The 56,157-nt window shown below is 71.2% G+C and carries 53 protein-coding genes, 3 tRNA genes and 1 pseudogene (1 of these 57 only partly in view); 35 read left to right on the top strand and 22 right to left on the bottom strand.

Annotated elements, in window-relative coordinates:
• The 9 genes from dnaN to AC0682_RS07785 form a co-directional block, all read left to right on the top strand.
• Positions 1 to 123, top strand: the 3' end of a protein-coding gene (gene dnaN / locus AC0682_RS07825) for a DNA polymerase III subunit beta (RefSeq protein WP_254812129.1). It extends 1,008 nt beyond the left edge of the window; the window shows 123 of its 1,131 coding nt (coding positions 1,009-1,131); its start codon lies beyond the left edge, outside the window; the stop codon is at positions 121 to 123.
• A gap of 142 nt (positions 124 to 265) precedes the next feature.
• Positions 266 to 1,150, top strand: coding sequence for a phosphogluconate dehydrogenase (NAD(+)-dependent, decarboxylating) (gene gnd, locus AC0682_RS07820; RefSeq protein WP_254812130.1), 885 nt, complete (start codon positions 266 to 268; stop codon positions 1,148 to 1,150).
• A gap of 67 nt (positions 1,151 to 1,217) precedes the next feature.
• Positions 1,218 to 2,348 (top strand): DNA replication/repair protein RecF, encoded by a 1,131-nt coding sequence (gene recF / locus AC0682_RS07815; RefSeq protein WP_254812131.1) that lies wholly within the window; start codon positions 1,218 to 1,220, stop codon positions 2,346 to 2,348.
• 239 nt (positions 2,349 to 2,587) lie between these two features.
• Entirely contained in the window at positions 2,588 to 3,082 is a 495-nt protein-coding gene (locus AC0682_RS07810; protein ID WP_478531748.1) for a DciA family protein, read from the top strand.
• Positions 3,083 to 3,524: 442 nt separating this feature from the next.
• Complete coding sequence (gene gyrB / locus AC0682_RS07805; RefSeq protein WP_254812133.1) at positions 3,525 to 5,594, top strand: DNA topoisomerase (ATP-hydrolyzing) subunit B; 2,070 nt, start codon at positions 3,525 to 3,527, stop codon at positions 5,592 to 5,594.
• Between the two features lie 47 nt (positions 5,595 to 5,641).
• Complete coding sequence (gene gyrA, locus AC0682_RS07800) at positions 5,642 to 8,284, top strand: DNA gyrase subunit A (RefSeq protein WP_478531572.1); 2,643 nt, start codon at positions 5,642 to 5,644, stop codon at positions 8,282 to 8,284.
• A gap of 94 nt (positions 8,285 to 8,378) precedes the next feature.
• Positions 8,379 to 8,981, top strand: coding sequence for a DUF3566 domain-containing protein (locus AC0682_RS07795; protein ID WP_254812135.1), 603 nt, complete (start codon positions 8,379 to 8,381; stop codon positions 8,979 to 8,981).
• 78 nt (positions 8,982 to 9,059) lie between these two features.
• Positions 9,060 to 9,133, top strand: a tRNA-Ile gene (locus AC0682_RS07790).
• Between the two features lie 100 nt (positions 9,134 to 9,233).
• Positions 9,234 to 9,587, top strand: coding sequence for a DUF6336 family protein (locus tag AC0682_RS07785; protein ID WP_478531570.1), 354 nt, complete (start codon positions 9,234 to 9,236; stop codon positions 9,585 to 9,587).
• Between the two features lie 77 nt (positions 9,588 to 9,664).
• Here the strand turns inward: AC0682_RS07785 and AC0682_RS07780 are convergent, their stop codons facing one another.
• Positions 9,665 to 10,033: a DUF6344 domain-containing protein gene (locus AC0682_RS07780; protein ID WP_254812137.1), complete on the bottom strand. Its 369-nt coding sequence runs from the start codon at positions 10,031 to 10,033 to the stop codon at positions 9,665 to 9,667.
• 290 nt (positions 10,034 to 10,323) lie between these two features.
• Here AC0682_RS07780 and AC0682_RS07775 point away from each other — a divergent pair, with 290 nt between their 5' ends.
• Both AC0682_RS07775 and AC0682_RS07770 read left to right on the top strand, forming a co-directional pair.
• Positions 10,324 to 10,458, top strand: a complete 135-nt coding sequence (locus AC0682_RS07775) for a DLW-39 family protein (RefSeq protein ID WP_003958712.1) — start codon at positions 10,324 to 10,326, stop codon at positions 10,456 to 10,458.
• 343 nt (positions 10,459 to 10,801) lie between these two features.
• Positions 10,802 to 12,133, top strand: a complete 1,332-nt coding sequence (locus tag AC0682_RS07770; RefSeq protein WP_478531747.1) for a hypothetical protein — start codon at positions 10,802 to 10,804, stop codon at positions 12,131 to 12,133.
• 36 nt (positions 12,134 to 12,169) lie between these two features.
• Here AC0682_RS07770 and AC0682_RS07765 read toward each other — a convergent pair whose 3' ends face one another.
• Positions 12,170 to 13,549, bottom strand: a complete 1,380-nt coding sequence (locus AC0682_RS07765) for a serine/threonine protein kinase (RefSeq protein ID WP_478531569.1) — start codon at positions 13,547 to 13,549, stop codon at positions 12,170 to 12,172.
• A gap of 169 nt (positions 13,550 to 13,718) precedes the next feature.
• On the bottom strand, positions 13,719 to 14,267 hold the full coding sequence (locus tag AC0682_RS07760; RefSeq protein WP_254812139.1) for a helix-turn-helix domain-containing protein: 549 nt from the start codon (positions 14,265 to 14,267) through the stop codon (positions 13,719 to 13,721).
• A gap of 179 nt (positions 14,268 to 14,446) precedes the next feature.
• Between AC0682_RS07760 and AC0682_RS07755 the strand changes: the two genes are divergently transcribed.
• Positions 14,447 to 14,519: transfer RNA gene (locus AC0682_RS07755), tRNA-Ala, on the top strand.
• A 281-nt stretch (positions 14,520 to 14,800) separates the two neighbouring features.
• Here AC0682_RS07755 and AC0682_RS07750 read toward each other — a convergent pair.
• The 4 genes from AC0682_RS07750 to AC0682_RS07735 all read right to left on the bottom strand — a co-directional run bounded on the left by AC0682_RS07750 (position 14,801) and on the right by AC0682_RS07735 (position 17,533).
• Positions 14,801 to 15,004, bottom strand: coding sequence for a hypothetical protein (locus AC0682_RS07750; RefSeq protein WP_478531567.1), 204 nt, complete (start codon positions 15,002 to 15,004; stop codon positions 14,801 to 14,803).
• 27 nt (positions 15,005 to 15,031) lie between these two features.
• Positions 15,032 to 15,595 carry a hypothetical protein gene (locus tag AC0682_RS07745; RefSeq protein ID WP_254812141.1) on the bottom strand — a complete coding sequence of 188 codons (564 nt, stop codon included), beginning with the start codon at positions 15,593 to 15,595 and terminating at the stop codon, positions 15,032 to 15,034.
• A 457-nt stretch (positions 15,596 to 16,052) separates the two neighbouring features.
• Positions 16,053 to 16,565 (bottom strand): DUF3515 family protein, encoded by a 513-nt coding sequence (locus AC0682_RS07740; RefSeq protein ID WP_478531565.1) that lies wholly within the window; start codon positions 16,563 to 16,565, stop codon positions 16,053 to 16,055.
• A gap of 251 nt (positions 16,566 to 16,816) precedes the next feature.
• The gene (locus tag AC0682_RS07735; protein ID WP_254812143.1) at positions 16,817 to 17,533 is read right to left on the bottom strand and encodes a DUF5324 family protein; all 717 of its coding nucleotides are present in this window, start codon (positions 17,531 to 17,533) and stop codon (positions 16,817 to 16,819) included.
• A 299-nt stretch (positions 17,534 to 17,832) separates the two neighbouring features.
• Between AC0682_RS07735 and AC0682_RS07730 the strand changes: the two genes are divergently transcribed.
• Together AC0682_RS07730 and AC0682_RS07725 are read left to right on the top strand one after the other, a co-directional pair.
• Positions 17,833 to 18,360, top strand: coding sequence for a peptidylprolyl isomerase (locus AC0682_RS07730; protein WP_254812144.1), 528 nt, complete (start codon positions 17,833 to 17,835; stop codon positions 18,358 to 18,360).
• Positions 18,361 to 18,475: 115 nt separating this feature from the next.
• Positions 18,476 to 19,381 carry a rhomboid family intramembrane serine protease gene (locus AC0682_RS07725; RefSeq protein ID WP_478531563.1) on the top strand — a complete coding sequence of 302 codons (906 nt, stop codon included), beginning with the start codon at positions 18,476 to 18,478 and terminating at the stop codon, positions 19,379 to 19,381.
• 283 nt (positions 19,382 to 19,664) lie between these two features.
• On the opposite strand, the gene crgA is transcribed toward AC0682_RS07725, so the two are convergent.
• Complete coding sequence (gene crgA, locus AC0682_RS07720; protein WP_018489814.1) at positions 19,665 to 19,919, bottom strand: cell division protein CrgA; 255 nt, start codon at positions 19,917 to 19,919, stop codon at positions 19,665 to 19,667.
• 141 nt (positions 19,920 to 20,060) lie between these two features.
• Between crgA and AC0682_RS07715 the strand changes: the two genes are divergently transcribed.
• The 5 genes from AC0682_RS07715 to AC0682_RS07695 all read left to right on the top strand — a co-directional run bounded on the left by AC0682_RS07715 (position 20,061) and on the right by AC0682_RS07695 (position 23,969).
• Entirely contained in the window at positions 20,061 to 20,828 is a 768-nt protein-coding gene (locus tag AC0682_RS07715) for a DUF881 domain-containing protein (protein ID WP_478531562.1), read from the top strand.
• Between the two features lie 154 nt (positions 20,829 to 20,982).
• Entirely contained in the window at positions 20,983 to 21,171 is a 189-nt protein-coding gene (locus AC0682_RS07710) for a hypothetical protein (RefSeq protein ID WP_478531561.1), read from the top strand.
• Positions 21,168 to 21,806 carry an aminodeoxychorismate/anthranilate synthase component II gene (locus tag AC0682_RS07705; RefSeq protein WP_478531559.1) on the top strand — a complete coding sequence of 213 codons (639 nt, stop codon included), beginning with the start codon at positions 21,168 to 21,170 and terminating at the stop codon, positions 21,804 to 21,806. The genes AC0682_RS07710 and AC0682_RS07705 overlap by 4 nt, the downstream gene beginning before the upstream one ends.
• A complete protein-coding gene (locus AC0682_RS07700) occupies positions 21,803 to 23,206 on the top strand; it encodes a class E sortase (protein ID WP_478531558.1) in 1,404 nt (467 codons plus the stop codon). The genes AC0682_RS07705 and AC0682_RS07700 overlap by 4 nt, the downstream gene beginning before the upstream one ends.
• A 25-nt stretch (positions 23,207 to 23,231) precedes the next feature.
• Positions 23,232 to 23,969 (top strand): class E sortase, encoded by a 738-nt coding sequence (locus tag AC0682_RS07695; RefSeq protein WP_254812148.1) that lies wholly within the window; start codon positions 23,232 to 23,234, stop codon positions 23,967 to 23,969.
• A gap of 84 nt (positions 23,970 to 24,053) precedes the next feature.
• Here AC0682_RS07695 and pknB read toward each other — a convergent pair whose 3' ends face one another.
• From pknB to AC0682_RS07665, 6 genes are all read right to left on the bottom strand, one after another.
• Complete coding sequence (gene pknB / locus AC0682_RS07690; protein WP_478531556.1) at positions 24,054 to 26,069, bottom strand: Stk1 family PASTA domain-containing Ser/Thr kinase; 2,016 nt, start codon at positions 26,067 to 26,069, stop codon at positions 24,054 to 24,056.
• A 175-nt stretch (positions 26,070 to 26,244) separates the two neighbouring features.
• Positions 26,245 to 27,699, bottom strand: coding sequence for a peptidoglycan D,D-transpeptidase FtsI family protein (locus AC0682_RS07685; RefSeq protein ID WP_254812150.1), 1,455 nt, complete (start codon positions 27,697 to 27,699; stop codon positions 26,245 to 26,247).
• Positions 27,696 to 29,096 (bottom strand): FtsW/RodA/SpoVE family cell cycle protein, encoded by a 1,401-nt coding sequence (locus AC0682_RS07680; RefSeq protein WP_254812151.1) that lies wholly within the window; start codon positions 29,094 to 29,096, stop codon positions 27,696 to 27,698. The genes AC0682_RS07685 and AC0682_RS07680 overlap by 4 nt, the downstream gene beginning before the upstream one ends.
• Positions 29,097 to 29,118: 22 nt before the next feature.
• Positions 29,119 to 30,567, bottom strand: coding sequence for a Stp1/IreP family PP2C-type Ser/Thr phosphatase (locus AC0682_RS07675; RefSeq protein WP_254812152.1), 1,449 nt, complete (start codon positions 30,565 to 30,567; stop codon positions 29,119 to 29,121).
• A gap of 135 nt (positions 30,568 to 30,702) precedes the next feature.
• The gene (locus tag AC0682_RS07670; protein ID WP_254812153.1) at positions 30,703 to 31,221 is read right to left on the bottom strand and encodes an FHA domain-containing protein FhaB/FipA; all 519 of its coding nucleotides are present in this window, start codon (positions 31,219 to 31,221) and stop codon (positions 30,703 to 30,705) included.
• A gap of 10 nt (positions 31,222 to 31,231) precedes the next feature.
• Positions 31,232 to 32,074: an FhaA domain-containing protein gene (locus AC0682_RS07665; protein WP_254812154.1), complete on the bottom strand. Its 843-nt coding sequence runs from the start codon at positions 32,072 to 32,074 to the stop codon at positions 31,232 to 31,234.
• Positions 32,075 to 32,392: 318 nt separating this feature from the next.
• Between AC0682_RS07665 and AC0682_RS07660 the strand changes: the two genes are divergently transcribed.
• The 5 genes from AC0682_RS07660 (at position 32,393) to AC0682_RS07640 (ending at position 36,992) form a co-directional block, all read left to right on the top strand.
• Positions 32,393 to 32,475 (top strand) — tRNA-Leu (locus AC0682_RS07660).
• Between the two features lie 315 nt (positions 32,476 to 32,790).
• Positions 32,791 to 33,633: a ScbR family autoregulator-binding transcription factor gene (locus AC0682_RS07655; protein WP_478531553.1), complete on the top strand. Its 843-nt coding sequence runs from the start codon at positions 32,791 to 32,793 to the stop codon at positions 33,631 to 33,633.
• Positions 33,634 to 34,163: 530 nt separating this feature from the next.
• The gene (locus AC0682_RS07650) at positions 34,164 to 35,534 is read left to right on the top strand and encodes a DUF2252 domain-containing protein (RefSeq protein WP_478531746.1); all 1,371 of its coding nucleotides are present in this window, start codon (positions 34,164 to 34,166) and stop codon (positions 35,532 to 35,534) included.
• Positions 35,535 to 35,653: 119 nt separating this feature from the next.
• Complete coding sequence (locus AC0682_RS07645; RefSeq protein ID WP_478531552.1) at positions 35,654 to 36,601, top strand: J domain-containing protein; 948 nt, start codon at positions 35,654 to 35,656, stop codon at positions 36,599 to 36,601.
• A 46-nt stretch (positions 36,602 to 36,647) separates the two neighbouring features.
• A complete protein-coding gene (locus tag AC0682_RS07640) occupies positions 36,648 to 36,992 on the top strand; it encodes a rhodanese-like domain-containing protein (protein WP_478531550.1) in 345 nt (114 codons plus the stop codon).
• 27 nt (positions 36,993 to 37,019) lie between these two features.
• Here AC0682_RS07640 and AC0682_RS07635 read toward each other — a convergent pair.
• From AC0682_RS07635 to paaA, 6 genes and pseudogenes are all read right to left on the bottom strand, one after another.
• A pseudogene (locus AC0682_RS07635) lies at positions 37,020 to 37,324 on the bottom strand (acyl-CoA dehydrogenase); the annotation flags it as partial.
• A gap of 73 nt (positions 37,325 to 37,397) precedes the next feature.
• Positions 37,398 to 38,456: a 2Fe-2S iron-sulfur cluster-binding protein gene (locus AC0682_RS07630; protein ID WP_478531548.1), complete on the bottom strand. Its 1,059-nt coding sequence runs from the start codon at positions 38,454 to 38,456 to the stop codon at positions 37,398 to 37,400.
• Positions 38,457 to 38,954, bottom strand: coding sequence for a 1,2-phenylacetyl-CoA epoxidase subunit PaaD (paaD, locus tag AC0682_RS07625; protein ID WP_254812156.1), 498 nt, complete (start codon positions 38,952 to 38,954; stop codon positions 38,457 to 38,459).
• Positions 38,948 to 39,682, bottom strand: a complete 735-nt coding sequence (gene paaC / locus AC0682_RS07620; protein ID WP_478531546.1) for a 1,2-phenylacetyl-CoA epoxidase subunit PaaC — start codon at positions 39,680 to 39,682, stop codon at positions 38,948 to 38,950. Before paaC ends, paaD begins: the two co-directional genes overlap by 7 nt.
• On the bottom strand, positions 39,679 to 39,969 hold the full coding sequence (gene paaB / locus AC0682_RS07615; RefSeq protein WP_478531544.1) for a 1,2-phenylacetyl-CoA epoxidase subunit PaaB: 291 nt from the start codon (positions 39,967 to 39,969) through the stop codon (positions 39,679 to 39,681). The genes paaC and paaB overlap by 4 nt, the downstream gene beginning before the upstream one ends.
• Positions 39,966 to 41,048: a 1,2-phenylacetyl-CoA epoxidase subunit PaaA gene (gene paaA, locus AC0682_RS07610; protein WP_478531542.1), complete on the bottom strand. Its 1,083-nt coding sequence runs from the start codon at positions 41,046 to 41,048 to the stop codon at positions 39,966 to 39,968. Before paaA ends, paaB begins: the two co-directional genes overlap by 4 nt.
• A 115-nt stretch (positions 41,049 to 41,163) precedes the next feature.
• Between paaA and AC0682_RS07605 the strand changes: the two genes are divergently transcribed.
• Genes AC0682_RS07605 through AC0682_RS07595 form a run of 3 tightly spaced genes read left to right on the top strand, consistent with a single transcriptional unit; the run spans position 41,164 to position 44,089 of the window.
• Positions 41,164 to 41,961: a DUF5819 family protein gene (locus AC0682_RS07605; RefSeq protein WP_254813228.1), complete on the top strand. Its 798-nt coding sequence runs from the start codon at positions 41,164 to 41,166 to the stop codon at positions 41,959 to 41,961.
• Positions 41,958 to 43,412 (top strand): HTTM domain-containing protein, encoded by a 1,455-nt coding sequence (locus AC0682_RS07600; protein ID WP_478531540.1) that lies wholly within the window; start codon positions 41,958 to 41,960, stop codon positions 43,410 to 43,412. The genes AC0682_RS07605 and AC0682_RS07600 overlap by 4 nt, the downstream gene beginning before the upstream one ends.
• Complete coding sequence (locus tag AC0682_RS07595) at positions 43,409 to 44,089, top strand: TrmH family RNA methyltransferase (protein ID WP_254812160.1); 681 nt, start codon at positions 43,409 to 43,411, stop codon at positions 44,087 to 44,089. Before AC0682_RS07600 ends, AC0682_RS07595 begins: the two co-directional genes overlap by 4 nt.
• A gap of 5 nt (positions 44,090 to 44,094) precedes the next feature.
• Here the strand turns inward: AC0682_RS07595 and paaN are convergent, their stop codons facing one another.
• The gene (gene paaN, locus AC0682_RS07590; protein ID WP_478531538.1) at positions 44,095 to 45,795 is read right to left on the bottom strand and encodes a phenylacetic acid degradation protein PaaN; all 1,701 of its coding nucleotides are present in this window, start codon (positions 45,793 to 45,795) and stop codon (positions 44,095 to 44,097) included.
• Positions 45,796 to 45,951: 156 nt separating this feature from the next.
• Here paaN and AC0682_RS07585 point away from each other — a divergent pair, with 156 nt between their 5' ends.
• Positions 45,952 to 46,557, top strand: coding sequence for a TetR/AcrR family transcriptional regulator (locus tag AC0682_RS07585; RefSeq protein ID WP_254812162.1), 606 nt, complete (start codon positions 45,952 to 45,954; stop codon positions 46,555 to 46,557).
• A 42-nt stretch (positions 46,558 to 46,599) separates the two neighbouring features.
• On the opposite strand, the gene AC0682_RS07580 is transcribed toward AC0682_RS07585, so the two are convergent.
• Entirely contained in the window at positions 46,600 to 47,193 is a 594-nt protein-coding gene (locus tag AC0682_RS07580; protein WP_478531536.1) for an Lrp/AsnC family transcriptional regulator, read from the bottom strand.
• Positions 47,194 to 47,432: 239 nt separating this feature from the next.
• On the opposite strand from AC0682_RS07580, the gene pdhA reads away from it, so the two are divergent.
• From pdhA to AC0682_RS07545, 7 genes are all read left to right on the top strand, one after another.
• The gene (gene pdhA / locus AC0682_RS07575; RefSeq protein WP_478531535.1) at positions 47,433 to 48,590 is read left to right on the top strand and encodes a pyruvate dehydrogenase (acetyl-transferring) E1 component subunit alpha; all 1,158 of its coding nucleotides are present in this window, start codon (positions 47,433 to 47,435) and stop codon (positions 48,588 to 48,590) included.
• Positions 48,587 to 49,618, top strand: coding sequence for an alpha-ketoacid dehydrogenase subunit beta (locus AC0682_RS07570; protein WP_478531533.1), 1,032 nt, complete (start codon positions 48,587 to 48,589; stop codon positions 49,616 to 49,618). The genes pdhA and AC0682_RS07570 overlap by 4 nt, the downstream gene beginning before the upstream one ends.
• Positions 49,618 to 51,030: a dihydrolipoamide acetyltransferase family protein gene (locus tag AC0682_RS07565; protein WP_478531532.1), complete on the top strand. Its 1,413-nt coding sequence runs from the start codon at positions 49,618 to 49,620 to the stop codon at positions 51,028 to 51,030. The genes AC0682_RS07570 and AC0682_RS07565 overlap by 1 nt, the downstream gene beginning before the upstream one ends.
• Before the next feature lie 114 nt (positions 51,031 to 51,144).
• Positions 51,145 to 52,047: an NTP transferase domain-containing protein gene (locus tag AC0682_RS07560; RefSeq protein WP_478531530.1), complete on the top strand. Its 903-nt coding sequence runs from the start codon at positions 51,145 to 51,147 to the stop codon at positions 52,045 to 52,047.
• The gene (locus tag AC0682_RS07555; RefSeq protein ID WP_478531528.1) at positions 52,044 to 53,759 is read left to right on the top strand and encodes a molybdopterin molybdotransferase MoeA; all 1,716 of its coding nucleotides are present in this window, start codon (positions 52,044 to 52,046) and stop codon (positions 53,757 to 53,759) included. Before AC0682_RS07560 ends, AC0682_RS07555 begins: the two co-directional genes overlap by 4 nt.
• The gene (locus AC0682_RS07550) at positions 53,717 to 54,868 is read left to right on the top strand and encodes a potassium channel family protein (protein WP_478531527.1); all 1,152 of its coding nucleotides are present in this window, start codon (positions 53,717 to 53,719) and stop codon (positions 54,866 to 54,868) included. Before AC0682_RS07555 ends, AC0682_RS07550 begins: the two co-directional genes overlap by 43 nt.
• A 102-nt stretch (positions 54,869 to 54,970) precedes the next feature.
• Entirely contained in the window at positions 54,971 to 55,957 is a 987-nt protein-coding gene (locus AC0682_RS07545; RefSeq protein ID WP_478531526.1) for an NAD(P)H-quinone oxidoreductase, read from the top strand.
• Positions 55,958 to 56,157 lie beyond the last annotated feature (200 nt).

Genomic DNA, 56,157 nt, shown 5'->3' with positions numbered 1-56,157 from the left:
GTCGCCCAGCTCTCCTTCACCACGTCCACCAAGCCCGCCCTGCTGAGCGGGCGCCCGGCCGTGGACGCCGAGGCGGACGAGGCGTACAAGTACCTGATCATGCCGGTGCGTCTCTCCGGCTGATCGGACGGTCCTCGGTGGGCCCGTCCGTCGAGGAGCGGGCCCACCGCGCTGTCCCGGCCGTGCTCCGGCCCGCCGGGCGTAGGCTCGGACCCGGGCGGGCAACGCCCCGACGCTATCGCCACGACGCTTAAGGAAATCTCTGATGGAGCTCGGTCTCGTCGGCCTCGGCAAGATGGGCGGCAACATGCGCGAGCGCATCCGCCGCGCAGGCCACACCGTCATCGGTTACGACCGCAACCCGGATGTCTCCGATGTCCACAGCCTCGAAGAGCTTGTGGGCAAGCTGAAGGGCCCGCGGGTCGTCTGGGTCATGGTCCCGGCCGGCGCGGCGACCCAGTCCACCATCGACGAGCTCGCCGAGCTGCTCTCGCCCGGCGACGTCGTCGTCGACGGCGGGAACTCGCGCTGGACCGACGACGAGAAGCACGCCGTCGAGCTGGGCCTCAAGGAGATCGGCTTCGTCGACTGCGGCGTCTCCGGCGGTGTCTGGGGCCTGGAGAACGGCTACGCCCTGATGTACGGCGGCAGCCAGGAGAACGTGGCGAAGGTCCAGCCGATCTTCGACGCGCTCAAGCCCGAGGGCGACTTCGGTTCCGTCCACGCGGGCAAGGTCGGCGCCGGCCACTTCGCGAAGATGGTCCACAACGGCATCGAGTACGCCATGATGCAGGCCTACGCCGAGGGCTGGGAGCTGCTGGAGAAGGTCGACTCCGTCACCGACGTACGCGAGGTCTTCCGCTCCTGGCAGGAGGGCACGGTCATCCGCTCCTGGCTGCTCGACCTCGCGGTCAACGCCCTGGACGACGACGAGCACCTGGACAGGCTCAAGGGGTACGCCGCCGACTCGGGCGAGGGCCGCTGGACGGTGGAGGCCGCCATCGACAACGCGGTGCCGCTGCCCGCGATCACGGCGTCCCTGTTCGCCCGGTTCGCCTCGCGCCAGGACGACTCCCCGCAGATGAAGATGATCGCCGCGCTGCGCAACCAGTTCGGCGGCCACGCGGTCGAGTCCAAGCCCGGGAACTGATCGGTCCGCCGGCCGCGCGCCGGTAGCACAACCATCTGCGAAGCACTGTCGGGAGAGGTCGGCCACCATGCACGTCACGCATCTCTCGCTGGCCGACTTCCGCTCGTACGCCCGGGTCGAGGTTCCCCTCGACCCGGGCGTCACCGCGTTCGTGGGGCCGAACGGGCAGGGCAAGACCAATCTCGTCGAGGCGATCGGCTATCTCGCCACCCTCGGCAGCCACCGGGTCTCCTCGGACGCCCCGCTGGTGCGGATGGGCGCCGAGCGGGCCGTGATCCGGGCGGCGGTGACCCAGGGCGAGCGCTCGCAGCTGATCGAGCTGGAGCTGAACCCCGGCCGCGCCAACCGGGCCCGTATCAACAGGTCCTCGCAGGTCAGACCGCGTGACGTGCTCGGAATCGTACGGACCGTGCTCTTCGCGCCGGAGGACCTCGCCCTGGTCAAGGGCGACCCGGGGGAGCGGCGGCGGTTCCTGGACGAGCTGGTCACCGCCCGCTCGCCCCGGATGGCCGGGGTCCGCTCCGACTACGAGCGGGTGCTCAAGCAGCGCAACACCCTGCTGAAGTCCGCCGCGATGGCCCGCCGCCACGGCGGCCGATCCATGGACCTGTCCACCCTCGACGTCTGGGACCAGCACCTGGCCCGGGTGGGTGCCGAGCTGCTCGCACAGCGCCTGGACCTGATCGCCACGCTCCAGCCGCTGGCCGACAAGGCGTACGGGGACGTGGCGCCGGGCGGCGGCCCCGTGTCGCTGGAGTACCGCAGCTCGGTGGGCGAGGACGTGGCGGCGGGTCGCACCCGCGAGGAGCTGTACGCGCAGGTGATCGGGGCGCTCGCCGGGGTCCGGAAGCAGGAGGTCGAGCGCGGGGTGACGCTGGTGGGCCCGCACCGGGACGACCTGGCCCTGAGCCTGCGCGGGATGCCCGCGAAGGGGTACGCGAGCCACGGCGAGTCCTGGAGCTACGCGCTGGCGCTGCGGCTGGCCAGTTACGAGCTGCTCCGTGCCGAGGGCAACGAGCCGGTGCTCGTCCTGGACGACGTCTTCGCCGAGCTGGACGCCCGCCGCCGGGAGCGGCTGGCGGAGCTGGTGGCTGCGGGCGAGCAGGTGCTCGTGACGGCGGCTGTGGCGGAGGACGTGCCGGGTGCCCTGGCGGGTGTGCGGTACGCGGTGTCGGCGGGCGAGGTGGCGCGAGCATGACCGGCCGGGACGAGGCGGCGGGGCGCCCGGGAGCCTCCGGCGCGTACGGTGCCCGAGGGGCGCACGGTGTGTCCGGCGGCGCGGGGGGCAGGACCCGTACCGACGGCGGCGGTGCTTTCGGTGGTACGGGGGCCGCGTCCCGTACCACCGGTACTTCCGGTGGCGCCCCCGCGGTTACGTCGGCAACCGGCGGCGCCCCCGCGTCGGCCGAGCCGGGCACGTCGCCCGAGCCGTCCGGGGTGGATCTCGCCCGGGTCGCGCTGCGGGCTGCGAAGGAGCAGGCGCGGGCGCGGGGGGCGGCTGCCCAGCAGCGCAAGCAGGCCCGGCGGGGCGGCGGGCTGCGTTCCGGTGCCCGCTCGGACGGGCGCGATCCGCAGCCGCTGGGCTCCGCGATCAACCGGCTGATCACCGAGCGCGGCTGGGAGACCCCGGCGGTGGTCGGCGGTGTGATGGGCCGGTGGCCGCAGATCGTGGGCGAGGATCTGGCCAACCACTGCGTGCCGCTGCGCTACGACGAGGACCCGGCCGCGCGGGTGCTCACTGTGAGCTGCGACTCCACGGCCTGGGCGACGCAGCTGCGGCTGCTGGCACCCCAGCTGGTGGCCCGGCTCAACGCGGACCTGGGGCAGGGCACCGTACGGATGATCAAGGTGGTCGGCCCGGGGGGTCCGGAGCGCCGCTTCGGGCCGCTGCGGGCGCCCGGCAGCATGGGGCCCGGCGACACCTACGGATGAGGGCTCCGGCGTCTCCCGTTCGCTGATCGAATCGTCAAAGCGCAACTCTGAGCTGCACCTTTGGCTGAATTTTGTCGTGTCCCTGATCTTCGTGAGGGCTGCTGCGAGGCTGCGCGAAGAGCGGTTCGGGCTGTCGGGAGCAACCGATTTGCCAGCTTCTGTCCCGACGGAAACCGGGTGGTCCGGACGGAGCGTCCCTCACCGTAGCGGGAGGTTGACAGGTCGAAGCGCTCAATGCCCGTCAGGGCCTCTTGGGGACCCTCCCTGAATATGGGGAGTCGTCAACCGCTGATTCAGGGCGGCACATGCGTACTCAGGTACCGGCAAACCCCCATTCATGTCAGTGCTACCGGTAGACTGGTGAGTAATCCCGCCGATGAGGCGGGAGTCGTCGATACAAGCCGAACGACGCAGCCGACCCCGCCTGTCCGGAGGACGGCCTGTGCTGTGCCAGAAAGGGCGCTTCGTGGCCGATTCCGGCAACCCCAACGAGAACATCCCGTCCACAGCCGGTGAGAACGGCGAGGTCACCGCCTCGTACGACGCCAGCGCGATCACCGTGCTGGAAGGGCTGGACGCGGTCCGCAAGCGACCCGGCATGTACATCGGCTCGACCGGTGAGCGCGGTCTGCACCACCTCGTGCAGGAGGTCGTCGACAACTCCGTCGACGAGGCGATGGCCGGCCACGCGGACACCATCGACGTCACGATCCTCGCCGACGGCGGCGTGCGCGTCATCGACAACGGCCGTGGCATCCCGGTCGACATCGTGCCGTCCGAAGGCAAGCCGGCCGTCGAGGTCGTCCTCACCGTGCTGCACGCGGGGGGCAAGTTCGGAGGCGGCGGCTACGCGGTCTCCGGCGGTCTGCACGGTGTCGGCGTCTCCGTCGTCAACGCCCTGTCGACCCGGGTCGCGGTAGAGGTCAAGCGCGACGGATACCGCTGGACCCAGGACTACAAGCTCGGTGTCCCCACCGCCCCGCTGGCCAAGCAGGAGGCCACGGACGAGTCCGGCACGACGGTCACCTTCTGGGCCGACGGGGACATCTTCGAGACCACCGAGTACAGCTTCGAGACCCTCTCGCGCCGCTTCCAGGAGATGGCGTTCCTCAACAAGGGGCTCACCCTCAAGCTGACCGACGAGCGCGAGTCGGCGAAGGCCACGGCGGGCGCCGACAGCGCCGAGGCGACCGAGGTCCCCGCGGAGGAGGCGACGCGGTCCGTCACGTACCACTACGAGAACGGCATCGTCGACTTCGTCAAGTACCTCAACTCCCGCAAGGGCGACGTCATTCACCAGTCGGTGATCGACATCGAGGCCGAGGACAAGGACCGGCTCCTCTCGGTCGAGATCGCCATGCAGTGGAACACGCAGTACACCGAGGGGGTCTACTCCTTCGCCAACGCGATCCACACGCACGAGGGCGGTACGCACGAGGAGGGCTTCCGCGCCGCGCTGACCTCCCTGGTCAACCGGTACGCGCGCGACAAGAAGCTGCTGCGCGACAAGGACGACAACCTCACGGGCGAGGACGTCCGCGAGGGTCTGACCGCGATCATCTCGGTGAAGCTGGGCGAGCCGCAGTTCGAGGGCCAGACCAAGACCAAGCTGGGCAACACGGAGGCCAAGACCTTCGTGCAGAAGGTCGTCCACGAGCAGCTGACGGACTGGTTCGACCGGAACCCGAACGAGGCCGCCGACATCATCCGCAAGGGCATCGCCGCCTCGACCGCCCGGGTGGCGGCCCGCAAGGCGCGTGACCTGACCCGGCGCAAGGGGCTCCTGGAGAGCGCCTCGCTGCCGGGCAAGCTGAGCGACTGCCAGTCGAACGACCCCACCAAGTGCGAGATCTTCATCGTCGAGGGTGACTCCGCCGGCGGTTCGGCCAAGTCCGGCCGCAACCCGATGTACCAGGCGATCCTGCCCATCCGCGGCAAGATCCTGAACGTCGAGAAGGCGCGGATCGACAAGATCCTCCAGAACACCGAGGTCCAGGCGCTGATCTCGGCGTTCGGCACCGGGGTCCACGAGGACTTCGACATCGAGAAGCTCCGGTATCACAAGATCATTCTGATGGCGGACGCCGACGTCGACGGCCAGCACATCAACACCCTGCTGCTGACCTTCCTCTTCCGCTTCATGCGGCCGCTGGTGGAGCAGGGCAACGTCTACCTCTCCCGCCCGCCGCTCTACAAGATCAAGTGGGGCCGGGACGACTTCGAGTACGCGTACTCGGACCGGGAGCGCGACGCCCTCGTGGCGCTCGGCAAGCAGAACGGCAAGCGGATCAAGGAAGACTCGATCCAGCGCTTCAAGGGCCTCGGCGAGATGAACGCCGAGGAGCTGCGCATCACCACCATGGACGTCGACCACCGGGTCCTCGGCCAGGTCACGTTGGACGACGCGGCGCAGGCCGACGACCTGTTCTCGGTGCTCATGGGTGAGGACGTCGAGGCGCGGCGCTCGTTCATCCAGCGCAATGCCAAGGACGTCCGCTTCCTCGACATCTGAGTCGGCCGCCCCCGCGACGCCGCAGCTCGAAAGGACTTTGACCAGCAATGGCCGACGAGAACACCCCTGTGACACCCGAACCCGCGCTGCCCGACGAGGAGGGCACGGTCCCCGGCGTGGGGATGCGTGTCGAGCCCGTCCAGCTCGAGACGGAGATGCAGCGCTCCTACCTCGACTACGCGATGTCCGTCATCGTCTCGCGTGCGCTCCCCGACGTACGGGACGGCCTCAAGCCCGTCCACCGCCGGGTGCTGTACGCGATGTACGACGGCGGCTACCGCCCCGAGAAGGGGTTCTACAAGTGCGCCCGCGTCGTCGGTGACGTCATGGGCACGTACCACCCGCACGGCGACTCCTCCATCTACGACGCCCTGGTGCGCCTCGCGCAGCACTGGTCGATGCGGATGCCGCTGGTGGACTCCAACGGCAACTTCGGTTCCCCGGGCAACGACCCGGCCGCCGCCATGCGGTACACCGAGTGCAAGATGATGCCGCTGTCCATGGAGATGGTCCGGGACATCGACGAGGAGACCGTCGACTTCCAGGACAACTACGACGGCCGCAACCAGGAGCCGACGGTCCTGCCGGCGCGCTTCCCGAACCTGCTGGTCAACGGCTCCGCGGGTATCGCGGTCGGTATGGCGACCAACATCCCGCCGCACAACCTGCGCGAGGTCGCCGCCGGAGCCCAGTGGTACCTGGAGCACCCCGAGGCCTCCCACGAGGAGCTGCTGGACGCGCTGATCGAACGCATCAAGGGCCCCGACTTCCCCACCGGCGCGCTGGTCGTGGGCCGCAAGGGCATCGAGGAGGCGTACCGCACCGGGCGCGGCTCGATCACCATGCGCGCGGTCGTCGCGGTCGAGGAGATCCAGGGCCGCCAGTGCCTGGTCGTCACGGAGCTTCCGTACCAGACCAACCCCGACAACCTCGCGCAGAAGATCGCCGACCTGGTCAAGGACGGCAAGGTCGGCGGCATCGCGGACGTCCGCGACGAGACCTCCTCCCGTACGGGACAGCGCCTGGTCGTCGTCCTCAAGCGGGACGCGGTCGCCAAGGTCGTGCTGAACAACCTGTACAAGCACACCGACCTCCAGACGAACTTCGGCGCCAACATGCTGGCGCTGGTCGACGGCGTGCCGCGCACGCTCTCGATCGACGCGTTCATCCGCCACTGGGTGACGCACCAGATCGAGGTCATCGTCCGGCGGACCAGGTTCCGGCTGCGCAAGGCCGAGGAGCGGGCGCACATCCTGCGCGGCCTGCTGAAGGCCCTGGACGCCATCGACGAGGTCATCGCCCTCATCCGCCGCTCGAACACGGTGGAGATCGCGCGCGAGGGCCTGATGGGCCTGCTGGAGATCGACGAGCTCCAGGCCAACGCGATCCTGGAGATGCAGCTGCGCCGACTGGCCGCGCTGGAGCACCAGAAGATCACCGCCGAGCACGACGAGCTCCAGGCGAAGATCAACGAGTACAACCAGATCCTGGCCTCGCCCGCCAAGCAGCGCGGGATCGTCAGCGAGGAGCTGGCCGCGATCGTCGAGAAGTTCGGCGACGACCGGCGGACCAAGCTGGTGCCCTTCGAAGGCGACATGTCCATCGAGGACCTGATCGCCGAGGAGGACATCGTCGTCACGATCTCCCGCAGCGGCTATGTGAAGCGCACCAAGACGGACGACTACCGCTCGCAGAAGCGGGGCGGCAAGGGCGTGCGCGGGACGAAGCTCAGGGAAGACGACATCGTCGACCACTTCTTCGTCTCCACCACCCACCACTGGCTGCTGTTCTTCACCAACAAGGGCCGGGTCTACCGGGCGAAGGCGTACGAGCTTCCCGACGCCGGCCGGGACGCGCGCGGCCAGCACGTCGCCAACCTGCTGGCCTTCCAGCCGGACGAGAAGATCGCCCAGATCCTCGCGATCCGCGACTACGAGGCCGTGCCCTATCTGATCCTGGCGACGAAGGGCGGTCTCGTGAAGAAGACCGCGCTCAAGGACTACGACTCCCCGCGCTCCGGCGGTGTCATCGCGATCAACCTGCGCGAGACGGCGGACGGCGGCGACGACGAGCTGATCGGCGCCGAGCTGGTGTCGGCGGAGGACGATCTGCTGCTCATCAGCAAGAAGGCGCAGTCGATCCGGTTCACCGCGACGGACGACGCGCTCCGTCCGATGGGCCGTGCCACCTCGGGCGTCAAGGGCATGAGTTTCCGCGAGGGAGACGAACTGCTCTCGATGAATGTCGTCCGGCCCGGTACGTTCGTGTTCACCGCTACCGACGGCGGGTACGCCAAGCGCACCCCCGTCGACGAGTACCGCGTCCAGGGTCGCGGCGGTCTCGGCATCAAGGCTGCCAAGATCGTCGAGGACCGGGGCTCGCTCGTCGGTGCGCTGGTGGTCGAGGAGAGCGACGAGATCCTCGCCATCACGCTCGGCGGCGGTGTGATTCGTACGCGAGTCAATGAAGTCAGGGAGACGGGCCGTGACACCATGGGCGTCCAACTGATCAATCTGGGCAAGCGGGATGCCGTCGTCGGCATCGCGCGCAACGCCGAGGCCGGTCGCGAGGCGGAAGAGGTCGACGGGACCGATGACGCCGAGGGCGAGACGGCCGAGGCCCACGCCGCGAGCGTGGTAGAGGGCACTGTCGAGGGCACGGAGTCCTCGACCGGGGAGCACGAGGAGTAAGAGCGTGAGTGGAGCCACGGGCGCCGGTTCGGCCGCTTCCGGAGCAGGAGCGAACGGTGCCCGTGGCCCTGCCACGGACTCCCAAGGGGGCACTGTGACGGACACACGAGGGCCTCAGCCCCAGTACGAGGGTTACGCGACCGGGCCCCTGCCCGGCGAGCGTGAGCCCGCACCGGGGCCGTCGGGGCCGTACCACCCGCCCCAGGCGTACCAGGCGCCCGGCGGGGACACCCAGGGCGGCCAGCGCCCCGGACAGGGCGGCGGGGGCACCCTGGGCGGCGCGCAGGCGACCCGCAAGCCGCGCACGGGGGCGCGCACCACTCCGCGTACCCGAAAGGCCCGTCTGCGGGTGGCCAAGGCCGACCCGTGGTCGGTGATGAAGGTCAGTTTCCTGCTCTCCATCGCGCTGGGCATCTGCACGGTGGTGGCGGCGGCGATCCTGTGGATGGTCATGGACGCGATGGGCGTCTTCTCCACCGTGGGCGGCACGATCAGCGAGGCCACCGGCTCCAACGAGAGCAACGGCTTCGACCTGCAGTCGTTCCTCTCGCTGCCGCGGGTGCTCATCTTCACCTCGGTCATCGCCGTGATCGACGTGGTGCTGGCCACCGCGCTGGCCACGCTGGGCGCCTTCATCTACAACCTGTCGGCGGGCTTCGTGGGCGGCGTCGAGCTGACGCTGGCGGAGGACGAGTAGTCCGGCGGGTATCGATTTTGGGACTGGCCCCGACGTGCGCTAATCTTCAGAAGTCAGCGCAGAGCAGCACAGCGCGGCGGGGCTATAGCTCAGTTGGTTAGAGCGCATCCCTGATAAGGATGAGGCCACAGGTTCAAATCCTGTTAGCCCCACAGTGCACAGCAGTTACCGAGAGGCCCTTCCCGCACGGGAGGGGCCTCTCGGCGTGACGGGGGGTGTGGTGTGGGCAGGGCGGCGGGGAACGGCAGGGGGATGTCCGTACCGCGTCTGCGACTGGGCGGGGTCGTGGCGCGTGGAGCGGTGTACGGAATGGGCGCGGCGGTCTGTCTGACCGTCACCGCGCTCGTCCTGCCGGACCGTGACGCCCGGACCGACCTGCTGGAGGCCGTCGCCTTCCTGGGGCTCGTGGCCGGCGCGGTCTCGCTGCTGACCGGGCTGTTCTTCTGGGCGTGCTCTTCGGGGGAGGTGCTGCGGTGGCGGGACTTCTTCCGTACGACCGGCCCCTCGGAGGTGATCGCCGTTCTCGCGCCCTGTCTGGTCCGCGTCGGAGTCCTCCTGCTCGTGCCCGTGCCGGTCGCCGTCGTCCTGGGGCGGCTCGTCGGGTAGGACCCGGGCACGGGAAGAGGCCCCCGGCCGGTGTGAACCGGACCAGGGGCCCCGGAGTACGGCGGGTGCCGGGAGGATCAGGGAGGTGGCACCGGGGAGTCGCCTTCCGGGGCGGTGTGGTGCGGGGCGGTGGTGCGGACGGTGGCCGCCGGGTCGGCCGACAGGTGGCGGGTGGCCGGGGAGGAGCCGTGGGCCTCGGCCCGGATGCGCTGCTTCATCGTGGGCGGCAGGGCCCGGTCACGCGGAAGGGTCCATCGCACCGAGGGGGCGAGTGGGGTTGCCGCCGTGGCGCCCCTGTGCTCCTGGGCCGCGCTGCTCGGCTGCGCCGGGGCGTTCGTGGCGTTCGCGGTGCTCGCCGTGGCGGTGGCGAGGCCCAGCGAGGCGAGCAGGGCGAAGAAGGCGGTGATGAAGGCGGTCCAGATGCTCTTGGGCGTGAAGGTGCTCATGGCCCCTCGCTTTCGGGTGGTCCGGTTGCTGACTTCTCCGATCATGTGGATCCGGGCCGGGATTCCGGGGAGCGACGCCCACGCTGCGCCGATCTTCGGATTAACACCACTCATATGGTGCAACCAGGCCTGACGGGCCGTCCGGAACGTGCCCGGCGGGTCGGCAGGAGGCCGCCGGGGTGCCGGGAACGGGCTGCTTTCGGGTTCCAGGCAGGTCACCGATCGGTATCGGCCGGTGTGTATAGTCGGCGGCAGAAGGCCCCTATTCCAAGGAAAGACGAGGTCGCGCGGTGAAGAAGCTTCTCCTGGTCGCACTGGCTGCCATCGGCGGGCTCCTCGTGTACCGCCAGATCCAGGCGGATCGCGCCGAGCAGGACCTGTGGACGGAGGCGACCGACTCCGTGCCCGCAGGTTCGGGTGTGTGAGACGACAGACTCTGTTACGGGCCCCGGTCGCTGAAGCGGCCGGGGCTTCGTGCTGTCCGGGGCGTTCCGTGGAGCGTCTGTGCGCGGGGGCGCGTCGTCGCGTGACGGTGACGGGTCCATCGTGAGTTCGCCTGAGCAAATCGATTGCTTGCTTGAGCGAATAGGCTGGTCGGCTTCCGGAGGGGCGACGCGTTCGGCGGCCATGGTCGGTTCCGGACAAGCGGGGCAATCCGGTTCCGGCCGGAGACAGCGGTGGCGCGGGCGGGGCAGGATGGACCGGCATTGCGGCCATGGCGACGACGAGGGGAACCGCGTGAAGAGGCAGCGCAACAGGGGGCGGGCGATGCTGGCGGTCTTCGCCGCGGTGTGCGCGGTGGCGGCACTGCCGGGGCAGGCGTACGCGGCCGGCCCGCCGGCGTACGCCTTCGATCCCGACGCGAAGCGGGTGCAGGGCGCGGAACTCAACGCCGAGGCATCGGTCCTGCAGCCGGGGACGGTGTACCGCAGCTCGATCGAGCCGGGCCAGAAGCTCTACTACCGGGTGAAGCTCGATGGTGCCACCGACGCCTATGTCTCGGCCGTCGCCGTGCCCAGGAGCGACGGGTCGGTGGCGTACGGGGACGGGATCACGGTCAGCATCCGGGACCTCAACGACTCCCGGTGCAGCTCCAACCGGAACACCTTCGGCTCGGGCGAGGCTCCCCGGCCGATCGCCGCGTACGCCTACCGCACCATCGGCAAGGGGACGAGCACCACCTGTCGGGACGCCGGCCCGTACGACGTCCTCGTCGAGCGCGAGAGCAAGGACAGCTCCAGCCCCGAGGCCTGGGACCTGGAGCTGCGTTTCGCGCAGGAGCCCGGGGTGCGGAGCGGCGGGCCCACGGAGACGTCCGCGCCGAAGGGCTGGCCCTCCAGCACACCCGCCCCGCCGGACGCGGAGGCGCAGAAGCGTACGGGCGGCAGCAGTTACTACGATGCCACCAGCCTGGAGACCGGCGAGTGGGTCGACGCCATCGCCCCGGGCCAGACCCGCTTCTACCGGGTGCCGGTGGACTGGGGGCAGCAGATCTACGCCTCCGCCGCACTCAGCAACTCCCCGGGCGGCAGCGGCGAGTTCATCGGCAGCGCGCTCACCCTCTCGCTCGACAACCCGGCCCAGGGCCACGTCGTGGACACGTCCCTCTCGTACTCCGGAAAGTCCGCGACCACGGCGCTGAAGCCGCTGCCGCCGGTGGCGTACCGCAATCGGTACGACTTCAACTCCCGGGTCGGCGCGATGCGGTTCGCGGGTTGGTACTACCTGTCGGTGACGCTCAGCCCGAAGGTCGCCGAGAGCTACGGAAATGACCCGATCGCGCTGACGATGACGGTCCAGGTGAAGAACGAGGCCGGCGCGTCGCCGTACGAGGGTGACCCCGGGATCTTCGCCGTGACCGAGAAGGACAAGGAGCTGGCCCAGCGCGGCGACAGCGCCCCCAAGGCCGCGAAGAGCGCCACGATGCAGGTGGTCGCGGCAGGGGCGCTCGGGACGGGCGCCGTGCTGGTGCTCGGCCTCGGCGGCTGGACGCTGCTGGCCCGCCGCAGGGCGGCCGCGTCGGTGACCGGTGGTCCCGGGGGGCCTGCTCCGGGGCACCAGCAGCCGCCTTATGGGGGACCGCCGCAGCAGGGCTGGTGACGGGCCCGTCCGTCACCCCTCCCGCACCTGGGTCACCTACACCTGGGTCAGCGCCCAGATACCGACCGCGAAGCAGATCAGCGCCGCGACCAGCACCAGGACCGCCACCTTCGGGGGCGGTCCCGGCCGCGCCTGCTGCTTCTGCCGCGCGGGCGCGGGGGCGGGCGCATGTGCCGCGAGGGGGTGGTGCTGGGCCGTGGAGGGCCTGGTGGCCGACGCGTCCCGCGGCACGCCGGAGGTCGGGGCCTGGGCGAGGTCCGGGGCTGCGACGGCGTACGGGTTCGGGGGCGCCGCGGGCGTGGGTGCGGGCGCCGGCCGGTGGAACGGGGGCTGGTGCTGCGGCGGGGCCGGTGCGGGCGCCGGCGTGTGGCGCAGGGGCTGCTGGGGCGGGGGTGCCAGGTGGAAGCTGCCGGTCTCAGACATGGAGACGGGCGGCGGCGTCGGCAGGGACGGCTCCTGGGCGGGCGGCTGAGGCGTCGAGAGGGACGGCTGGGACTCCTGAGGTGCCTGGGGCGTCCCGGCGGGCTTCACGGGCGCCTCGGGGCCGTCGGGGCCGAACCCCGGGGGCAGCGGGCCGATCTGGTCGAACACCTCCACCGGCTCGTCGTCCGGCCCCGGTTCGGGAAGCATCTCGACCGCCGCGGTCAGCGCCTTGCGCGCCCCCGTCGCCGTACGGAACCGGGCCTGCGGGTCCGGCTGCAGGAGGCCGGCGAGCACCTGCCAGAGCGGCTCGGGGATGCCTTCGGGGGCGCTCGGGGTGCCGTGGGCGGCGAAGTGCTCCACCAGCGCCTGGGAGTCGGGCTTGCGGCCCTGGAGGAGGTAGAGGGCGACCAGGCCGACCGCGAAGAGGTCCGCGGGGAAGTCGGGTTCGGCGCCCATCATCTGCTCGGGGGCGAAGTAACCGGGCGTGCCCACCACGTAGTTGGTCTCGGTCAGCCGGGGTTCGCCCTTGCGCATCGAGATGCCGAAGTCGGAGAGGCGAAGATGCGGGCGGCCCGAACCGGTCGCCTCCATCAGGATGTTGGCCGGCTTGATGTCCCGATGGACGACCCCCTCGGAGTGCACCGTGGAGAGGCCGGAGAGCAGCTGGTCCAGGAGCAGGCAGACGAAACGCGGGGGCAACGGCCCGTAGTCGCCTATGACGTGGGCGAGCGAACCGCCGCTCACCAGGTCCATGGTGAACAGGACCTTGTCGTCGTCGGCGGCCCAGCTGGCCGGGGCCAGCACGTGCGGGTGCTCGATGCGCAGCGCCTGCTCGCGGACGAAGCGCAGCAGCGTGTGCGCGTCGCTCTGCTGCAGGACCTTGGCCGCGACGTACCTGCGGCGCCGGTGGTCCCAGGCCCGCCAGACGGCGCCGACCCCACCACGCCCGATCGGATCGATCAGCTCGTACCGACCGGCGAAGACCTCACCCATTGCGCTGTGCCCGCTTTCCGTCCCTGTTGTCGCCGCGGCTCCCGGGGGACCAGGGGCCCCGGCGGTGTGCGAGGCCCTGGTTCCGTCGTTGCGCAGTCGCGCAGTCGCGCAGTCGCGCAGTCGCGCAGTCGCGCAGTCGCGCAGTGCTGCTCTCGTGCGTCCTGAGCCGCTAGCTCTGGTGTCCCTCGTAGTGCGCGACCGCGTCCGCGGTGCGGCCCGCCCCGTACACCCGGAGGAACTCTGCCAGCTCCGGGTGGGTCGGTGCGAGGGAGTCGGCGGCATCGATGATGTCCCCGGCCGCGGCGACCGACCTCAGCAGGGACTGGATCTCGCGCACCACCCGGCGGACGGTGGGGGCGCTTCCGGTCGAGGTGGTCTGACCGGTGCCGGTCAGGACGGACCCGCCCTGCGATTTCTTGATCTCTTCCATGCGGTCGGTGGCCTCCCCCGCGCTGACGCTGCCGTCCGCGACCTGCCCGGACAGCTCCTGGAGTGCCTGGACGCGCTGGACGACCGCAGGGTTCCCGATCTTGGCCCGCTGGCCGCTCATCAGCTGGGACAGCATCGGGGCGGAGAGCCCGAGAACCGCGGCGAGACGTGCCTGGTTGAGGCCCAGGTCGTCGATCAGCCGACGGAAGAGCGCCCCCAGCGGCTCCCCGTACCAACTGCGCTGGAGCTCTCTGGCTCTTGCCGTCGCCTCTTGCTGTGCTGCGTCCATCGCGTCTCCCCTTCGCTGCGGCTTCGCTGCTGCGAACCTCGTCGAGCATCTTACGGAGCGTGGTCGCCCACGGGGAGCCCCTATCCTTTTGCAAGATAGGGGGGAGCACCCGGTACTCTGTTCTGCGACGGTGGCAGTGGCCCGGATGCGTTCGCTCCTGTCGTCGTTCCGTTGTTCCCGGGGCCTTAGCTCAGTTGGTAGAGCGCTGCCTTTGCAAGGCAGATGTCAGGAGTTCGAATCTCCTAGGCTCCACATCGGTAGAGCTCCCCTGACCTGCGGAAACGCAGGTCAGGGGAGCTCTCTGCGTTGATGACGTCAGCACCGTGTCAGTACCGGTCCGATGTCCGGCGCCCTGCATGGCGTACATCAGGAGACGGGACAAGCGCGATGGAACGGCCGGCTTCACGGTGACGTGGCGGGCCGGCGGAGCCCGTGGCGGCAAGCAGGAGTCCGAGGTTTTCGAGGACGAGGCAGCCGCCGTCCGGACACGTCGGGGCCGGGCCGCGACTCCCTCGTGGCCCGGCCCCGACCGCCTATCGGCGCCGGTAGCGGGCAGCTGCCCAGACACCAGCCGCGACCGCCGCGGCAGCGATCAGCCATCCGGACTGCTCGCCCATGGCGGCGTACTCCGGCCCCGCTGTCGCCGAGGCGAGCGCGGACAGAACGAAGAAGACGGCGACGGTGACGGCGCTGCCGATCGCGATCTCCGTCCACCAGCTCCGATGGCTACGGTCCATGGTGGCCATGGTCTCTCACCCCCGCGATCACTTGGTGATGTAGTGGCACTGGACGGCCTTGCGCGTACCGTTGATCCACAGCTGTGCGCAGGCCTTGCCCGCCTTCACCGTCTTGGCCCCCTTGCTGACCATGGGGACGGTACCGGTCTTGCAGCTGCTGACGAGCGGGCCCTTGTCGATGCGGTAGGTCTTGTTGTTGGTGTCGGCGTAGTGGAACTCGATGCGCGAGTTGCAGAACTTGGCGGCGAGAGCGGCCGGACCGGCGCAGTCGACTCCCGCCCGCTGCGAATCGATCTTGAGCCCCTTGCCGGTGATGCCGTGGGTCAGGAAGCAGCCAGAGGGCACCTTGATCGTGAGCCCGCCCGCGCTGTAGCTGAAGCCCCCGAGCGCCTTCGTGCCATACGCGGAACGCGGCATGACCGGCGGGAACTCGTCGTCAGGAAGCTGTTCCGGCTCGGTTTCCTCGGCAACCGGGGCCGGGATTTCCTCGGCGGTGGCTGTGGCAGCGCCCGCCGGGGCGGCGAAGGCCAGGACGGCGACACCGGCCGCAGTGGCGGCCGCAGCACGCGTGAGTATCTTGGAAACGCGCAAGGCTGTTCCCCCCTTGTGGAATGTAGCTGGTCGGTCGCGAGCGCCACCCGTCAGATGGGAGACCTCTCCCGTGCACTGGTAGGTGCGCGTCGGCGGGTAGCACTCAGACGGCGGACGAGGTGGAAAGTCCCCGTCACGCCTGTGGTCGATGGATGAAGCTATGCGACCGCAGGTCTAGACCTGGCAGGGGGGTGCTTGTTCGTCGCGCAGGTCAGTCGTGTAGGTTTGGCCGATTTTTCCGTAAGGTCGGCCGCGTTGCCTGTGAGGTCAGAGGAGCGTCTCGGCGTCCCGAGTCCGATGTCCCTCAGCCACGTATGCCGGGCCCGTGCTGATGTGTCCGCAGGGGAGCCTGATCGTTCTGGAGGGTGTTTTTCATCTCCGCGCCCCCGGGGTGGGGGCGGGGGCCATCCGTGAGGCCGAGACGCCGGTCGGCCGATTCGCCGGTGGGAACGGGGTCTCAGTCGGACGGTGCCGGGGCCGGTACGTCGTCCATGCCCACGCACTTCGTGTACGGCTTCACGGGCTCGACCAGGGCGGACAGGCCGACCAGGACGTCGTCCACGGCGGTGATCTGCTCGGTGACCACCACCTCCACGGCCGGGTCGCGGCCGTAGGTGACGACCACCTTGCCGCCGTCCTCGGAGCGGTCCTCGCGGAAGACCCAGTCCACGCCGTCGACGGTCGCGCACGGGTCGATGGTCGGTTCGGGCAGCTCGACGCCGCAGCGGAGCACGATCGCGTTCTCGCCCCAGACCGCGACCCCGGGGCGGCCGGTGAACGTCAGCTCCTGACCGCCGAGGCGGTCAGGATAGCTGTCGGCGAACCGCTTGCAGGCCGCGTCACCGGCGTGCGGGGCGGACGTGACGCCTTCGCCGGGGGAGTCCGCGCCGCACGAGGCCAGGGCACCGGCGGTCAGGGTGAGGGCCGCCACCGCGACGGCGGCCTTCCGCGCGCGGGGGACTCGCACCACAGCAGGGACCTTTCGTGGGGAGGGCAGCCCGTACGTTCGACTCCTCCGGTCCTCCGGAAGCTACACCAGCATCCCGCCCTGCCCGGATACGGGGTCCGGCCCCCTGGGGGCGTCCCCGGTACGACGAGGACGCCGGTCCGCCGCGGGACCGTGAAGGTCTGACCCGAGGGCCTGCGGCGGACCGGCGTCCACTTGTCGCTGTTACGACTGGTGCGGCTGTGCGGTGACAGGTACGGGGGCGGCGGCCGCCGTCAGGCGCGGTCGTCCCGGCCCGGGACGTCCTCGTCGGCCTCGGCCTCGGCCTGCTTGGCCTCGACCTCCGGGTCGAGCACAGCCCGGCCGCTGCCGTCGACCGTGCCGAGCGGTGCACGCTCGTCGCCCACCTCGGTGGCGACCGGCGGCTCGACCAGCCAGTCCGGGTTGGCCTGCTTGTCCCACCAGCGCCAGGCGGCGTAGGCGCCACCGGCGAGGATGCCCAGTACCAGGAGCCCCTTGGCGGCCCGCCCGGCCCTGGCCCGCCGCTCGTGCTTGCGGGCCAGCTTCTGGATCTCCTTGGCCGTGACGTTGCTCCGGAGCGCGGCCAGCGCGGCGGCGCTGCGGGCCGAGGCCTGCTCGGCCACCGGCTGGGCCACCGCCCGGGCCTGCTCGACGCGCGGCGCGGTGTACTCGACGGCGGTCCTGGCGGCCTTCCGCGTCGAGTGGGCGGCGCGATGCGCGGCCTCGTCGACCTTCGGCGGCACATGGGTCAGGGCCTGTTCGAGGCGCGGGGCGAGATGGGACTCGTACTGGACACGGGCCTGCTTGGCCGCCTTGTTCACCTTGGGCGCGAGCCGTACACGGGCCTCGTGCGCGTAGTGGGCAGCCTGCTCCCTGGCCGAGTCCGCGTACGGCGCCACCACTTCCGCGGCGTGCTGCGCGCTGTCCCTGGCCGAGTCGGTTGCGGCGCGCACGCTGTCGATGCGGGTCACGGGATCCTCCTCCTTGGTGGCGGGTAGGTACTCCGCCTTTCCGCCCAATTCGAAATCATGCCTGCCACGGCCATGTCCGGCACGCAGGACGGGCATCCGGGTCATGGCCGCTGGATCCATCAGAACTGTTCAAGCCAGTTCAAGACGTTTCAAGTCGGTAGAAAGGTGCAAGTGAAGCGTTCCGACGACCATGCCACGGTTCGGTGCGGAACGCGCCGCTCCATCAGGCATCCGGCCGTACATTCCCCGGTACGTGGGAGGATCGGCGGACGTCAGCGAAGGACGAGGGAAGGCAGACCGTGGCCGAGCAGCTTTACGCCACCTTGAAGACCAACCAGGGCGACATCGAGATCCGGCTCCTGCCGAACCACGCCCCCAAGACGGTGAAGAACTTCGTCGAACTGGCCACCGGACAGCGCGAGTGGACCGACCCGGCGACGGGGCAGAAGTCCACGGACCGGCTGTACGACGGGACCGTCTTCCACCGGGTCATCAGCGGGTTCATGATCCAGGGCGGCGACCCGCTGGGCAACGGCACCGGCGGTCCGGGCTACAAGTTCGCCGACGAGTTCCACCCGGACCTGGCCTTCACCAGGCCGTATCTGCTGGCCATGGCCAACGCGGGCCCGGGCACCAACGGCTCGCAGTTCTTCCTGACCGTCTCGCCCACCGCCTGGCTGACCAACAAGCACACCATCTTCGGCGAGGTCGCCGACGACGCGAGCCGCAAGGTCGTCGACGCCATCGCCGCCACCGAGACCAACCCGCGTACCGACCGTCCGCTGAGAGACGTGGTCATCGAGTCCGTGGTCGTCGAGACCCGCTGACCGCCCGCCCCGACGGGAACCAACCGCCCCGTCCGTCCGTACTGATACATAGCGGACCAGCGGGGCGGCCGTGTGTGCGGCGCCCGGGGCGAGACCGAGAGGCAGGCCAGGACCGATGCACCAGCAGCCGCCGGCGGACCGGGGCGTACCGGAAGGCGGTCAGGCCGTCCCGAGCTGCTACCGGCACCCGGGCCGGGAGACCGGGATCAGCTGCACGCGCTGCGAGCGGCCGATCTGCCCCGAGTGCATGGTCAGCGCCTCCGTCGGTTTCCAGTGCCCCGACTGCGTACGCCAGGGCTCCGGCACCGGCCACCACCCGGCGGCCAGTCGGCCGCGCACGCTGGCGGGCGGGACCGTGGCCGCCGACCCGCGGCTGATCACCAAGATCCTGCTCGGCATCAATCTCGTGGTCTTCGTCGTGGTCGCGGCCGCCCCGGAGTCCCTGCTCGACGATCTGGTGCTGCTCGGCCGGGCCTGGGACCCCACGCCGCCGCCGGGCTCGATCGAGGGCGTCGCCGAGGGCCAGTGGTATCGGCTGGTGACCTCGATGTTCCTGCACCAGGAGGTGTGGCACATCGGGTTCAACATGCTGGGGCTCTGGTGGCTCGGCGGGCCGCTGGAGGCCGCGCTCGGCCGTGTCCGCTTCCTCGCGCTCTATCTGCTCTCCGGGTTCGCGGGCAGCGCGCTGATGTATCTGATCGCCGCGCCGAACCAGCCGTCCCTGGGCGCGTCCGGCGCGGTCTTCGGGCTGTTCGGCGCCACCGCCGTCCTGATGCGGCGGATGAACTACGACATGCGCCCGGTGCTGATCCTGTTGGCGATCAACCTGGTCTTCACCTTCACCATGGGCGGCATCGCGTGGCAGGCCCATGTCGGAGGCCTCGTCGCGGGCGCCCTGATCGCGATCGGCCTGGTGCACGCCCCGCGGGAGCGGCGTACGGCGGTGCAGGCCGGGACCTGTGCGGTGGTGTTCCTGGCCTCGGTGGCGATCGTCGTCGCCCGCACGATGTCGCTGACCTGAACTGCCGGAAGGGTGGTGCGCCCCGGTTCGCCCCCAGGGCAGACCACAGTTGTCCACAGTGGGTGCAGGATCTTGTGTATGGCAAGGGGAACATCTGTGCCCACCGTCGCTGAGCAGGGGTTTCCCGTGGTGGCACGCAGCGCAGCCCCCCTCTGGCGAGGGAGGCTGCAGTCACACCGGCGTCAACGTGAGTGGAAGTTATCCACAGATCGTCTGACCTTTTCCCCCAGCTGTGGATAACGCTGTGGGTAACTCTGGGCAGGGCTTGCGTGGAGGGGGGCCGTCACTTCCACTGGGTCGACACGGCGAAGCCGCCGGCGATGAAGCCGAAGCCGACCACGATGTTCCAGTTGCCCAGGGCGTCGATCGGCAGACTGCCTTCGGTCACGTAGAACACCACGATCCAGGCCAGCCCGAGAAGGAACAGGGCGAGCATCACCGGAGCCACCCAACTGCGGTTGGTCAGCTTGATCGCCGTTGCTTGCTTCGCCGGGGGCGGCGTGAAGTCGGCCTTCTTGCGGATACGTGACTTCGGCACGAGGGACTCTCCTGTCGATGCGCTGCGTGACCGCGCAGGGATCTGTGGCGGGCGCCGGGGCGGGGCGCCAGGGGGAATGCTGCCGCCCCCGGGCGTCCGTTAGCGTAGTCCTTCCATGGCGCCCGATGAGATAAGGGTACGTTGAGCAATTCTGCCGACTCCCCCGAAGGTCCGGCCCGGTCCACCTCCGTGTGGGCGGCCCGGGGGCTCACCGCTGCCGTCTTCGCCCTGGCCGGGCTCATCTTCGTCACCAGCGCCAACACGGCCAAGGGCACCAATCTCCGCAGCGACTCCTCTCTCCTCAAGCTCTCCGACCTGATCCGGGAGCGCAGCGAGAAGAACGCCGAGCTGAGCGAATCGGTCGCCTCCGCGCGTGCGGACGTCGATGCCCTCGCCCAGCGCGACGACGGCTCCACCGAGGCCGAGGACGCCAAGCTGAAGGCCCTGGAGAAGGCGGCCGGCACCACGAAGATCACCGGCGACGCCGTCAGCGTGACCCTGAACGACGCCCCGCCGGGCGCCACCGCCAACCCCGGCTACCCCGACCCCCAGCCCAACGACCTGGTCATCCACCAGCAGGACCTCCAGGCCGTGGTGAACGCCCTGTGGCAGGGCGGGGCGCGCGGCGTCCAGGTCATGGACCAGCGGCTGATCTCCACCAGCGCGGTGCGCTGCGTCGGCAACACCCTGATCCTGCAGGGCCGCGTCTACTCCCCGCCCTACAAGGTCACCGCCGTGGGTGACCCCGGCAAGCTGAGGAAGGCGCTCGACAACTCCACCGCCATCCAGAACTACCAGCTGTACGTGAAGGCGTACGGGCTGGGCTGGAAGGTCGAGGAGGACGACGCGGTGACTCTTCCCGGTTACTCGGGCACAGTGGACCTCCACTACGCGAAGCCCGTGGAGTGAGCCCGGGCCCTCTGGACGCGACCCGGCCGGTGGGCGAGGCAGAGCCGCCGGAGCCTACCGGCTGACCAGGGCCCGACCGAGGTTTTCCACAGGCTGACCCACTCTCCGGCCGCGGCCATCTAATCTGGTGCGAGTACCGAATGGAGGGGTCAGCATGTACGGCTGGATCTGGCGGCATCTGCCGGGCAACGCGGTGGTGCGGAGCATCATCGCGCTCGTGCTGGTTCTGGCGGTGGTCTACGCGCTGTTCCAGTACGTCTTCCCCTGGGCGGAGCCACTGCTCCCGTTCGGTGATGTGACCGTCGACGGTGCCAGTGCCGAGGGAGCGGGAGCCGGCCGGTGAGCGCACGCATCCTCGTCGTGGACAACTACGACAGCTTCGTCTTCAACCTCGTCCAGTACCTCTACCAGCTCGGTGCGGAGTGCGAGGTGCTGCGCAACGACGAGGTGACCACTGCCCACGCCCAGGACGGCTTCGACGGCGTCCTGCTCTCCCCCGGCCCCGGCACGCCCGAGCAGGCCGGGGTCTGCGTGGAGATGGTGCGGCACTGCGCGGACACCGGCGTTCCGGTCTTCGGCGTCTGCCTGGGGATGCAGTCCATGGCCGTCGCGTACGGCGGTGTCGTCGACCGGGCCCCCGAGCTGCTGCACGGCAAGACCTCCCCGGTGACCCACGAGGGCAAGGGCGTCTTCGCCTCGCTGCCCTCGCCCTTCACCGCCACCCGCTACCACTCGCTCGCCGCCGAACCGGCCGCGCTCCCGCCCGAGCTGGAGGTCACGGCCCGCACGGCCGACGGCATCATCATGGGGCTGCGCCACCGGGACCGGGCCGTGGAGGGCGTGCAGTTCCACCCCGAGTCCGTGCTCACCGAGTACGGCCACCTGATGCTCGCCAACTGGCTGGAGCAGTGCGGCGACCAGGGGGCCGTGGCGCGGTCGGCGGGTCTCGCGCCGGTGGTGGGCAAGGCCGCGGCGTGACCGCACCCCGCCCCGAGGACGACGCCGGACTCCAGGACCCGTACGCGCCAGGGGCGTACGGGGCCGACGGGGCGTTCGCGTCCACGGTCGAAGGGGTCACGGACCCGCTCGGCGATCCGCTGCCGGGGCAGCACAGCTCCTCGTCGTGGATGCCGGGCGGCCCCGCCACGGGGGAGGACGGTTCGCCCGCTGCCCGCCCGCAGGTATACGGCTCTGAAGGGGCGCAGGAGACCCCGGCCGAATGGTACGACCCCGAGGGGTACCAGCGGGACTGGTACGGCTCCCAGCAGGCCCCTGTGCCCGCTCCTGAGCCCGTTCCGGCCGACGAGACCATGGGACTGCGGACCGCCGACACCCGCCGAATAGTGACAGACCCGGGCGAAAAGCCCGATCCGCCTCAGCCCTACCCCTCGGCCGGTCAGCCCCGGCCGTACGAGTCCACCGCTCCGCACGAGGCCGCCCCGGAGCCGTACGAGGCAGCCACCGAGCCGTACCCGCCGACCGGGCGGCCCGGATACGCCGAGCAGCCCGAGCCGTACGGCCCCGCCGAGCCGTACGAGCCCGCCGCCCGCCCCGAGACCGCCGAGCCGGCCACCGGGGGGCGGGCCGAGCGGCGGCGTGCGGCCAAGGCGCGTGGGCGCCGCCCCGGCCCGGGTGCCCCGGCAGCCGCCACCCCCGCCGCCCCCATGACCCGGATGGAGGCGCGGCGCGCGGCGAAGGCGGCCAAGGACAGTCCGGCCGTCGTCGCCAGCCGGGCCGTCGGCGAGATCTTCATCTCGCTCGGTGTCCTGATGCTGCTCTTCGTCACCTACCAGCTCTGGTGGACCAACGTCCGGGCCGAGCAGATCGCAGGCAAGGAGGCGGACAGGATCCAGGAGGAGTGGGCCAACGGCGCGGGCAAGCCCGGGGTGTTCGCGGCCGGCCAGGGCTTCGCCATCATGCACATCCCCAAGCTGGACGTCGTCGTCCCGATCGCCGAGGGCATCAACAAGGAGAAGGTCCTCGACCGGGGCATGCTCGGCCACTACGGCGAGGGCAAGCTGAAGACGGCGATGCCCGAGGACGAGCAGGGCAACTTCGCCGTCGCCGGCCACCGCAACACCCACGGGGAACCGTTCCGCTACGTCAACAGGCTCGTGCCCGGTGATCCGATCGTGGTCGAGACCCGGGACGCGTACTACACGTACGAGATGACCAGCATCCTGCCGCAGACCTCGCCGTCCAACATCTCGGTGATCGAGCCGATCCCGGCCGGTTCCGGGTTCACCGAGCCGGGCCGGTACATCACGCTGACGACCTGCACCCCGGAGTTCACGAGTACCTACCGGCTGATCGTCTGGGGCAAGATGGTCGACGAACGGCCGCGCGACGAGGGAAAGCCCAAGGCGCTCGTGGGCTGAACATCATCAGGACAGGGGCGGTGCGGTGGCAGCGAGGACCGAGCACGACGAGCGGACCGGCGCATCCGCGCCGACGCCCACGGCACCCCGCCGCGCCCGTCACCCGATCGCCACGGCCGTCAGCGTCTTCGGTGAGCTGCTGATCACCGCGGGCCTGGTGCTCGCGCTCTTCGTCGCGTACTCCCTGTGGTGGACCAACGTGCTCGCCGACCGCGAGGCCGGTCGGCAGGGCGACACCGTCCGGGAGAGCTGGGCGGACGCCGGGCCCGGTGCGCTGGACACCCAGGACGGCATCGGCTTCCTGCACGTCCCCGCCATGGAGAACGGCGAGGTGCTGGTCAAGAAGGGCACCGACCCCAAGACCCTCAACAACGGCATCGCGGGCTACTACACGGACCCGGTCCCCTCCGCCCTCCCCTGGGACGACGAGGGCAACTTCACGCTCGCCGCCCACCGGGACGGGCACGGCGCCAAGTTCCACAACATCCACAAGCTGAGGAACGGTGACCCGGTCGTCTTCGAGACCAAGGACACCTGGTACGTCTACAAGGTCTACAAGACGCTCCCCGAGACCTCGAAGTTCAACGTCGACGTGATCCAGCCGGTCCCGGAGGAGTCGGGTGTGAAGAAGCCCGGCCGCTACATCACGCTGACGACCTGCACCCCGGTCTACACCTCGAAGTACCGCTACATCGTCTGGGGCGAGCTGGAGCGTACGGAGAAGGTCGACAAGGACCGTACGAAGCCGGTGGAGCTGCTCTAGCAGCCGCCGCGCACAGGGCACATACGAGGAAGGGCCCCGGTCACCGTCACGGTGACCGGGGCCCTTCCTCGTGAGGACTGCGGACTACCTGCCCGACGGGCCCCCGAAGAGGCCGCCGCCGTCCCGGTTCCCGCCGCCGTCCCGGTTCCCGCCGCCGCCCGGGGTGGCGAAGATGTTGACCGCGGAGTTCCTGTCCACGGTCTCGCCGGCTCCCGGCTGTACGACGGCCACGATGGCGTCGTCGTCCTGCGAGCCCTGGACGTTGCCGACCTGGAGGCCCGCTTCCTGGAGCTTCGCCTTGGCCTCGCCCAGCGTCATCCCCTGGATCTGCGGGACCTGGGTCTTCTCCGGCTCCGGCGGCTCGGCCGGGCCCTTGGAGACCTTGAGGACGATCTGCGCGTCCTTGGCGTGCTTGCCGGGCTGCGGGGTCTGCTCGATGACCGTGTCCTTCGGCTCCTCGGAGTCGACGTCGGCCCGCGAGATGTTGGTGAAGCCGATGCCCCGCAGCTGCTGTTCCGCGGCCGCGAAGGTGCGGGTGCGCATGTCGGGCAGGTTCAGGGTCTCCTTCTTGGCGACCGTGATGGTCACCTCGGAGCCGTCCTCCGCCTCGCTGCCGCCCTTGGGCTTCTGCTCGATGACCGTGCCCTCGGGCTTCTCCGACTCGACGGCGGTGACGTTGACCGTAAAGCCCTTGTCCTCCAGGGCCTTGCGGGCGCCGTCCTCGGACTTCTCCAGGACGTCGGGCACCTCGACCTTCGGGGCACCGGAGGAGACCATGACCGTGACGGTCCCGTTCTTCTCCATCGTGCCGTCCTTCGGGTCCTGCGAGCAGATCTTGCCCTTCTCCTGCTGCTCGCACGGCTCCTCGCCGCCGACCTTGAGGACGATCTCCGATCTCTCGGCCAGCTGTTCCGCCTCCTTGACGGTGGAGCCGACCAGGTTGGGCACGGAGATCTGGTTGTCGGTGCTGGAGTCGCTGAAGACGGCCTTGCCGATCAGGATCGCGCCGATGAGCACCAGGATGCCCGCGACGACCAGCAGGATCGTCGAGAGGTTGCTCTTCTTCTGCGGCTGCTGGCGCCGTCGGCCCGCGCGGTCGTCGTAGCCGTAGCCGCCGTCGTCGGGGTTGACCGGCGGCAGCATCGACGTCTGCGCGTTGTTCGGGTCGGTGGCGCGCAGGGCGGTGGTGGGCTGGTCGGCGCTGTAGCCGTCGTACCCCCCGTACCCGGCGGCGCCCAGCCCGGCCGCGGCCGCGACCGGCCGGCCGTCGAGGCAGGCCTCGATGTCGGCCCGCATCTCGTCGGCGGACTGGTAGCGGTAGTCCGGGTCCTTGGTGAGCGCCTTCAGCACGATCGCGTCCATCTCGGGCGTGATCTCGGGGTCGAAGGTGCTCGGCGGCTGCGGCTCCTCGCGCACGTGCTGGTAGGCCACGGCGACGGGGGAGTCCCCGACGAACGGAGGCCGGACCGCGAGGAGTTCGTAGAGCAGGCAGCCGGTGGAGTACAGGTCGGAGCGGGCGTCGACCTGCTCGCCCTTGGCCTGCTCCGGGGAGAGGTACTGGGCGGTGCCGATCACCGCGGCGGTCTGCGTCATCGTCATGCCGGAGTCGCCCATGGCGCGGGCGATGCCGAAGTCCATCACCTTGACCTGGCCGGTGCGCGTCAGCATGACGTTGGCCGGCTTGATGTCGCGGTGGACGATCTGGGCGCGGTGCGAGTACTCCAGGGCCTGGAGGATGCCGACCGTCATCTCCAGCGTGCGCTCGGGCAGCAGCCGGCGTCCGGAGTGCAGCAGCTCCCGCAGGGTGGACCCGTCGACGTACTCCATCACGATGTACGGGATGGAGACCCCGTCGACGTAGTCCTCGCCGGTGTCGTAGACGGCGACGATCGCGGGGTGGTTGAGCGAGGCGGCCGACTGGGCCTCACGGCGGAACCGGGCCTGGAAGGACGGGTCGCGGGCCAGATCGGCCCGGAGCGTCTTCACCGCTACGGTGCGGCCGAGCCGGGTGTCGTGGGCGAGGTAGACCTCGGCCATGCCACCACGGCCGAGCACCGAGCCCAGCTCGTACCGGCCGCCGAGGCGACGCGGCTCTTCCATAACTGTTCCAGCCCTCTCCGTCAGTCCTGACCGCACCCGTGTGTGTGGTCCGGCGGTGCGCTGTTCGCGCATACGCTACCGGGCACGGGGGGAGTGATCGGCCCGCACCCGGCAGCCGATATCCGACCGGTATCCGATGTCCGGTATGGGCCGACGGCCGTAGTGACGGGGCTCACTACTTGCTGTCGATGACCGCCTTCATCACGTTCTTCGCGATCGGGGCGGCCAGCCCACCACCGGAGATGTCGCCCCGGTTGGCGTTGCCGTCCTCGACCACGACGGCGACGGCGACCGGGGAGCCGCTGTCGGTCTTCGCGTACGAGATGAACCAGGCGTACGGCTTCTCGCTGTTGTTCAGACCGTGCTGGGCGGTACCGGTCTTGCCGCCTACGGTGACGCCGGGGATCTGTGCCCTGGTTCCCGTGCCGTCGTTGACGACGGTCTCCATCATCTGCTGGAGCTTCTGGGCGTTCTCCCCCGACATCGCCCGGCTCAGCTCCTCGGGCTCGTGGGTGTAGATGTCGTCCAGGTCGGGAGCCTGCCGCTTGGCCACCATGTACGGCTGCATCAGCTTGCCGTCGTTGGCGATGGCGGCGGCCACCATGGCCATCTGGAGGGGGGTGGTCCGGTTGGACGCCTGGCCGATGCCGGCCATCGCGTTCTGCGGCCGGTTGTCCTCGGGGTAGATGCTCGCGTCGGCGCGGACGGGCGTGAAGACTTCCTTGTTGAAGCCGAACTTGTCCGTCTGCTCGATCATCTTCTTGTTGCCGAGATCGTCGCTGATCTTCCCGAAGACGGTGTTGCACGAGACCCTCAGGGCTTCGCGCAGCGAGGCGTCCTCACAGGGGAGGTCGCCCTGGTTCTTCAGCTGCACGGTGGACTGCGGCAGCGTCCAGGGCAGGGGGGAGTCCGTCTTGGAGTCGATGTCGTCGTAGAGCCCGTTCTCCAGGGCCGCGGCGGCCGTGACGACCTTGAAGGTGGAGCCGGGGGGGTAGGTCTCGCGCAGCGCCCGGTTGAGCATCGGCTTGTCCTCGTCCTTGAGGAGCTTCTGCCGGGCGTCCGAGTCCTTCATGGAGTTCCCGGCGAAGACCGAGGGGTCGTACGACGGGGTGCTCGCCAGGGCGAGGACGGCCCCGGTCTGCGGGTCGAGCGCGACGACGGCGCCCTTCTTGTCGCCGAGCCCGTTGAAGGCGGCCTTCTGCGCGGCGCCGTTGAGGGTGGTGACGACGTTCCCGCCGGACTTCTTCCTGCCGGTGAACATCGACAGCGTCCGGTCGAAGAACAGCTGGTCGCTGTTGCCCGTGAGGATGCCGTCCTCCAGGTTCTCCAGCTGCGAGGAGTCGAAGGCCTGCGAGGAGTAGCCGGTCACGGGGGCCCAGAGCGGGCCGTCCTTCCAGACCCGCTTGTACTTGAAGTCGCCGTCCTCGGTCTCGACGGAGCCGGTGATCGCCTTGCCGTCCACGATGATGTCGCCGCGCTCGTGGGCGTAGCGCTCGATCTGGACGCGGCGGTTGTACTTGTGGCTGTTCAGCTCGTCCGCCCGGACGTACTGGAGCCAGTTGTCCCGGAGCAGGAGCGAGAGGACGAGGATCCCGCAGAAGATCGCGATCCGGCGGAGCGGCTTGTTCACGGTCGGACCACCTGGGTCATCTCGGCGTCCGTGGTGGGAGCGGGTGCCGGGGCGGGACGGCGGGCGGTGTCACTGATCCGGATCAGGATGGCGATCAGCGCCCAGTTGGCGAGTACGGAGGAGCCACCGGCCGCCAGGAACGGCATGGTCATACCAGTGAGCGGGATGAGGCCCATCACACCGCCGGCGACGACGAACACCTGGAGGGCGAACGACCCGGAGAGGCCGATCGCGAGGAGCTTGCCGAACGGGTCGCGGGCCGCGAGCGCCGTGCGTACGCCGCGCTCGACGACCAGGCCGTAGATGAGGAGAACGGCCATCATCCCGGCGAGCCCCAGCTCCTCGCCGACGGTCGCGAGGATGAAGTCGGAGTTGGCGGCGAAGCCGATCAGGTCGGAGTGGCCCTGGCCGAGGCCGGTCCCGAGGGTCCCCCCGGAGCCGAAGGCCATCAGGGACTTGGCCATCTGCTCGCTCGCGGGCTCCACGCCCCAGCCCGCGAACGGGTCGAGCCACGCGGTGACGCGCTGCTGGACGTGCGGCTCGAACGAGGCCACGCCCACGGCACCGATCGCGGACATCAGCAGGCCGAAGACGATCCAGCTGGTCCGCTCGGTCGCCACGTAGAGCATGACGACGAACATGCCGAAGAAGAGCAGGGAGGAGCCGAGGTCGGTCTCGAAGACCAGGATCAGGATCGAGAACGCCCAGACCATCAGGATGGGGCCCAGATCGCGGCCGCGGGGGAGGTACAGGCCCATGAACCGGCGGCTCGCCAGTGCCAGCGCGTCCCGCTTGACCATCAGGTAGCCCGCGAAGAACACCGTGATGATGATCTTGGCGAACTCACCGGGCTGGATCGTGCCGAAGCCCGGGATCTTGATCCAGATCTTGGCGCCGTTCACGGCGGGGAAGAACATCGGCAGGATCAGCAGGACCAGCGCCACGACCATCGAGATGTACGTGTAGCGCTGGAGGATGCGGTGATCCTTCAGGACGACCAGGACGGCGACGAGCAGGGCCACGCCGATCGCGGAGAACACCAGCTGCTTCGTGGCGGCGGGCGCGAACGTCTTGAGGGCCTGGAACCGCTCCGACTGGTCCAGACGCCAGATCAGCGCCAGCCCCAGCCCGTTCAGCAGCACGGCCAGCGGCAGGAGCAGCGGGTCGGCGTACTTGGCGAACCTGCGTACCACGAGGTGGGCGACGCCGCCGAGCAGGGCGAGCCCCGCCCCGTAACCGAGCATGCCCGAGGGCAGTTCGCCGTTGAGGGCGAGGCCCACGTTGGCATAGGCGAACACCGAGATGGCGACGGCGAAGATGACCAGCGCCAGCTCGGTGTTGCGGCGGCTCGGTGCGTCGATCGCGCCGATGGTGGTCGTGTTGGTGACAACGCTCATGGTGCTGAAGGCCCCCTACGGCTTACTGCTTACCGCACTGCGGGACCAGCTTCTTCTCTTCCTCCGAGAGGCTGGGGCCGGGAGTGGGAGTCGCGGTGGTCGGCTTGGTCCCCGTGGCGGGGGGCGTGGCGGAGGTCTCCGCCTCGGCTTCGGCCGCGCGGCGCTGCGCGTCCTTCTTGCAGGCCGAGGCCTGGGCGGCCAGCTCGTCGACCTTCTTGCGGGCTTCGGCGAGACTGCTTTCGGCGATCGTCGCCTCGACCTGCTTGCGCTGGTACGGCGGCAGGTACTTCAGTTCGATCTCGGGGTGGTCCTTCTCGATCTCGGAGAGCGAGATCCAGGCGAGGTCCTGGCTGATGCCGCGGAACAGCGCCACGTTGTCGTTCTGCACGCCGACGTAGAACTGGGTCTGCGTCCAGCGGTGGCCGCCGTAGAGACCGCCGCCGATGACCGCCAGGGCCAGCACCGTGAAAACGGACCGCTTGAGCCATTTGCGGCCGCCGCGCGGCTTGGCGAGGTCGTCGTCGGTGTAGGAGTCGTACGAGCCGTCGGGCAGGGAGCCGTAGTCGGCCTCACCGCTGCCGGGCGGGCCGAAGCCGCCGGCGGGGGGCGGGACGGGGCGGCCGAGACCGGCTGCGCGCCCGGCGGGGGTCTGCATGGCCCCGCCGTCGTTCAGGACCGTCTGGTTCTCCGCGACCGCGCCCACGACGACCGGGGTGTCGTTGAGCCGACCCGCCAGGGTGTCGTTGTTGTCGACGTCCAGGACGTCGGCGACGATGCAGGTGATGTTGTCGGGGCCGCCGCCGCGCAGCGCGAGCTGGATCAGCTCCTGGATGGTCTCCTGCGGGCCCTGGTAGCTGGCCAGGGTCTCTTCCATCGTCTGGTGCGAGACCACGCCGGAGAGGCCGTCGGAGCAGATCAGATAGCGGTCGCCGGAGCGGACCTCGCGGATGGAGAGGTCCGGCTCGACGTGGTCGCCGCTGCCCAGCGCCCGCATCAGCAGGGAGCGCTGGGGGTGGGTGGTGGCCTCTTCCTCGGTGATCCGGCCTTCGTCGACCAGGCGCTGCACCCAGGTGTGGTCCTGGGTGATCTGCGTCAGGACGCCGTCGCGCAGCAGATAGGCGCGGGAGTCGCCGACGTGCACCAGGCCGAGCCGCTGCCCGGTCCAGAGCAGGGCGGTGAGCGTGGTGCCCATCCCCTCCAGCTGGGGGTCCTCCTCGACCATGACGCGCAGCTGGTCGTTGGCCCGCTGCACCGCCGTGGCCAGGGAGGTGAGGATGTCCGAGCCGGGGACGTCGTCGTCGAGCTGGACGAGCGTGGAGATCACCTCGGAGCTGGCGACCTCACCGGCCGCCTGGCCGCCCATGCCGTCGGCGATGGCGAGGAGACGCGGACCGGCGTAGCCGGAGTCCTCGTTCCCCTCTCTGATCATGCCCTTGTGCGATCCGGCGGCGAAGCGCAGGGACAGACTCATGCGCACCTGCCCGGTCGACGCCCCGTCGGGGTACAGCCTGTCTCGAGCCACACTGTCCACCCTCCGGTCGGGAACCGGGCCGCGTCCGTCGTCCGGGCCGCCGCGGCTCGCTCGCTCCGCTCGCTCATTGTCGTACTACTTCCGCAGCTCGATGACGGTCTTGCCGATACGGATCGGCGCGCCCAGCGGAACGGGCGTCGGGGTGGTGAGCCGGGTCCGCTCCAGATAGGTGCCGTTGGTGGACCCGAGATCCTCCACGATCCACTGGCCGTCCCGGTCGGGGTAGATCCTGGCATGCCTGCTGGACGCGTAGTCGTCGTCCAGCACGATCGTGGAGTCGTGTGCCCGTCCCAGGGTGATGGTCTGCCCCTGGAGGGCGACCGTGGTGCCCGTGAGGGTGCCTTCGGAGACGACCAGCTTGGTGGGTGCCCCGCGGCGCTGGCGCCCGGACTGCTGGCGCTGCTGGGGCGGTGCCGCCTGCTGCTGCTGGCGGCCCTGCTGCGGGCGTGTGTCACCCGCGGTGCGGCGTGAGCCGCGCTGTGTGACGCGCGTTCCGAACAGATCGCTGCGGATGACCTGGACGGCCACGATGACGAACAGCCACAGTACGGCCAGGAAACCTAGCCGCATGACCGTCAGGGTCAGCTCTGACATTGCCCCCGCTTCACCCTTCGGCTTGCCGGTAAACGATGGTGGTGCTGCCCACGACGATCCGCGAGCCGTCGCGGAGCGTAGCGCGGGTGGTGTGCTGCCCGTCCACCACGATGCCGTTGGTGGACCCGAGATCCTGGATCGTCGAGGGCGTTCCGGTCCGGATCTCACAGTGCCGGCGCGATACGCCGGGGTCGTCGATCCGCACGTCGGCGTCGGTGGATCGTCCCATCACCAACGTCGGGCGGGAAATCTGATGGCGGGTGCCGTTAATCTCGATCCAGCGCCGCACCGGGGCGTCCGGCCCGGAGCCGGGGCCGGTCGGCGGGCGCCGGTCGCTCATCGGGGCCGCGGGCCGTCCACCGCCGGGCGGCGGGGCCGCGGGCATCGGCGGGACGGCGGCCGGGGGGTAGCCGTAGCCGCCGGGGGACTGGGGGGCGGCGGGCCGCTGGTACGGATCGGGCTGGTCCAGCTGTGACGAACTCGACGCCAGGGTGCGGCTGCGCACCCGGTAGAGACCGGTGTCGAGGTCGTCGGCCTTCTCCAGGTGGACCTTGATCGGTCCCATGAAGGTGTAGCGCTGCTGCTTGGCGTAGTCGCGCACCAGGCCGGACAGCTCGTCGCCCAGCTGGCCCGAGTACGGGCTGAGCCGCTCGTAGTCGGGGGTGCTCAGCTCGACGATGAAGTCGTTGGGGACGACGGTCCGCTCGCGGTTCCAGATCGTCGCGTTGTTGTCGCACTCCCGCTGGAGGGCACCCGCGATCTCCACCGGCTGCACCTCGGACTTGAAGACCTTGGCGAAGGTGCCGTTGACCAGCCCTTCGAGACGCTGCTCGAAACGCTTCATGACCCCCATGGGGCACCTCCTCCGGTGTCATCGTCCCTGTACTGCTTACTGATCGTATCCACGCGTCGGGAAATCGGCTGGTTCCCCTTCTCTGCCCTGTGGATGAGTGTCACCCCTCACACGGATCGTAGAGGGGGCCTCCTCACAGTGTCCCGCACACGCGTTGCTCTCTGAAGGAGTGGGGGCGATGGCTCAGCGTTCCCGATTCCCGTCCCTGGGTCGGCGAAACAACGGATGTGAATCCACCCTGTCCAGCGTGCTAATCTTCCGGATGTCGCCAGGCGCTCGCACCACACAGGTGAGAGAGGGTCTGGGAACACCACTCTTGCGCGAGTGGCGGAACGGCAGACGCGCTGGCTTCAGGTGCCAGTGTCCTTAGGGACGTGGGGGTTCAAATCCCCCCTCGCGCACAGCGACAGTCGCTTGCGACCGTCGAGTTGAATCGGGAGAACCCCCGCTCCGGAGAAATCCGGAGCGGGGGTTCTTCTGTTGTTCCGTGAGCTGTGTCGGTCCCGGGGCGGCGGGGTAAACAGGCAGGGCGGTCGGTATGGTCCGGCGGTGGACCAGGCGGTCGGCGGGGTGTCTCCGGGGCTGTTGCCGGAGCGGTTTCCGGACAGACCGCTGGTCTGGGAGGCGTCATACATGCATACGCTGGCCGCAGAGGCTGGATCGACGGCTGCTCGGCAGTGAAGGGCTGAGCGCACAGAACGTCCCGGAGGCAGGAAATGGCGAAGCAGGCTCGCGCGGTGCAGACGTGGCGGTCGATCGTGGATGCCGCGGCGAGTGTCTTCGACGACTACGGCTACGAGCGTGCCGCCATCTCGGAGATCCTCCGCCGGGCCAAGGTGACCAAGGGGGCGCTGTACTTCCACTTCGCCTCCAAGGAGGCCATCGCCCAGGCGATCATGGACGAGCAGACCTCCACGGTCGATTTCGCCCAGGAGGGATCGCCTCTCCAGTCGCTGGTCGACGGCGGCCAGCAGTTCGCCTTCGCCCTGCGCCACAACGCGATGGCGCGGGCCGGTACCCGCCTCTCCATCGAAGGCGTCTTCCTCGGCGGCCCCCACCCGTGGGGTGACTGGATCGACGCGACGGCCCGGATGCTGGAGCTGGGCAAGGAGCGGGGCGAGGTGCTGCCCCATGTCGACCCCATGGTGTCCGCCAAGGTCATCGTGGCCTCGTTCACAGGTATCCAGCTGATATCGGAAGCCGACTCGGGGCGGGCGGATCTGCGCGAGCAGGTGGCCGAGATGTGGCGCCACCTTCTCCCCTCGATCGCCCACCCCGGGGTCATCGCCCACATCAAGCCGGAGGGCCGGGTGGACCTCGCGGCCCAGGCACGGGAGAAGGCGGAGCAGGCCGAGCGGGAGGCCCGGGAGGTCGCCGCGGCGGCGGAGGCGGCCCGCGGGGCAGCGGCGGCCGGCCGGAACAGCGGAGGCGCCCACCGCGGCGGCGGGGCTGCTCGCAGTACGCGGGACCAGTCCGAGGGTGAAGGCGCCGACGAACCTGCCGGGGCCGGGATGACCGAACCTGCCGGCGCCGGGATGGCGGCCGGTGGGCTGGTCTGACGTCGTGGACGTTTCACGTGAAACGTCCGGCGGCGTGCGCGCTCGCGAACAGTTCCGCCAGGGATTGCGGGACAGCCCCTAGGGCTCGCAGAAGAATAAGTTGCGTGTTGTCTGTCTTGACATCGCAGCTCAGGCCGGGTGCTCGACAGCATGTTGATTCTCTGCGAGCCCCTAGTCGTGAGCGGCTTCTCCAGGTAATTCTGGACAAAATCATCCGGGGCGGACGGGTGTGGGGGAACGGCGGTACGGTCGTGCTCGGCCGCTGGTGAGCAGCACCGTCGGCCAGGGCGGACGGCCGGGTCGGCCGGAGAAGCTGACGAGGGTGGGGGAGGCGGCGCTCCATGGGCGTCATCGAGAGCACGGGCGTCGACAGAGGCGCGGAGGTTGCCGGGGGCGCGGACGCGAGCGCGTGTACGAGCGGGGGTACCGGCTCGGGCGTGAGTGTGGGTACGTCTGCGGGCGCGACTGAGGATCTGGACGGGGTGGCCGGCCCGGAGCGGTCCGTCGCCGGGGGCGGTGCCCGTATTCCGGTGGTGCCGGGGTTCGCTCGGCGCGAGGAGCCCGGATCACCCAGGGCGGCGGGCAAGGCGCTCCGCGGCCTGGTTCCGCGCTCCGCGCACAGCACGCTGGTCCTGCCGTCGGGCCGTCCCGACGCGGTGCGGGCCGTCGAGGAGTCCAACCGGGGCCGGGTGCCGGGGCTGGCGCCGATCCGGGTGGGACGGATGGCCGCCTCGCCCTTCGCCTTCCTGCGCGGCTCGGCCGGGCTGATGGCCCACGACCTGACGGGGACCCCGGTCACCGGGGTGGGCGCCCAGCTCTGCGGTGACGCCCACGCGGCCAACTTCGGCCTCTACGGCGATGCCCGGGGCAGCCTGGTCATCGACCTCAACGACTTCGACGAGACCGTCTTCGGCCCCTGGGAGTGGGACCTCAAGCGGCTCGCCACCTCGCTCGTGCTGGCGGGCCGGATCGCCGGGGCGGACGAGGAGACCTGCCGCAAGGGCGCGTACGACACCGTCGGCGCCTACCGGCGCACCATGCGGCTGCTGGCGCGGCTGCCCGCGCTCGACGCCTGGAACGCCATCGCGGACGAGGAGCTGGTCTCGCACACGGACGCCCGCGACCTGGTCGGCACCCTGGAGCGGGTCTCCGAAAAGGCGCGCAGGAACACCAGCGCCCGGTTCGCCGCCCGCTCCACGGAGGACTGCCTCGACGGCGGTCGGCGCTTCGTCGACGCGCTGCCCGTGCTGCGCCGGGTGCCGGATGCGGAGGCCGCGGCGGTGGCGGCCGGGCTCGGCGGCTATCTCTCCACGGTCTCCGAGGACCGGCTGCCGCTGCTGGCGCGGTACGCGATCCACGATGTGGCGTTCCGGGTGGTCGGCACCGGCAGCGTCGGGACCCGCTCGTACGTCGTCCTGCTGCTCGACCACCGCGGTGAGCCGCTGGTCCTCCAGGTGAAGGAGGCGCGTCCCTCGGCGCTCGCGCCGTATCTGCCGGCGGTCGGCTTCGAGGCGCCGCAGGAGGCACACGAGGGCCGTCGGGTGGTGCTCGGCCAGAAGCGGATGCAGGTCGTCAGCGACATCCTGCTCGGCTGGACGGACGTGGACGGCAGGCCCTACCAGGTACGCCAGTTCCGTAACCGCAAGGGCAGTGTGGACCCGGCCGCGCTCACCGTCGAGCAGGTCGACGACTACGGGCGGATGACCGGGGCCCTGCTGGCCCGCGCCCACTCCCACAGCGCCGACCCCCGGCTGCTGGCAGGGTACTGCGGCAAGAACGACGAACTCGACTCGGCTGTCGCCGACTTCGCGGTGGCGTACGCGGACCGTACGGAGGCGGACCACGCGGAGCTGGAGCGGGCGGTCAAGTCGGGCCGGGTGGCCGCCGAGCGGGGTATATGAGCCGCGTGGCGGTGTACGAGGGTGGGTGAAGGGCCCGGGAGGCCGGGCCCCTCGCCCGACGGGGTCCGTACGGGGCCCGTGCGGTACGGAGCAGGCGGCGGGGGCCATACGCTGGACGGGTGACCCACGAAGCCGCCGGGGTGCCTCCCACCCGGAACGATGACGACCGGCCGGACGACGACCGGCCCGCCGAGCCGCAGACCGTGCCGGAAGCGCCGGAAGCGCCGGGCGCCTTTGCCGGGGAGGCCGACACCGCCTCCGCCTCCTCGGAGGGCGGTCCGCAGGGTGCCCAGGAGCGGCCCGAGGCGCGCCTGGCCAAGGCCGTGCAGGTCGCTGAGCAGGCGCTGATCGAGTTCGAGATCGCGGTGGAGACCTTCCGGGTGGAGGTCGAGAACTTCTCCCGGCTCCACCACCAGAAGCTCGGCCCGATGTACGCCCGTCTCGACGAGCTGGACGCGCAGATCGCCGAGGCGCGGGCCGCGAGGACCGGTGACCCCGAGGATCTGCGCAAGGCCAAGGAGGCGCGGGACATCGTCATGCCGATGCCCGGCGTAGACGAGCTCTTCCACGACTGGATGGACTCCGACGGGCTCTCCCCCGAGGCCTCCGCCATGCTCACCGAGCAGCCGGTACGGCCGCCGAAGCGGGTCCGGCCGAGCGAGGAGGCCCGTCGGCTCTACCGGGAGCTGGCCCGCAAGGCCCACCCCGACCTGGCCCAGGACGAGCTGGAGCGGGAGCGCCGGGACGAGTTCATCACTCGCGTGAACGCCGCCTACGGGCGCGGGGACGTGGAGCTGCTCAAGGAGTTGGCGGCGGAGTGGGCCGCGGGCCCGGCGAAGCCGCTGCCCCCGCTGAGCGAGAGCGAGGAGCTGTACGCCCGGCTGGAGTGGCTCAGCAGGCGCAAGGAGCTGCTGACGGTGGTCGCCAAGGAGCTGGAGGAGAGCGCGATCGGCGCGATGCTCCGGATGGCTCCGGACGACCCGGACCAGCTGCTGGAGGACATCGGGGACCAGTTGCTGGGCGAGGTGTCCCGGCGGGAGGCCGAGCTGGCGGAGCTGGTGCAGTAGCGTTCCCGGTGACGTGGTCGCGTACGTACGAGAGAAGGCATGACCCATGAATTTCGCCCCGCTGCCCTCGGTGGACGTCGCTCAGGTGCCGTCGGACGGCCTCGTCCTGGACGTGCGTGAGAACGACGAGTGGGCGGCCGGTCATGTGGAGGGCGCGCTCCACATCCCGATGAGCGACTTCGTGGCCCGGTTCGGTGAGCTGACCGAGGCCGCTGAGGACGGCCGTCGGGTCCATGTGATGTGCCGGGTCGGTGGCCGGTCCGCCCAGGTCACGCAGTACCTGGTCCAGCAGGGGGTCGACGCGGTGAACATCGACGGCGGCATGCTCGCCTGGGACGGGGCCGGGCGCCCGATGGTCACGGACAACGGGGCTTCGGCCTTCGTCCTCTGAGACTCCCCCGGCCCTACGGAGGCGGTGTCAGGACAGCGGGTGGTCGGCGAGCAGGTCGCCCCGCGCCGCTTCGTGGGCCGTCGCCGGGCCGAGGGAGAGTTCGATCTGCGCCGCCCAGGCGTGGAAGCGGTGCAGCGGTCAGTCGGTGTCCGCGCCGAAGCCGCCGTGCCGAAGCCGCCGTGCCGAAGCCGCCGTGCAGATGCTGCGCGGTCTCCCCGATCCGCCGCACCCGTCGGAGACCCGTCCCAGGCCCCGGTCGCGTCGATCACCTCGCGGGCCCCGACCCGTACGCCGTCGAGCCGGACCTCCGCCAGGCGTTCGCCGTCGGGGGAGCGCCTGGTCGGCCAGGGTGACGCCCGCGCGGCCGGGGTCCACGGGCGTGGGCAGGCCCGGGAGGGAAAGGCGTCAGCGGTCGAAGTCCAGCTCCACCTCCGGGGTGAGCGGACGTGCCTGGCAGGCCAGCACGAACCCGGCGTCCGTCTCCTCCGGTTCCAGCGCGAAGTTCCGCTCCATCCGGACCTCGCCCGAGACGAGGAAGGCCCGGCAGGTCCCGCACACCCCGCCCTTGCAGGCATACGGAGCATCCGAGCGGCTCCGCAGCACCGTCTCCAGCAGGGATTCCGCGTCCTGTACGGGCCAGCGGCCGGAGCGGCCGTGCAGGGTGGCGGTCAGCGTGGCGTCGGAGGGTGCGGAGACCTTGGCAACCGTCGCGTCCGAGGGGCCGTCGTCGACGTGGAAGATCTCCTGGTGGACCCGGGCCCGGTCGACCTCCAGCGCACGCAGGGCCTCCTCCGCGCCCCGTACGAGACCGAGCGGCCCGCACAGGAACCACCCGTCCACCTCCGCCACCGGCAGCACCGCGGGCAGCAGTGCGGTGAGCCGCTCGGTGTCCAGGCGGCCGGACGGGAGCCCGGCGGCCTGCTCCTCCCGGGAGAGCGCCGTGATCAGCTGGAACCGGTCCGGATAGCGGTCCTTGAGGTCGGCCACCTCGTCCAGGAACATCGTGGAGGCCACCGTGCGGTCGCTGCGGATCAGGCAGAACCGGGCCTGCTCCTCCCGGGCCAGGAGCGTGGCCGCCATCGACAGCACCGGGGTGATCCCGCTGCCGCCGACCACGGCCGCGAACAGCCCCGGACGTGGCTCCAGCACGAAGCGGCCCATCGGAGGCATGGCCTCCACCTGGTCCCCGACGGCCAGCTCCTTCAGGGCGTAGGTGGAGAACGCCCCGCCCTCGACCCCCCGGATGCCGACCCGTACCACCGGCTCGGCGGGCTGCTCCGCGGCCGGTGCGCAGATCGAGTACGAACGGCGGATCTCCTCGCCGTCCGCGGTGAAGCGGACGTTCAGATGCTGGCCCGGCTTGTGGCGGAAGGTCTCGCGCAGCTCGGCGGGCACGGCGAAGGTGACGGCCACCGCGTCGTCCGTGATCCGTTCGATCGCGCTGACCCGGAGCGGATGGAACATCTACAACTCCTTGAAGTGGTCGAACGGCTCTCGGCAGGCGACGCAGCGGCGCAGGGCCTTGCACGCGGTGGAGGAGAACCGGCTGAGCAGCTCCGTCTCCGTGGAGCCGCAGTGCGGGCAGCGCACGGAGAGCGTCAGGGGCACGGGGCCGCCGTCGGTGCTGTGGGCGCGCGGGGGCGCTATGCCGAACTCGGCGAGCTTGCGGCGCCCCTCCGCGCTGATGTCGTCGGTCGACCAGGCCGGTGCGAGCACCGTGACCACGGAGACCTCGGGCACGCCGTTCTCGTGGAGCACCCGCTCGATGTCGGCGGACATGGCCTCGATCGCCGGGCAGCCGGTGTACGTCGGGGTGAGCCGGACCGTCACCCGGCCCGGGCCCTCCACGTCCACGCCTCGCAGGACGCCCAGCTCGGCCAGGGTCAGCACCGGCAGCTCGGGGTCGGGGACGGACCCGGCGAGGGAGCGAAGCTCCGCCTCCAGCGGGGTGTCGGTCACCATGACGCCCCCGGGTGGCTGCGGTGCAGATGCTGCATCTCGGCGAGCATCCGGCCGAACGGCTCGGTGTGCAGGCCCTGCCGGCCCGCACCCGCCGCCCACGCGCCGGTCCGCGGGCCGGTGGGGAGCGTCAGTGTGGCCCGCTCCACGGTGGCGGTGACGGCGGAGAGCCAGGCGCTCTCCAGCTCCTCCCAGTCGATGCCGGTGCCGGTGGTGCCCGTGGCGTCGGCCGCGTCGAGCCCCTCGATCGGCTGGAACATCTCCCCGGTGAAGCGCCAGAGCGCTTCCAGTCCGGCCCGCATCCGCTCATGGCTCTCGAGGGTGCCGTCACCGAGCCGTAGGACCCACTGCTCGGCGTGGTCCCGGTGGTAGGCGACCTCCTTCACGGCCTTCGCCGCCAGCTCCGCGAAACCGCCGCCCCCCGTCGCCAGCCGCTCGTACAGCAGGTGCTGGTAGACGGAGAAATAGAGCTGGCGGGCGATGGTGTGGGCGAAGTCCCCGTTGGGCTGCTCGACCAGCTGGAGGTTGCGGAAGGCCCGCTCCTCGCGGAGGTAGGCCAGCTCGTCCTCGTCACCCACGAGCGAGAGCAGCACCCGCGCCTGCCCCAGCAGGTCCAGGGCGATGTTGGCGAGGGCCACCTCCTCCTCCAGGACGGGGGCGTGGCCCGCCCACTCCCCCAGCCGGTGCGAGAGCACCAGCGCGTCGTCGCCGAGGGCGAGGGCGGCGCTCACAGGTGCTTCACCCCCTCCGGGATCTCGTAGAAGGTCGGGTGGCGGTAGGGCTTGTCCGCGGCCGGCTCGAAGAACGAGTCCTTCTCGTCGGGCGATGAGGCGGTGATCTCCGCGGACCGGACGACCCAGATGGAGATGCCTTCGGAGCGGCGGGTGTAGAGGTCGCGCGCGTTGCGCAGGGCCATCTCGGCGTCGGGGGCGTGGAGGCTGCCCGCGTGGGTGTGGGAGAGCCCGCGCCGTGAGCGCACGAACACCTCCCACAGCGGCCAGTCGGTCGAGCTGCTCATGCCGTCTCCTCCACGTGCTGTGAGTGCTGTGCGGTCCGGGTGGACGGGGTGGACGGGGTGGTGTGCTTGGCGGCGTACGCGGCGGCCGCGTCCCGGACCCAGGCACCCTCTTCGTGGGCCCTGCGCCGCTGGGTGATCCGCTGCTCGTTGCACGGGCCGTTGCCCTTCAGGACCTGCTGGAACTCCGTCCAGTCGATCGCGCCGAAGTCGTGCTGTCCGCGCTCCTCGTTCCACCGGATGTCGGGGTCCGGCAGGGTGAGGCCCAGCGCCTTCGCCTGGGGCACGCAGATGTCCACGAAGCGCTGGCGCAGCTCGTCGTTGGAATGCCGCTTGATCTTCCAGGCCATCGACTGCTCGGAGTGGGCCGAGGCGTCGTCGGGCGGGCCGAACATCATCAGCGACGGCCACCACCAGCGGTCCACCGCGTCCTGGGCCATCGCGTGCTGGGCCTCGGTGCCCCGGCTGAGGGCGAGGAGCAGCTCGTACCCCTGGCGCTGGTGGAAGGACTCCTCCTTGCAGATGCGGACCATCGCTCGGGCGTAGGGGCCGTAGGAGCAGCGGCAGAGCGGCACCTGGTTGGTGATGGCGGCGCCGTCCACGAGCCAGCCGATCGCGCCGACGTCGGCCCAGGTCAGGGTCGGGTAGTTGAAGATCGACGAATAGCGCTGGCGGCCGGCGTGGAGCTTGTCGAGCAGCTCGTCGCGGCTGGTGCCGAGCGTCTCGGCCGCGCTGTAGAGGTACAGGCCGTGCCCTGCCTCGTCCTGGACCTTGGCCATCAGGATCGCCTTGCGGCGCAGCGAGGGCGCGCGGGTGATCCAGTTGGCCTCGGGCTGCATGCCGATGATTTCCGAGTGGGCGTGCTGGGCCATCTGGCGGATCAGCGTGGCCCGATAGGCCTCGGGCATCCAGTCGCGCGGCTCGATGCGGTCGTCGGCGGCCACCGCCGCGTCGAAGGCGGCGAGGAGCGCCGCGTCGGCCGCCTCCGGGGCGGCGCCCGCCGCCGAGCCCGCCCCTGTCCCTGCCGCTTTCGCCGTGCCTGAGGTGCTCTGCGTTTTCTGGTCCGCAGCCACTGCCGCCATCCCGGGCTCCCTACCGACCGATCGTTCGGTTCACTGACTTCAATGGTCGGTCGCAGGCCCGTAGGGTGTCAACCCTGTGGATAACCGAGCGGTGATCGATGGTGAGCGGGGCGGGATGGGTGTGGACCACGACGGAGGCCCCGGCAGCGGGGCGCCCGGCAGCGTGCACGAGGACGTCCGGCCTGAGGCGGCGAGCCGCCGATCCGCGGAACCGGACGCTCCGCCGTCGGTCCCCGACCCCCCTGGGGTCGTCCCGGGCATAGCCGGTCTCCCGTTCGGGTACCAGCTCGTCGCCGCCCTGGCCCTGGCCCTCATCGGGCTTCTGGCCTGCGCACATGTGGCGATGGTCTTTCTCCACGTGGCCCCCTCCAACACGGTGACCAAGCAGCACGGGAAGACGGTCGACGACTGGATCTACCCGGAGTTCGAGCAGAACTGGAAGCTCTTCGCCCCCAACCCGCTCCAGCAGAACATCGCCGTCCACGTCCGCGCCGAGGTGGCCGGGGCCGACGGGCGCCGCACCACCGACTGGATCAGCCTCAGCCGCGAGGACGGCGACGCGATACGCGGCAACCTCCTCCCCAGCCACGTCCACCAGAACGAGTTGCGCCGGGGCTGGGACTTCTACCTGAACTCGCACGACGAGCAGAACAAGCCCAACGGGCTGCGCGGCGAACTCTCCGAGCGCTACATACGGCGCATCGCGATGCTGCGGCTCGACGGACGCGATCTGGGCGGCACGGTCGAGCGCATCCAGTTGAGGTCGGCCTCCAGCCTGGTCGCCCCGCCCCCGTGGTCCGACGAGAAGGCCAACACCCGGCCGAGCTACCGCGTCCTGCCCTGGTGGGACGTGACCCCCGACGATCTGCCCGCACCGCGCGGCGCGGCGCGCGGCGAGGAGGGGCAGAAGTGACCGCCACCCCGCCCACCCCACCGCACTCCGACCGGCCCGCTCCGGCCCACGGCACCCCGTCCCACGACGTTCCGAGCCCCGCCCGCACGCCGGTCCCCGCCCCGCGTGCCACCCCGGCCCACGCCCCGCGCCCGGGCGTCCCGCAGGACCGGATCGGTGCCGCCGGAGTCGCGCTCGCCCGAGGCCTCCAGCGCATCACCGCATCGGCCCTCGGCCCGTACCAGAGCGCCGTCATCCGGATCGGCTTCGCCGCCACCTACCTCTTCTTCCTGCTGCGCGAGGTGCCGCACCGCCACGAGCTGTACGGCCCCGACAGCCCCTGGCACTGGGATCTGGCCCGGCAGCTCACGGCGGGCAACGAGGCCTTCTCCGTCCTGCTCTGGACGGACAACGTGCTCTGGTTCGAGGCGGTGTACGCGCTCACCGTGCTCTCCGCCGCCGCCCTGCTCCTGGGGTGGCGCACCCGGACGATGTCGGTCCTCTTCATGGTCGGCGTGCTCTCCGTACAGAACCGCAGCGTCTTCATGGGCGACGGCGGCGACAACGTCATCCACCTGATGGCGATCTACCTCGTGTTGACGCGCTGCGCCCAGGTCTGGTCGCTGGACGCCCGCCGCGCGGCGCGGAAGGCCGAGCGGGCCGCCGCCGGACTGCCGCCCCGGCGGGACTTCGTGGGCCCGGTTCTCTGGGCGCTGCTCGGCCCGGTGCTGATCGTCGCCACCGTGATGGACGGGCTCGGCGGGACCTGGTGGCTGCGGGTGCTGCTGTGGCTGCTCTGGCTCTCCGCCGCCGCCTGGTGGGACGTGAACCGGCATGCGCCCCGGGGGCAGCTCCGCTCCCTCCTCGACGTGCTGGCCAACCTCGTGCACAACGCCACGCTCGTCGTGATCATGATCGAGGTCTGCCTGATCTACGCGACCGCCGGCTGGTACAAGATCCAGGGCTCGCGCTGGCAGGACGGCACCGCGCTCTACTACCCGCTCAAGCTCGACTACTTCACCCCGTGGCCCGCCCTGTCGGACGTGCTCGCCTCCAGCGGGCTCGTGGTGATGGTGCTGACGTACGCGACGGTCATCGTCCAGGTCGCGTTCCCGTTCACCCTGTTCAACCGGCGGCTCAAGAACGTCCTGCTGGTCATCATGATCGGCGAGCACGCGGGGATCGCCCTGCTGCTGGGGCTGCCGTTCTTCTCGATGGCGATGATCGCGGCGGACGCGGTGTTCCTGCCGACGGTCTTCCTGCTCTGGCTGGGTGGCCGGGCCACGCTGGGCCGGCAGTGGCTGCTCGGACGGCTGCCGGGGCGGTCGCGCTCCCCCGAGGACAGCGGCCCGCCGGGGGTGCCCACCGCCCGCTCGGCACCTGAGGAGCGAGGTGGTACGGGGGCGGAGCGCGGCGGTACGGGGGAGGCCCCGCCGCACGGTGTCGGCGGGGGCCATACGCTCGTCGGGTGAGCAGCGAGACCGGCAGCACCGGCGGCACCCCAGAGCCCCTTCAGTACGACGACGGCTACGGCCAGGAGATCGGCGTCGGCCCGCACCCGCTGCCGTGGCCCGAGGACGAGCGGTACGACCCCGAGCTGCTGGCCCACGGCGACCGCCGCAACGTCGGTGACGCCTACCGCTACTGGACGCGCGAGGCGATCGTCGCCGATCTCGACCTGAGGCGGCACGACTTCCATGTGGCCGTGGAGAACTGGGGCCACGACTTCAACATCGGCTCCGTCGTCCGGACCGCCAACGCCTTCCTGGCCAAGGAGATCCACATCGTGGGCCGACGGCGCTGGAACCGGCGCGGCGCCATGGTCACCGACCGCTACCAGCATGTGCGCCACCACCCCGACACGGCGGACCTGACCGCCTGGGCGGCGGCCGAGGGGCTGCCGATCATCGGGATCGACAACCTCCCCGGCGCCGTACCGCTGGAGCGGACCGAGCTGCCGCGCCGCTGTGTGCTGCTGTTCGGGCAGGAGGGGCCGGGGCTGACCGATCAGGCGCGCGAGCACGCCTCGATGGTGTGCTCGATCGCCCAGTTCGGCTCGACCCGGTCCATCAACGCGGGGGCCGCGGCGGCCATCGCGATGCACGCCTGGGTGCAGCGCTACGCCGATGTCCCCGACCCCCGCCGGTAGAACACCTAGGCCTGGCGGCGGACCTCCACCACGCGGAAGCGGTTGGCGACGAAGGCGGCGTCGCACAGGGCCGCGTTGGCCGCCGGGTTGCCGCCGGAGCCGTGGAAGTCGGAGAAGGCGGCCGTCTGGTTGACGTACACCCCGCCGGTCAGGTTCAGCGAGAGCTGGGCCGACTCGTCCAGGCAGACGTCCTCGATGGCCCGCTCCACCTCGGGGGAGGTGGTGTAGGCGCCGACGGTCATCGCGCCCTTCTCACGGATCGTGCGGCGCAGCAGCTCCAGGGCGGCGGAGGTCGACTCGACCTCCACGGCGAAGGAGACCGGGCCGAAGCACTCCGAGAGGTACGCCGCGTCCTCGTCGGTCTTGGTGCCGTCGAGCTTGACGACGACCGGCGTACGGACGACGGCGTCGGGGAACTCGGCGTTGGCCACCGTACGGGAGGGGAGGGCCACCTCGCCCAGCTCACCGGCGGCCTCCACCCGGGCCTTGACGTCCGGGTTGACCAGGGCGCCGAGCAGTGCCGCCGCGCGGGCGTCGTCGCCCAGGAGGCCGTTGACGGCGGCCGCGATGTCGGCGACCACCTCGTCGTACGACTTGGGTCCGTCGTCGGTGGTGATGCCGTCGCGGGGGATCAGCAGGTTCTGCGGGGTGGTGCACATCTGGCCGCTGTAGAGCGAGAGGGAGAACGCCACGTTGGCGAGCAGGCCCCGGTAGTCGTCGGTGGAGTCGACGACGATCGTGTTGACGCCGGCCTTCTCCGTGTAGACCTGCGCCTGGCGGGCGTTGGCCTCCAGCCAGTCACCGAAGGCGGTGGAGCCCGTGTAGTCGATGATGCGGACCTCGGGGCGGACCGCGAGGGCCTTGGCGATGCCCTCGCCGGGACGCTCGGCGGCGAGGGCGACCAGGTTGGCGTCGAAGCCCGCCTCGGCCAGCACCTCACGGGCGATCCGGACGGTCAGCGCGAGCGGCAGCACGGCCCGGGGGTGCGGCTTCACCAGCACCGGGTTGCCGGTGGCGAGCGAGGCGAACAGGCCCGGGTAGCCGTTCCACGTGGGGAAGGTGTTGCAGCCGATGACCAGGGCGATGCCGCGCCCGGAGGTGGTGAACGTCTTCGTCAGCCGCAGCGGGTCGCGCTTGCCCTGGGGCTTGGACCAGTCGGCGGCCCCCGGGGTGCGGGTCTGCTCCTGGTAGGCGTACGCGACGGCTTCCAGACCGCGGTCCTGCGCGTGCGGGCCGCCCGCCTGGAACGCCATCATGAAGGCCTGGCCGCTGGTGTGCATCACCGCGTGGGCCATCTCGTGGGTGCGGGCGCTGATCCGCGACAGGATCTCCAGACAGACCAGGGCCCGCGTCTCGGGGCCCGCCGCCCGCCAGGCGGCAGAGCCGGCCTTCATCGCCGGGAGCAGGACGTCGATGTCGGCGTGCGGATACTCCACGCCCAGCTCGGGGCCGTACGGCGAGACCTCCCCGCCCGCCCAGCCGTCCGTGCCCGGCTGGTCCAGGTCGAACCGGGTGTTGAGTACGGCGTCGAACGCGGCCCTGCCCTCGGCCGCACCCAGGCTGCCCGGGGCGCCGCCCTCGCCGTAGGCCTTCGGGTGCTCGGGGTGCGGCGACCAGTACGCGCGGGTACCGATCGTTTCGAGGGCCCGGTCGAGCGTGGGCCGGTGGGTCTCGGACAGCTGCTGGGGGGTGAGCGCGGCGGCCATGGCGGACCAACTCCTCATCGAGCCGGGCAGGGACGTACGGACGGAGTCAGAGTAACCGAACGATCGGTCGGGACAAGGGCCTTCGGGGAACCTGTGGACGACTTCGGCGGTCCCCGCCCGTGCGGAGCTGATCCCTCATGGGGGAGGATCGCGGACATGACCACGGCCAAGCGGGACACGTACACCCCGGAGAGTCTGCTCACCGTCGCCGTCCGTGTCTTCAACGAGCGCGGTTACGACGGCACCTCCATGGAGCACCTCTCCAAGGCGGCGGGTATCTCCAAGTCCTCCATCTACCACCATGTGGCGGGCAAGGAGGAGCTGCTGCGCCGGGCCGTGAGCCGGGCGCTCGACGGGCTCTTCGCCGTCCTGGACGAGCCGGGGGCGCAGCGCGGGCGCGCGATCGAGCGGGTCGAGTACGTCACGCGCCGGACCGTCGAGGTGCTGATGGCGGAGGTCCCGTACGTCACGCTGCTGCTCCGGGTCCGCGGCAACACCAGGACCGAGCGCTGGGCGCTGGAGCGGCGGCGCGAGTTCGACCACCGGGTGGCGGAGCTGCTGAAGGCCGCCGTGGCCGAGGGCGACCTCCGGGCCGATGTGGACATACGCCTGGCCACCCGGCTGCTGTTCGGCATGGTCAACTCGCTGGTCGAGTGGTACCGGCCGCAGCCGGGCGGCTTCCCGGGGGAGGAACAGCTCGCGGACACCGTGGTCCAGCTCGCCTTCGAGGGGATGCGGGCGACCGGCGACCGCGAGCGCTGAGCCCGGCCGGCCCCGCCCCTGCCGGGTCGGCACCGCCCGGTGTCAGGCCAGCTCCGCCGGGCGGTCCGGGCGGGGGCCGAGGTCCGTCTCCTCGAAGACCAGCAGCGTGCGGGTCGAGAGCACCTCGGGGATCGACTGGATCCGGGTGAGGACCAGTTCGCGCAGCGCCCGGTTGTCGGGCGTGTGCACCAGCAGCAGAACGTCGAAATCCCCGCTGACCAGTGCGATGTGCGTGGCGCCCGGCAGCGCCTGGAGCTGCTTGCGCACGGTGCGCCAGGAGTTCTGCACGATCTTGAGCGTGATGTACGCCGACGCGCCCTGCCCGGCCCGCTCATGGTCCACCCGTGCCCCGAAGCCACGGATCACGCCGTCCTCGACCAGGCGGTTGATCCGGGCGTAGGCGTTGGCGCGCGATACGTGGACCCGCTCGGCCACCGACCGTATCGAGGCACGGCCGTCCGTCTGGAGGATGCGCAGGATGTCGCGGTCGACGGCGTCCAGGGGGCGCGCGGGCGCCGGCGCCAGGGGCTCCGGGCCCGGCGACGCGGGCGGCGGTGTTGTGGCCGGGGGCATCGAGGCCGGGGGCGCGGGGCGGCCGGGGTCTTCACCCGTTCCGGCCATTTGTTCAGCTGCCATCTGCCCGCGCCTCTCCGAACTGGACGACCTGGCTCTATCTCAGGCTGTGGAGAACCGTTTGTCCACAGGGTGGAGGTGCCTGTAGCCAAAATGCGTCCGCGACCGAACAATCGGTAGGTGAGGCACGCCACACCAGTGCCTCGCCGGTCCCGCGACACCCTCGCGACATCTCTTGTCATCCCCCTGCATATCGACACCCTCGATCTCTCGATCTCCACCGATGCCTGGAGGTGCTTTCCATGACGGTCCAAGAGCTGCCCGGCGCGGCCGCCTACCGGCCCACGCCGCCCCCGGCCTGGAAGCCGATCACCGACCCCGCCCCGCTGCTCCCGGACCCGGAGCCCTACCGGGTGCTCGGCACGGACGCGGTCGCGGACGTCGACCCCGAGCTGCTGCTGAGGCTCTACGCCGAGCTGGTCCGCGGCCGGCGGTACAACACGCAGGCCACCGCGCTGACCAAGCAGGGCCGGCTGGCCGTCTACCCCTCCAGCACCGGCCAGGAGGCGTGCGAGATCGCCGCCGCCCTGGTCCTGGAGGAGCGGGACTGGCTCTTCCCCAGCTACCGGGACACGCTGGCGGCCGTGGCGCGCGGGCTCGACCCGGTCGAGGCGCTGACCCTGCTGCGCGGCGACCGGCACACCGGCTACGACCCGCACGAGCACCGCATCGCCCCGCTCTGCACCCCGCTCGCCACCCAGCTGCCGCACGCGGTGGGCCTGGCCCACGCCGCCCGGCTCAAGGGCGACGACGTGGTGGCGCTCGCCATGGTCGGTGACGGCGGCACCAGCGAGGGCGACTTCCACGAGGCGCTGAACTTCGCGGCCGTATGGAAGGCCCCGGTGGTCTTCCTCGTCCAGAACAACGGCTTCGCCATCTCCGTGCCGCTCGCCAAGCAGACCGCCGCGCCCTCCCTCGCCCACAAGGCCGTGGGATACGGGATGCCCGGCCGCCTGGTCGACGGCAACGACGCGGCCGCCGTGCACCAGGTGCTCGGCGAGGCCGTGGCCCGGGCCCGGCGCGGCGAGGGCCCCACGCTGATCGAGGCCGTCACCTACCGCATGGACGCCCACACCAACGCCGACGACGCCACCCGCTACCGGGTCGACAGCGAGGTCGAGGCCTGGCGGGCGCACGACCCCGTCCAGATCCTGGAGCGCGAGCTGACCGGCCGCGGGCTCCTCGACGACGAGGGAATCGAGCAGGCGAAGGAGGCCGCCGAGCGCATGGCCGCCGCCCTGCGCGACCGGATGAACGCCGATCCGGAGCTGGCGCCCATGGACCTCTTCACCCATGTGTACGCGGAGCAGACCAGCCAGCTCCGCGAGCAGGCCGCCGCCCTGCGAGCCGAGCTGGACGCCGAGCGGGACCACGAGCACAGCGCGGAGGAGAGCCGATGACCACCGCGGCGACGAAGGCCGGAACCCGTACGGCGAAGGCGAAACCGGCCACCCTGGCCCAGGCCCTCGGGCGCGCCCTGCGCGACTCGATGGCCGAGGACCCGACCGTGCACGTGCTCGGCGAGGACGTCGGCACCCTGGGCGGGGTCTTCCGGATCACCGACGGGCTGGCCAAGGAGTTCGGCGACGACCGGTGCACCGACACCCCGCTGGCCGAGGCGGGCATCCTCGGCGCGGCGGTCGGCATGGCGATGTACGGGCTGCGGCCCGTGGTGGAGATGCAGTTCGACGCCTTCGCCTACCCGGCGTTCGAGCAGCTGATGAGCCACGTCGCCAAGATGCGCAACCGCACCGGGGGAGCCATGCCGCTCCCCATCACCGTGCGCGTGCCCTACGGCGGAGGCATCGGCGGGGTCGAGCACCACAGCGACTCCTCCGAGGCCTACTACATGGCCACCCCGGGCCTCCACGTCGTCACCCCGGCCACGGTGGACGACGCCTACGGACTGCTCCGGGCCTCCATCGCCTCGGACGACCCGGTGGTCTTCCTGGAGCCCAAGCGGCTCTACTGGTCCAAGGCCGACTGGTCGCCGGAGGCCCCGGCCGCCGTCGAGCCGATCGGCAGGGCCGTCGTCCGCCGCACCGGGCGCAGCGCCACGCTGATCACGTACGGGCCGTCCCTGCCGGTCTGCCTGGAGGCCGCCGAGGCGGCCGTCGCGGAGGGCTGGGACCTCGAAGTCGTGGACCTGCGCTCGCTGGTGCCGTTCGACGACGAGACGGTCGCCGCCTCGGTGCGGCGCACCGGACGCGCGGTCGTCGTCCACGAGTCCCCCGGCTTCGGTGGCCCCGGCGGCGAGATCGCGGCCCGGATCACCGAGCGGTGCTTCCACCACCTGGAGGCCCCGGTGCTGCGGGTGGCCGGCTTCGACATCCCGTACCCGCCGCCCATGCTGGAGCGGCACCATCTGCCGGGAGTGGACCGGGTGCTCGACGCGGTGGCCCGGCTGCAGTGGGAGGCGGACAGCTGATGGCCCAGGTCCTCGAATTCAAGCTGCCGGACCTCGGTGAGGGGCTGACCGAGGCCGAGATCGTGCGCTGGCTGGTGGAGGTGGGCGATGTCGTCGCCATCGACCAGCCCGTCGTCGAGGTCGAGACGGCCAAGGCGATGGTGGAGGTGCCCTGCCCGTACGGGGGTGTCGTGACCGCGCGGTTCGGTGAGGAGGGCTCCGAACTCCCGGTCGGCGCACCGCTGCTGACGGTCGCGGTGGGGGCGACGGAGGCGCCTGCCTCTCCGGCCTCCTCGGCTTCTTCAGCGGATGCGCCTGTCGCCGAGGAGGAGACCTCCGAGCCCTCTGCCGGGTCCGGGAACGTGCTTGTGGGGTACGGGACCGGCGCCCCGGCCGCCCGGCGTCGGCGCCTCCGGCCGCAGCGGGTCGGTGCGCCCGCCGCTCCCGGGCCCGCCCCTGTGGTCGAGCCCGCGCCCGTGCCCGCCGCGGCCGGTGAGGTGAACGGCCGACAGGGGCCCGTGGCCGTGGTCTCGCCGCTCGTGCGGCGGCTGGCCCGCCAGCACGAGATCGACCTGCGACGGCTGACGGGCTCCGGCCCCGACGGGCTGATCCTGCGGGCCGACGTGGACTCCGCGATCCGGCGGGCCGAGGAGGCCGCGAGGGCACAGACCCGTACGGCTCCCGCCGAGCCCGTCGTGGCGGAGACGTCCGCGGTGGGTGCGGTGGCACCGGCCGCCGAGCGGATTCCGCTGCGCGGGGTCCGGGGGGCGGTCGCGGACAAGCTGTCGCGCAGCCGGAGCGAGATCCCGGACGCCACCTGCTGGCTCGACGCGGACGCCACCGAGCTGATGGCCGCCCGCGCCGCGATGAACGCCGCGTCGGGTCCCTCCGGCGGGCCCAAGGTGTCGGTCCTGGCCCTGCTGGCCCGGATCTGTACGGCGGCGCTGGCCCGGTACCCGGAGCTGAACTCCACCGTGGACCCGGCCGCGCGGGAGATCGTGCGGCTGCCCGGCGTGCACCTCGGGTTCGCGGCGCAGACCGACCGGGGCCTCGTCGTCCCGGTCGTCCGCGACGCGCACGCCCGCAACGCCGAGTCCATCGGGGCCGAGATCGCCCGGCTGACCGAGCTGGCCCGGACCGGGAAGCTCAGCCCGGCCCAGCTGACCGGCGGCACGTTCACGCTGAACAACTACGGGGTGTTCGGGGTCGACGGCTCGACGCCGATCATCAACCACCCCGAAGCGGCGATGCTCGGCGTCGGCCGGATCATGCCCAAGCCCTGGGTGCACCACGGTGAGCTGGCCGTACGTCAGGTCGTCCAGCTCTCGCTCACCTTCGACCACCGGGTGTGCGACGGCGGAACAGCCGGGGGCTTCCTCCGGTACGTGGCCGACTGCGTGGAACAGCCGGCGGTGCTGCTGCGCACCCTGTAGGCCCACCGCCGCCCCGCAGCAGGTGCGCGGTCGCTGGGACACGCCCCTCCGGGCCCGGCCTGGTCGGCCACCCCGGAGGGGCCGTCGGTTTCCCGTGCCGCCCATACTCGTCGTATGACCGCCTACGACGTGATCGTCCTCGCCGGTGGGGCCGCCAAGCGGCTCGGCGGCGCCGACAAGCCCGGTGTGCGGGTCGGCGGCCGAGCGCTGCTCGACCGGGTGCTCGCCGCCTGCTCCGGCGCGGGCGCCACCGTCGTGGTGGGCGGCCGCAGGCCCACCTCCCGGCCGGTCGTCTGGACCCGTGAAGTCCCGGAGGGCGGCGGCCCGTTGGCGGCTCTCGGTGCCGGGGTGCGGCTGACGGCGGCGGAGCGGGTGCTCGTACTCTCCGCCGACCTTCCGTTCCTGAGCCCCGCCACGGTCGACGCGCTGCTCGCCGCTGCCGGTGAGGACGGCCGGGAGGGCGCGCTCTGCACCGACCCCGACGGCCGTGACCAGCCGCTCCTCGCCGTCTACCGGGCGGAGCCGCTCCGCCGGGAGCTGGCCCTGCTCGCCACCGAACACGGCTCGCTCACCGGGCTGCCGGTCCGGTCGCTGACCGGGGAACTGGACCTCGTCAGGGTCGATGCCGGGCCCCATGCCGCGTTCGACTGCGACACTTGGGAGGACATCGCCGCAGCGCGCGCCCGGATCAGGGAGCATGGGGCCGTGCTGGACGAATGGATCACCTCGGTCAAGAACGAACTGGGAATCGAGCTCGACGTCGACACCGACGTCCTGCTCGACCTCGCCCGCGACGCCGCGCACGGGGTGGCGCGGCCCGCCGCACCGCTCACGACCTTCCTGGTCGGGTATGCGGCCGCCCGGGCGAGTGCCGGAGCCGCCGGTCCGGAGGAGGCCGCCGCGGCGGTCGCCGAGGCCGCCCGCAAGGCCACCGCGCTCGCCTTGCGCTGGGCGGCGGAGGCGGCGGGGGAACAGCCCCGTGCGGAGCCGGGCGGAGAAGAGGCCGGAACACCATGACCGGGAACAGCCCTTCCGGCAGCGACTCGTTCGGTGGCGGGGACGCCCTGTTCGGCGGTGGCGACCTGCCTGGCGGCGATGTTTCGAGACGCGGGAACAGCCCGACCGGCCCGACCGGCCTCACGGGCTCGTCCGGCCCGACCGGCCCAGACGCCACCACCGGCCCAGACGCCCCCGGTAGCGCTGCGGCGCGCGCGGCGGAGGCCGAAGAGCTGGCCGTAGAGCAGGCCTTGGCGCTGGTGGGCAGGCGTACCCGGGCCGAAGGCCCCACTCCCGGCCGGAACGGCGACCCGATGAACGACCGGGCGCCACACGCCCAGGCACCCACCGGGGGCCGGGGTGCGGCGGACGAGCGGGGCCCGTCCCCGTACGCGACCCCCTCCCCCCACACCGGATCCGCACCCGACGCCTCCGCATCGGCCGCTGCCCCCGGCTCCATGCCCATCCCCGTCTCCGCACCCGCCTCCGCCCCGAGGCCCCCCGCCACGGACCTGCCCTGGGAGCGGGCGCGGGCCGTTGCCGCGCGGGCCGGGCGGGACGGGCCGCGGCCCGTGGTGCGGCTGCCCCTCGACCGGGCCCTGGGCCAGGTGCTGGCCGAGCCGCTCGGCGCCCTCACCGACCTGCCGCCCTTCGACACCTCGGCCATGGACGGCTGGGCCGTCGCGGGACCCGGCCCCTGGACGTACGACGAGGGCACGGGGCTCCTCGCCGGGGGCAGGGACGCGGCGCTCCCCGACGGCACCGCCGTGAGGATCGCCACCGGCGCCCGTACCCCCGCCGACACCACCGCGGTCATCCGCAGCGAGCACGCCCACGTCGACCCGGCCCGGCGGCTGCTCTCCACCCGGCGGCCCCTCGTCACCGGCCAGGACATCCGCCCCCGCGGTCAGGAGTGCCGTACGGGCGACCAGTTGGTCCCGGCCGGCACCGTGGTCACCCCGGCGGTGCTCGGGCTGGCCGCGGCTGCCGGATACGACGCCCTCCCCGCCGTCCCCCGCGCTCGCGTCGACGTCCTCGTCCTCGGGGACGAACTCCTCGCCGCGGGCCTGCCGCACGACGGCCTCATCCGCGACGCCCTCGGCCCCATGCTCGCCCCCTGGCTGCGGGCCCTGGGCGCCGAGGTCTCCTCCCCCCGCCGCCTGGGGGACGACGCCGAAGCGCTGCGCAGGGCCCTCACCTCCTCCGACGCCGACGTGATCATCACCACCGGGGGCACTGCCGCGGGCCCGGTCGACCATGTCCACCCGGTTCTGGCCGCTCTCGGCGCCGAACTGCTCGTCCACGGCGTCGCCGTACGCCCCGGCCACCCCATGCTGCTGGCGCGGCTCTCCCCCGACGGCCCCCACCTGGTCGGCCTGCCCGGCAACCCGCTTGCCGCTGTGTCCGGGCTCCTGACCCTCGCGGAACCTCTCCTCGCGGGGCTTGCGGGCCGCCCGGCCCAGGAGGCGTACAGGACGCTCCTCGACGCCGACGTGCCCGGCCATCCGCATGACACCCGCCTCGTCCCCGTGGTACACCGCGCGGGCCGGGCGGACAGCCGGGACCGTGTGGTGCCTCTGCGCTACAACGGGCCCGCCATGTTGCGCGGGATCGCCGCGGCGGACGGGGTGGCAGTGGTGCCCGCCGGCGGGGTACGGTCCGGCACCGAGGTGGAGATCCTCGATCTCCCGTGGTCCCCGGCGACGCCGTGGACGGAAGGGTGTTTCACGTGAAACTTCCCGGCCATGACGCGATGGCCAGGCGGGCGGAGGAGCACGTCGTCCCCACCCGGGTCCTGCTGCCCCGCAGGATCGTCGACCGTCCGGGGCGTCAGGTCGCCAAGCGGCTGCTGATGGCGCTGCTCGTCCTGGCCACGACGGTGATGATCGTCTGGCTCGACCGCGACGGGTACACGGACGGCGCCGACGGCAAGGTCGACCTGCTCGACGCTGTCTACTACGCCACGGTCACCCTCTCCACCACCGGATACGGTGACATCGTTCCGCAGAGCGACGGCGCCCGGTTGCTCAACGTGATCCTCGTGACGCCGTTGCGCGTGGTGTTCCTCATCATCCTGGTCGGTACCACCCTCGAAGTCCTCACGGAGCGGACCCGCGAGGACTTCCGGCTCAAGCGCTGGAGATCCAACTTGCGTGACCACACCGTCGTCGTCGGGTTCGGCACCAAGGGGCGCTCGGCGATCCAGACCCTTCGCTCCACCGGACTGTCGAAGGAGCAGATCGTCGTCGTCGACCCGGCCTCCAAGGTGATCGACGCAGCCAATGCCGATGGGTACACCGGTGTGCTCGGCGATGCCACCCGCAGTGACGTGCTGCTGCGTGCCGAGCTTCAGAAGGCGCGTCAGATCATCATCGCCACCCAGAGGGACGACACCGCCGTCCTCGTCACCCTGACCGCGCGTCAGCTGAACCGCGGCGCCAAGATCGTGGCAGCGGTCCGCGAGGAGGAGAACGCGCCTCTGCTGCGCCAGTCCGGCGCCGACGCGGTGATCACCAGCGCCAGCGCCGCCGGTCGGCTGCTGGGCCTCTCCGTCCTCAGCCCGAGCGCGGGCACGGTCATGGAGGACCTGATCCAGCAGGGCAGCGGGCTCGATATCGTCGAGCGACCGGTGATAAAGGCCGAGGTGGGCAAGAGCGTCCGGGAGACGGACGACCTGGTCGTCAGTGTGCTGCGCGGGCACCGGCTGCTCGCCTACGACGACCCGGCTGCCAGTCCGCTTCAGCTGACGGACCGGGTCATCACCATCGTGCGTGCCACGCCGTCGTCCCAGGCAGGCCCCGGCCTGCCCCACCTGCCGACGCCTCCGCACCTGCGGCCTTGAGGACGTCGGGGAGACCGGACGCCACACCGAACGGCAGGCGGCGCGCGGGAAGGCACACGTTCAGGCGCACGGGCGGGCAGCGGCGGGAGTAGCCTCGCGGCCATGCATGCGATCACGATCCCCGAACCCGGTGGCCCCGAGGCGCTCGTGTGGGCCGAGGTGCCCGATCCCGTACCCGGCGACGGCGAGGTCCTCGTCGAGGTCGTCGCCAGTGCCGTCAACCGTGCCGATGTCCTCCAGCGGCAGGGCTCCTACGATCCACCACCCGGCGCCTCCCCCTACCCCGGTCTGGAGTGCGCGGGACGCATCGTGGCGCTCGGCCCGGGGGTGACCGGCTGGGCGGTCGGGGACGAGGTGTGCGCGCTGCTGTCGGGCGGCGGTTACGCGGAGAAGGTGGCCGTACCGGTGGGCCAGCTCCTCCCCGTGCCGGACGGCGTGGAGCTGACGGTGGCGGCCGCGCTGCCCGAGGTCACCGCGACGGTCTGGTCGAACGTGTTCATGGTGGCGCACCTGCGCCCCGGTGAGACGGTGCTGATCCACGGGGGATCCAGCGGGATCGGCACCATGGCGATCCAGTTGGCGAAGGCGGTCGGCGCCCGGGTGGCGGTCACGGCGGGGAGCCCGGAGAAGCTGGCTCGCTGCGCCGAGCTGGGGGCGGACATCCTGATCAACTACCGCGAGCAGGACTTCGTCGAGGAGGTGCGCGAGAACACCGCCGGGGCGGGGGCCGACGTCATCCTGGACATCGTGGGCGCCAAGTACCTGGGGCGGAACGTGCAGGCGCTCGCCGTCAACGGCCGGCTGGCGATCATCGGCCTCCAGGGCGGCGTGAAGGGCGAGTTGAACCTCGGCGCCCTGCTGGCCAAGCGGGCCGCCGTCACCGCGACGTCCCTGAGGGGCCGCCCGCTCGCGGAGAAGACCGCCATCGTCGCCGCCGTACGCGAGCATGTGTGGCCGCTGGTCGCGAACGGGGTGGTCCGGCCCGTCGTGGACCGTACGGTGCCGATGGCGGACGCGGCCGAGGCGCACCGGGTGCTCGAATCCAGCGGCCATGTCGGCAAGGTGCTGCTGATCACGCCGACCGCGTAGAAGCAACGAACGCCTAGAAGCAACGAACGCCTAGAAGCAACGAACGCCTAGAAGCAACGAACGCCTAGAAGCAACGATGGCCTAGAAGCAACGACCGCGTGGAAGCGCGAACGGCAGAACCCGGCCGGGGGGGGGGGGGCCGGCGGGGGGGGGGGGGACCGCGGTGTGGGCGGTCTTCCTCGTCCGGTGCCCAACAAGAG

The sequence above is a fragment of the Streptomyces sp. NPDC043746 genome (assembly GCF_056436485.1).
This window is presented reverse-complemented; position numbering and strand designations above follow the sequence as displayed.

Excerpts from the sequence above, each read along its gene's own strand:
- gnd (WP_254812130.1), top strand. The coding sequence starts at position 266 with ATGGAGCTCGGTCTCGTCGGCCTCGGCAAGATGGGCGGCAACATGCGC.
- AC0682_RS07585 (WP_254812162.1), top strand. The coding sequence starts at position 45,952 with ATGACCACGGCCAAGCGGGACACGTACACCCCGGAGAGTCTGCTCACC.
- AC0682_RS07655 (WP_478531553.1), top strand. The coding sequence starts at position 32,791 with ATGGCGAAGCAGGCTCGCGCGGTGCAGACGTGGCGGTCGATCGTGGAT.
- AC0682_RS07580 (WP_478531536.1), bottom strand. The coding sequence starts at position 47,193 with ATGGCAGCTGAACAAATGGCCGGAACGGGTGAAGACCCCGGCCGCCCC.
- AC0682_RS07675 (WP_254812152.1), bottom strand. The coding sequence starts at position 30,567 with ATGAGTCTGTCCCTGCGCTTCGCCGCCGGATCGCACAAGGGCATGATC.
- AC0682_RS07545 (WP_478531526.1), top strand. The coding sequence starts at position 54,971 with ATGCATGCGATCACGATCCCCGAACCCGGTGGCCCCGAGGCGCTCGTG.
- AC0682_RS07630 (WP_478531548.1), bottom strand. The coding sequence starts at position 38,456 with ATGTTCCATCCGCTCCGGGTCAGCGCGATCGAACGGATCACGGACGAC.
- AC0682_RS07565 (WP_478531532.1), top strand. The coding sequence starts at position 49,618 with ATGGCCCAGGTCCTCGAATTCAAGCTGCCGGACCTCGGTGAGGGGCTG.
- AC0682_RS07750 (WP_478531567.1), bottom strand. The coding sequence starts at position 15,004 with ATGGACCGTAGCCATCGGAGCTGGTGGACGGAGATCGCGATCGGCAGC.
- AC0682_RS07760 (WP_254812139.1), bottom strand. The coding sequence starts at position 14,267 with ATGGACGCAGCACAGCAAGAGGCGACGGCAAGAGCCAGAGAGCTCCAG.
- AC0682_RS07785 (WP_478531570.1), top strand. The coding sequence starts at position 9,234 with ATGTCCGTACCGCGTCTGCGACTGGGCGGGGTCGTGGCGCGTGGAGCG.
- AC0682_RS07725 (WP_478531563.1), top strand. The coding sequence starts at position 18,476 with ATGCACCAGCAGCCGCCGGCGGACCGGGGCGTACCGGAAGGCGGTCAG.
- AC0682_RS07560 (WP_478531530.1), top strand. The coding sequence starts at position 51,145 with ATGACCGCCTACGACGTGATCGTCCTCGCCGGTGGGGCCGCCAAGCGG.
- pknB (WP_478531556.1), bottom strand. The coding sequence starts at position 26,069 with ATGGAAGAGCCGCGTCGCCTCGGCGGCCGGTACGAGCTGGGCTCGGTG.
- AC0682_RS07570 (WP_478531533.1), top strand. The coding sequence starts at position 48,587 with ATGACCACCGCGGCGACGAAGGCCGGAACCCGTACGGCGAAGGCGAAA.
- AC0682_RS07765 (WP_478531569.1), bottom strand. The coding sequence starts at position 13,549 with ATGGGTGAGGTCTTCGCCGGTCGGTACGAGCTGATCGATCCGATCGGG.
- AC0682_RS07780 (WP_254812137.1), bottom strand. The coding sequence starts at position 10,033 with ATGAGCACCTTCACGCCCAAGAGCATCTGGACCGCCTTCATCACCGCC.
- AC0682_RS07670 (WP_254812153.1), bottom strand. The coding sequence starts at position 31,221 with ATGTCAGAGCTGACCCTGACGGTCATGCGGCTAGGTTTCCTGGCCGTA.
- AC0682_RS07640 (WP_478531550.1), top strand. The coding sequence starts at position 36,648 with ATGAATTTCGCCCCGCTGCCCTCGGTGGACGTCGCTCAGGTGCCGTCG.
- pdhA (WP_478531535.1), top strand. The coding sequence starts at position 47,433 with ATGACGGTCCAAGAGCTGCCCGGCGCGGCCGCCTACCGGCCCACGCCG.
- paaD (WP_254812156.1), bottom strand. The coding sequence starts at position 38,954 with ATGGTGACCGACACCCCGCTGGAGGCGGAGCTTCGCTCCCTCGCCGGG.
- AC0682_RS07555 (WP_478531528.1), top strand. The coding sequence starts at position 52,044 with ATGACCGGGAACAGCCCTTCCGGCAGCGACTCGTTCGGTGGCGGGGAC.
- paaA (WP_478531542.1), bottom strand. The coding sequence starts at position 41,048 with ATGGCGGCAGTGGCTGCGGACCAGAAAACGCAGAGCACCTCAGGCACG.
- AC0682_RS07710 (WP_478531561.1), top strand. The coding sequence starts at position 20,983 with ATGTACGGCTGGATCTGGCGGCATCTGCCGGGCAACGCGGTGGTGCGG.
- paaN (WP_478531538.1), bottom strand. The coding sequence starts at position 45,795 with ATGGCCGCCGCGCTCACCCCCCAGCAGCTGTCCGAGACCCACCGGCCC.
- AC0682_RS07665 (WP_254812154.1), bottom strand. The coding sequence starts at position 32,074 with ATGGGGGTCATGAAGCGTTTCGAGCAGCGTCTCGAAGGGCTGGTCAAC.
- gyrA (WP_478531572.1), top strand. The coding sequence starts at position 5,642 with ATGGCCGACGAGAACACCCCTGTGACACCCGAACCCGCGCTGCCCGAC.
- AC0682_RS07680 (WP_254812151.1), bottom strand. The coding sequence starts at position 29,096 with ATGAGCGTTGTCACCAACACGACCACCATCGGCGCGATCGACGCACCG.
- recF (WP_254812131.1), top strand. The coding sequence starts at position 1,218 with ATGCACGTCACGCATCTCTCGCTGGCCGACTTCCGCTCGTACGCCCGG.
- paaB (WP_478531544.1), bottom strand. The coding sequence starts at position 39,969 with ATGAGCAGCTCGACCGACTGGCCGCTGTGGGAGGTGTTCGTGCGCTCA.
- AC0682_RS07605 (WP_254813228.1), top strand. The coding sequence starts at position 41,164 with ATGGGTGTGGACCACGACGGAGGCCCCGGCAGCGGGGCGCCCGGCAGC.
- AC0682_RS07770 (WP_478531747.1), top strand. The coding sequence starts at position 10,802 with ATGCTGGCGGTCTTCGCCGCGGTGTGCGCGGTGGCGGCACTGCCGGGG.